The organism is Devosia sp. 1566 (assembly GCF_004005995.1).
Taxonomy (GTDB): Bacteria; Pseudomonadota; Alphaproteobacteria; order Rhizobiales; family Devosiaceae; genus Devosia.
Window position 1 is genome coordinate 3512501 of record NZ_CP034767.1, and the last position, 56442, is coordinate 3568942.

General features: G+C 63.3%; 54 protein-coding genes and 1 tRNA gene (2 of these 55 only partly in view). 24 read left to right on the forward strand and 31 right to left on the reverse strand.

The annotated features are described in order from the left end of the window. Nucleotides 1-1543: the 3' portion of a M23 family metallopeptidase gene (locus tag ELX51_RS16720; protein WP_127754563.1), read on the forward strand. The gene continues 431 nt to the left of window position 1, outside the view; only the last 1543 of its 1974 coding nucleotides appear in the window; its start codon lies beyond the left edge, outside the window; its stop codon occupies nt 1541-1543. 18 nt (nt 1544-1561) lie between these two features. Here the strand turns inward: ELX51_RS16720 and ELX51_RS16725 are convergent, their stop codons facing one another. The 7 genes from ELX51_RS16725 to ELX51_RS16755 form a co-directional block, all read right to left on the reverse strand. Next, complete coding sequence (locus tag ELX51_RS16725) at nt 1562-1903, reverse strand: VOC family protein (protein ID WP_127754564.1); 342 nt, start codon at nt 1901-1903, stop codon at nt 1562-1564. Nucleotides 1904-1994: 91 nt separating this feature from the next. Beyond that, a complete protein-coding gene (gene clpB / locus ELX51_RS16730) occupies nt 1995-4613 on the reverse strand; it encodes an ATP-dependent chaperone ClpB (RefSeq protein WP_127754565.1) in 2619 nt (872 codons plus the stop codon). A gap of 247 nt (nt 4614-4860) precedes the next feature. Further along, nucleotides 4861-5634: a DUF4167 domain-containing protein gene (locus ELX51_RS16735; protein ID WP_127754566.1), complete on the reverse strand. Its 774-nt coding sequence runs from the start codon at nt 5632-5634 to the stop codon at nt 4861-4863. Between the two features lie 315 nt (nt 5635-5949). After that, a complete protein-coding gene (gene prmC, locus ELX51_RS16740; RefSeq protein ID WP_282567589.1) occupies nt 5950-6843 on the reverse strand; it encodes a peptide chain release factor N(5)-glutamine methyltransferase in 894 nt (297 codons plus the stop codon). Then, nucleotides 6840-7916, reverse strand: a complete 1077-nt coding sequence (prfA, locus tag ELX51_RS16745; RefSeq protein WP_127754568.1) for a peptide chain release factor 1 — start codon at nt 7914-7916, stop codon at nt 6840-6842. The genes prmC and prfA overlap by 4 nt, the downstream gene beginning before the upstream one ends. A 33-nt stretch (nt 7917-7949) precedes the next feature. Beyond that, the gene (ptsP, locus tag ELX51_RS16750) at nt 7950-10217 is read right to left on the reverse strand and encodes a phosphoenolpyruvate--protein phosphotransferase (RefSeq protein ID WP_127755348.1); all 2268 of its coding nucleotides are present in this window, start codon (nt 10215-10217) and stop codon (nt 7950-7952) included. A gap of 62 nt (nt 10218-10279) precedes the next feature. Further along, nucleotides 10280-11545 carry an aspartate kinase gene (locus tag ELX51_RS16755; protein ID WP_127755349.1) on the reverse strand — a complete coding sequence of 422 codons (1266 nt, stop codon included), beginning with the start codon at nt 11543-11545 and terminating at the stop codon, nt 10280-10282. A gap of 217 nt (nt 11546-11762) precedes the next feature. Between ELX51_RS16755 and ubiG the strand changes: the two genes are divergently transcribed. The 4 genes from ubiG to ELX51_RS16775 all read left to right on the forward strand — a co-directional run bounded on the left by ubiG (nt 11763) and on the right by ELX51_RS16775 (nt 15398). After that, entirely contained in the window at nt 11763-12500 is a 738-nt protein-coding gene (gene ubiG, locus ELX51_RS16760) for a bifunctional 2-polyprenyl-6-hydroxyphenol methylase/3-demethylubiquinol 3-O-methyltransferase UbiG (RefSeq protein ID WP_127754569.1), read from the forward strand. Nucleotides 12501-12549: 49 nt separating this feature from the next. After that, nucleotides 12550-12996 (forward strand): hypothetical protein, encoded by a 447-nt coding sequence (locus ELX51_RS16765; RefSeq protein ID WP_127754570.1) that lies wholly within the window; start codon nt 12550-12552, stop codon nt 12994-12996. A gap of 150 nt (nt 12997-13146) precedes the next feature. Further along, nucleotides 13147-15000, forward strand: a complete 1854-nt coding sequence (gene ilvD / locus ELX51_RS16770; protein ID WP_127754571.1) for a dihydroxy-acid dehydratase — start codon at nt 13147-13149, stop codon at nt 14998-15000. Between the two features lie 11 nt (nt 15001-15011). Then, nucleotides 15012-15398: a GNAT family N-acetyltransferase gene (locus ELX51_RS16775; RefSeq protein ID WP_127754572.1), complete on the forward strand. Its 387-nt coding sequence runs from the start codon at nt 15012-15014 to the stop codon at nt 15396-15398. 186 nt (nt 15399-15584) lie between these two features. Here the strand turns inward: ELX51_RS16775 and ELX51_RS16780 are convergent, their stop codons facing one another. From ELX51_RS16780 to ELX51_RS16800, 5 genes are all read right to left on the reverse strand, one after another. After that, complete coding sequence (locus ELX51_RS16780; protein WP_127754573.1) at nt 15585-16454, reverse strand: aldo/keto reductase; 870 nt, start codon at nt 16452-16454, stop codon at nt 15585-15587. Nucleotides 16455-16532: 78 nt separating this feature from the next. Further along, nucleotides 16533-16958 (reverse strand): DUF1178 family protein, encoded by a 426-nt coding sequence (locus ELX51_RS16785; RefSeq protein ID WP_127754574.1) that lies wholly within the window; start codon nt 16956-16958, stop codon nt 16533-16535. A gap of 37 nt (nt 16959-16995) precedes the next feature. Then, entirely contained in the window at nt 16996-17847 is an 852-nt protein-coding gene (locus ELX51_RS16790) for a carbon-nitrogen hydrolase family protein (RefSeq protein WP_127754575.1), read from the reverse strand. Between the two features lie 2 nt (nt 17848-17849). Then, nucleotides 17850-18104 (reverse strand): glutaredoxin 3, encoded by a 255-nt coding sequence (gene grxC, locus ELX51_RS16795; protein ID WP_127754576.1) that lies wholly within the window; start codon nt 18102-18104, stop codon nt 17850-17852. Nucleotides 18105-18137: 33 nt separating this feature from the next. Further along, nucleotides 18138-18974, reverse strand: coding sequence for a ComF family protein (locus tag ELX51_RS16800; RefSeq protein WP_248305162.1), 837 nt, complete (start codon nt 18972-18974; stop codon nt 18138-18140). Between the two features lie 8 nt (nt 18975-18982). Here ELX51_RS16800 and ELX51_RS16805 point away from each other — a divergent pair, with 8 nt between their 5' ends. After that, entirely contained in the window at nt 18983-19819 is an 837-nt protein-coding gene (locus ELX51_RS16805; RefSeq protein ID WP_127754577.1) for an SAM-dependent methyltransferase, read from the forward strand. A 62-nt stretch (nt 19820-19881) separates the two neighbouring features. Here the strand turns inward: ELX51_RS16805 and ELX51_RS16810 are convergent, their stop codons facing one another. The 5 genes from ELX51_RS16810 to ELX51_RS16830 form a co-directional block, all read right to left on the reverse strand. After that, nucleotides 19882-20466 (reverse strand): CarD family transcriptional regulator, encoded by a 585-nt coding sequence (locus tag ELX51_RS16810; protein ID WP_127754578.1) that lies wholly within the window; start codon nt 20464-20466, stop codon nt 19882-19884. Nucleotides 20467-20779: 313 nt separating this feature from the next. Continuing rightward, nucleotides 20780-21118 (reverse strand): ferredoxin FdxA, encoded by a 339-nt coding sequence (fdxA, locus tag ELX51_RS16815; protein WP_127755351.1) that lies wholly within the window; start codon nt 21116-21118, stop codon nt 20780-20782. 148 nt (nt 21119-21266) lie between these two features. Then, nucleotides 21267-21677 carry an RNA-binding S4 domain-containing protein gene (locus ELX51_RS16820; protein WP_248305163.1) on the reverse strand — a complete coding sequence of 137 codons (411 nt, stop codon included), beginning with the start codon at nt 21675-21677 and terminating at the stop codon, nt 21267-21269. A gap of 3 nt (nt 21678-21680) precedes the next feature. Further along, entirely contained in the window at nt 21681-24758 is a 3078-nt protein-coding gene (locus ELX51_RS16825) for a helicase-related protein (protein WP_127754579.1), read from the reverse strand. A 1332-nt stretch (nt 24759-26090) separates the two neighbouring features. Beyond that, nucleotides 26091-26888: a DUF3108 domain-containing protein gene (locus ELX51_RS16830; RefSeq protein WP_127754580.1), complete on the reverse strand. Its 798-nt coding sequence runs from the start codon at nt 26886-26888 to the stop codon at nt 26091-26093. Between the two features lie 229 nt (nt 26889-27117). Here ELX51_RS16830 and rpmB point away from each other — a divergent pair, with 229 nt between their 5' ends. Both rpmB and ELX51_RS16840 read left to right on the forward strand, forming a co-directional pair. Continuing rightward, nucleotides 27118-27405, forward strand: a complete 288-nt coding sequence (gene rpmB, locus ELX51_RS16835; protein ID WP_127754581.1) for a 50S ribosomal protein L28 — start codon at nt 27118-27120, stop codon at nt 27403-27405. Between the two features lie 357 nt (nt 27406-27762). Continuing rightward, nucleotides 27763-28398, forward strand: coding sequence for a VUT family protein (locus ELX51_RS16840; protein ID WP_127754582.1), 636 nt, complete (start codon nt 27763-27765; stop codon nt 28396-28398). 214 nt (nt 28399-28612) lie between these two features. Here ELX51_RS16840 and ELX51_RS16845 read toward each other — a convergent pair whose 3' ends face one another. From ELX51_RS16845 to ELX51_RS16860, 4 genes are all read right to left on the reverse strand, one after another. Continuing rightward, nucleotides 28613-29608, reverse strand: a complete 996-nt coding sequence (locus tag ELX51_RS16845; RefSeq protein WP_127754583.1) for an esterase-like activity of phytase family protein — start codon at nt 29606-29608, stop codon at nt 28613-28615. Next, complete coding sequence (gene cobT, locus ELX51_RS16850) at nt 29605-31494, reverse strand: cobaltochelatase subunit CobT (RefSeq protein WP_127754584.1); 1890 nt, start codon at nt 31492-31494, stop codon at nt 29605-29607. Before cobT ends, ELX51_RS16845 begins: the two co-directional genes overlap by 4 nt. 184 nt (nt 31495-31678) lie before the next feature. Beyond that, a complete protein-coding gene (gene cobS / locus ELX51_RS16855) occupies nt 31679-32662 on the reverse strand; it encodes a cobaltochelatase subunit CobS (RefSeq protein WP_127754585.1) in 984 nt (327 codons plus the stop codon). 92 nt (nt 32663-32754) lie between these two features. Next, complete coding sequence (locus tag ELX51_RS16860; protein ID WP_127754586.1) at nt 32755-33384, reverse strand: DnaJ domain-containing protein; 630 nt, start codon at nt 33382-33384, stop codon at nt 32755-32757. A gap of 44 nt (nt 33385-33428) precedes the next feature. Here ELX51_RS16860 and ELX51_RS16865 point away from each other — a divergent pair, with 44 nt between their 5' ends. Next, nucleotides 33429-33707, forward strand: coding sequence for a BolA family protein (locus ELX51_RS16865; RefSeq protein WP_127755353.1), 279 nt, complete (start codon nt 33429-33431; stop codon nt 33705-33707). Nucleotides 33708-33899: 192 nt separating this feature from the next. Here ELX51_RS16865 and aroB read toward each other — a convergent pair whose 3' ends face one another. Beyond that, nucleotides 33900-35012, reverse strand: coding sequence for a 3-dehydroquinate synthase (gene aroB / locus ELX51_RS16870; RefSeq protein WP_127754587.1), 1113 nt, complete (start codon nt 35010-35012; stop codon nt 33900-33902). Nucleotides 35013-35014: 2 nt separating this feature from the next. Then, nucleotides 35015-35599, reverse strand: coding sequence for a shikimate kinase (locus ELX51_RS16875; RefSeq protein ID WP_127754588.1), 585 nt, complete (start codon nt 35597-35599; stop codon nt 35015-35017). A 142-nt stretch (nt 35600-35741) separates the two neighbouring features. Here ELX51_RS16875 and ELX51_RS20510 point away from each other — a divergent pair, with 142 nt between their 5' ends. The 5 genes from ELX51_RS20510 to ELX51_RS16905 all read left to right on the forward strand — a co-directional run bounded on the left by ELX51_RS20510 (nt 35742) and on the right by ELX51_RS16905 (nt 39897). Next, nucleotides 35742-35999, forward strand: a complete 258-nt coding sequence (locus ELX51_RS20510; protein WP_348983123.1) for a hypothetical protein — start codon at nt 35742-35744, stop codon at nt 35997-35999. After that, entirely contained in the window at nt 35996-36907 is a 912-nt protein-coding gene (gene xerD / locus ELX51_RS16890) for a site-specific tyrosine recombinase XerD (protein WP_127754589.1), read from the forward strand. The genes ELX51_RS20510 and xerD overlap by 4 nt, the downstream gene beginning before the upstream one ends. 144 nt (nt 36908-37051) lie before the next feature. Beyond that, nucleotides 37052-38005 (forward strand): acetyl-CoA carboxylase carboxyltransferase subunit alpha, encoded by a 954-nt coding sequence (locus ELX51_RS16895; RefSeq protein ID WP_127754590.1) that lies wholly within the window; start codon nt 37052-37054, stop codon nt 38003-38005. Between the two features lie 148 nt (nt 38006-38153). Further along, nucleotides 38154-39164 carry a murein L,D-transpeptidase family protein gene (locus ELX51_RS20515; RefSeq protein WP_206524653.1) on the forward strand — a complete coding sequence of 337 codons (1011 nt, stop codon included), beginning with the start codon at nt 38154-38156 and terminating at the stop codon, nt 39162-39164. 88 nt (nt 39165-39252) lie between these two features. Continuing rightward, nucleotides 39253-39897, forward strand: a complete 645-nt coding sequence (locus ELX51_RS16905) for a hypothetical protein (protein WP_127754591.1) — start codon at nt 39253-39255, stop codon at nt 39895-39897. Here ELX51_RS16905 and ELX51_RS16910 read toward each other — a convergent pair. Both ELX51_RS16910 and secA read right to left on the reverse strand, forming a co-directional pair. Then, nucleotides 39887-40315, reverse strand: coding sequence for a VOC family protein (locus ELX51_RS16910; RefSeq protein ID WP_127754592.1), 429 nt, complete (start codon nt 40313-40315; stop codon nt 39887-39889). The two genes, ELX51_RS16905 and ELX51_RS16910, sit on opposite strands and share 11 nt — an antisense overlap. Before the next feature lie 344 nt (nt 40316-40659). Next, nucleotides 40660-43401, reverse strand: a complete 2742-nt coding sequence (secA, locus tag ELX51_RS16915) for a preprotein translocase subunit SecA (protein ID WP_127754593.1) — start codon at nt 43399-43401, stop codon at nt 40660-40662. 410 nt (nt 43402-43811) lie between these two features. Here secA and ELX51_RS16920 point away from each other — a divergent pair, with 410 nt between their 5' ends. Then, on the forward strand, nt 43812-44804 hold the full coding sequence (locus ELX51_RS16920) for a peptidylprolyl isomerase (protein WP_127754594.1): 993 nt from the start codon (nt 43812-43814) through the stop codon (nt 44802-44804). A gap of 6 nt (nt 44805-44810) precedes the next feature. On the opposite strand, the gene ELX51_RS16925 is transcribed toward ELX51_RS16920, so the two are convergent. Beyond that, on the reverse strand, nt 44811-45425 hold the full coding sequence (locus ELX51_RS16925; protein WP_127754595.1) for a TetR/AcrR family transcriptional regulator: 615 nt from the start codon (nt 45423-45425) through the stop codon (nt 44811-44813). A gap of 98 nt (nt 45426-45523) precedes the next feature. On the opposite strand from ELX51_RS16925, the gene ELX51_RS16930 reads away from it, so the two are divergent. The 5 genes from ELX51_RS16930 (at nt 45524) to ELX51_RS16950 (ending at nt 48485) form a co-directional block, all read left to right on the forward strand. Further along, complete coding sequence (locus ELX51_RS16930; protein ID WP_127754596.1) at nt 45524-45760, forward strand: hypothetical protein; 237 nt, start codon at nt 45524-45526, stop codon at nt 45758-45760. Nucleotides 45761-45871: 111 nt separating this feature from the next. Further along, nucleotides 45872-47107 (forward strand): bifunctional glutamate N-acetyltransferase/amino-acid acetyltransferase ArgJ, encoded by a 1236-nt coding sequence (gene argJ, locus ELX51_RS16935; RefSeq protein ID WP_127754597.1) that lies wholly within the window; start codon nt 45872-45874, stop codon nt 47105-47107. Continuing rightward, a complete protein-coding gene (locus ELX51_RS16940) occupies nt 47088-47858 on the forward strand; it encodes a GNAT family N-acetyltransferase (protein WP_164854903.1) in 771 nt (256 codons plus the stop codon). The genes argJ and ELX51_RS16940 overlap by 20 nt, the downstream gene beginning before the upstream one ends. Beyond that, a complete protein-coding gene (locus ELX51_RS16945; RefSeq protein ID WP_127754599.1) occupies nt 47855-48262 on the forward strand; it encodes a (deoxy)nucleoside triphosphate pyrophosphohydrolase in 408 nt (135 codons plus the stop codon). Before ELX51_RS16940 ends, ELX51_RS16945 begins: the two co-directional genes overlap by 4 nt. 22 nt (nt 48263-48284) lie before the next feature. Beyond that, complete coding sequence (locus ELX51_RS16950; RefSeq protein WP_127754600.1) at nt 48285-48485, forward strand: Flp family type IVb pilin; 201 nt, start codon at nt 48285-48287, stop codon at nt 48483-48485. A 36-nt stretch (nt 48486-48521) separates the two neighbouring features. On the opposite strand, the gene ELX51_RS16955 is transcribed toward ELX51_RS16950, so the two are convergent. Next, nucleotides 48522-50000 (reverse strand): M48 family metalloprotease, encoded by a 1479-nt coding sequence (locus ELX51_RS16955; protein WP_127754601.1) that lies wholly within the window; start codon nt 49998-50000, stop codon nt 48522-48524. Continuing rightward, nucleotides 49997-50806, reverse strand: coding sequence for a thermonuclease family protein (locus ELX51_RS16960; protein WP_248305164.1), 810 nt, complete (start codon nt 50804-50806; stop codon nt 49997-49999). The genes ELX51_RS16955 and ELX51_RS16960 overlap by 4 nt, the downstream gene beginning before the upstream one ends. 215 nt (nt 50807-51021) lie before the next feature. On the opposite strand from ELX51_RS16960, the gene ELX51_RS16965 reads away from it, so the two are divergent. The 4 genes from ELX51_RS16965 (at nt 51022) to ELX51_RS16980 (ending at nt 55098) form a co-directional block, all read left to right on the forward strand. Next, nucleotides 51022-51098: transfer RNA gene (locus ELX51_RS16965), tRNA-Arg, on the forward strand. Between the two features lie 118 nt (nt 51099-51216). Continuing rightward, nucleotides 51217-51972 (forward strand): SDR family oxidoreductase, encoded by a 756-nt coding sequence (locus tag ELX51_RS16970; RefSeq protein WP_127754602.1) that lies wholly within the window; start codon nt 51217-51219, stop codon nt 51970-51972. A gap of 132 nt (nt 51973-52104) precedes the next feature. Then, nucleotides 52105-53925: a heavy metal translocating P-type ATPase gene (locus ELX51_RS16975; RefSeq protein ID WP_127754603.1), complete on the forward strand. Its 1821-nt coding sequence runs from the start codon at nt 52105-52107 to the stop codon at nt 53923-53925. A 204-nt stretch (nt 53926-54129) separates the two neighbouring features. Further along, nucleotides 54130-55098 (forward strand): sensor histidine kinase, encoded by a 969-nt coding sequence (locus ELX51_RS16980; RefSeq protein ID WP_248305165.1) that lies wholly within the window; start codon nt 54130-54132, stop codon nt 55096-55098. A 114-nt stretch (nt 55099-55212) separates the two neighbouring features. Here ELX51_RS16980 and ELX51_RS16985 read toward each other — a convergent pair whose 3' ends face one another. The 3 genes from ELX51_RS16985 to ELX51_RS16995 form a co-directional block, all read right to left on the reverse strand. Next, nucleotides 55213-55434, reverse strand: coding sequence for a hypothetical protein (locus tag ELX51_RS16985; protein ID WP_127754605.1), 222 nt, complete (start codon nt 55432-55434; stop codon nt 55213-55215). Between the two features lie 121 nt (nt 55435-55555). Beyond that, on the reverse strand, nt 55556-56050 hold the full coding sequence (locus ELX51_RS16990) for a hypothetical protein (RefSeq protein ID WP_127754606.1): 495 nt from the start codon (nt 56048-56050) through the stop codon (nt 55556-55558). Beyond that, nucleotides 56047-56442: the 3' portion of a helix-turn-helix domain-containing protein gene (locus ELX51_RS16995; RefSeq protein WP_127754607.1), read on the reverse strand. It continues 339 nt past the right edge of the window; 396 of the gene's 735 nt are visible here — the last part of the coding sequence; its start codon lies off the right edge, out of view; it ends in the stop codon at nt 56047-56049. Before ELX51_RS16995 ends, ELX51_RS16990 begins: the two co-directional genes overlap by 4 nt.

The window sequence follows — 56442 nt, forward strand, 5'->3', positions numbered from 1 at the left end:
CACCGCACTGTCTTCCGATGTTCCCGATTACGATCCAGTCGCGATCCTCGAGGCCACCCAGCCCATCACTGCCGATACCGACGCTCCCGAAATCAACACCGATGTCTATGGGGCCGAGGTCGAGGGGGAAGTGGCCGTCAGGCTGGCAGCCATGCCCATTACCTTTGTACCGCCCCGCGCCATCAATGATCAGGCAGCAGCCGAGTTCGTGCGCGCCGTGGCCAGTTCCAACTTCTTTGACGAAGGCTCCCCGACCCTTGCCTATGCCAATCTAAGTGCTTCGGTGCGCGATCTCGGCGCCGCCAGTGATCCCGGCACGCTGAGCGGGGTGGCCGAGAACGTCACCCTCGTGCCCAAGACGGTCTTGTTATCGGAAGGTGGGCTCGGTCGCACGGAACGTTTCCTGACCATCCGTGAAAAAGGCCCACTCGGCGACACCCTGGCCAAGAACGGCTTCACCGCGACGCAGATCGCCATGGTTGAAAACACGCTGCAGAACCTCGTGCCCGCTTCGGGCATGCCGGCGGGTATCCGCTTGCGTATTCTTTACGGTCCGCTGACGCGCGAGTCTAAAAGCCTTGTGCCCTATCGCATGAGCATATATCGCCCCGCCGGCGGCAAGGAAGGCGTCAGCCCCCATATTGCCACCGTGGCGCTGACCGATACCGGCCAATATGTCGTGGGCCTCGAACCGGATTTCGTCGAGTTTCCCGAGGAAGACGCCGAAGAAATCAACGTCGCCAACCTTCCCAGCGTTTACCGCTCGATCTGGGAAACCGGCCGCAAGCACGATCTGGACGACCCCACGATTGCCCGCATCATTGGCATGTTCGCCTATGACGTGGACATGAACAAGAAGATCAGTGCAGGAGACGGGATCGAGATCCTCAAGAGCGCGCCGGACGCTGAAGGGCGCACTGAACTGCTTTATGTCGGCCTCACTCTCGGCAGCACGACGCGCCAGCTCTACCGGTTCATGACGGGCGACGGCGTTGTGGATTTTTATGACCCCACTGGAGAAACCGGCAAGCGCTTCTTGTCCCGCCGGCCGCTTGAAGGCGGCGGCACCTTGCGGTCGCGCTTTGGTTATCGCGTTCACCCCATCTTCAAGAGCCGCCGTCTGCACACCGGCGTCGATCTTGCCGCCCGCTCGGGCACCCCGATCTATGCGGCGGGCGACGGCGTTATCGAGTATGCCAAATGGCAATCGGGCTATGGCAACAAGGTCGAGATCAAGCATGTGAATGGCTATGAAACCGCCTATGGCCACATGTCGCGCTTTGCCGATGGCATGAAGCCGGGCGTGAGGGTGCGCCAGGGACAGGTCATCGGCTATGTCGGATCGACCGGCAATTCCACTGGGCCGCATTTGCACTTCGAGATCCTGATCAACGGCAATCTAGTGGACCCTCTCAGCGTCAAGCTCCCCCGGGAAAATACGCTCCCAAGCCAGTTTGAAGCGGAGTTCCAGCAGACCATTGCCCAGATCAACGATCTAATGGCGCGTGAACCGGCACCGGTGACGGTCGCAGCGGCGAACTGATCCCGCCGACGCGGCGCCTCACTCCGGCCGTACGACCCATACGGCCATTTCATTGCCTCCCGGTTCACGGAAGTGAAAGCGCCGTCCGCCAGGAAAGTCGAAAGGATCGCGGGTGATGGTTCCGCCCGCAGCCCGCACTCGGGCTTCGGCCGCATCGAGATCATCGGTGCGAACAATCGCCATTGTTGCGGCCGAGCGCTCGGGAGATTGATCCACTCCACCCTCGATCCCCGCATCTTGCAGCGCGGCATAATCAGAACCAAAAGCCAGGCTGCCCCACCCAAATGCCGCCTGAAAAAAGGCGGTAGTGGCGGCGCGATTGGAAGTCGGAAACTCGATGTAGTCGATGTGGTCGGTCATCGTGCGGCCCCCGTTTAGTTTCCATTATGGTCGCAGCCGGGACAAACGCAAAGGCCGGTCTCTCGACCGGCCTTCACCACTCTTAGGCTGCTCACGCGGCCGCTTCGGTTGCGGGTTCACCGCCCGGCAGCAAGTGAATACCCTCATCATCCGCATCCACCACTACCCGGTCGCCATCATTGATCCGGCCAGCCAGAATTTCGTCGGCTAACGGATCTTGCACGGCACGCTGGATCACCCGCTTCAATGGGCGCGCCCCATAGGCGGGCTCGTAGCCTTCCCAAGCAAGCCAATCACGAGCACGCGGCGTAAGCTCAATATCGATGTCACGGTCCTTGACAAGCTTCTTAAGCCGCGCGAACTGGATATCGACGATGGCGCCCATATGCTCGCGCCCCAGCCGATGGAACAGCAGAATCTCGTCCAGCCTGTTGAGGAACTCGGGCTTGAAGGTATCCTTCACCCGGTCAAGCACGCGGCCGCGAACGAGGTCGACGGGATCGCCATCCTCCAGATCGTTGACCAGGATATCGGCTCCGATATTAGAGGTGAGAATAATTACCGTGTTGCGGAAATCCACGGTACGGCCCTGCCCGTCTGTCAGGCGCCCGTCATCGAGCACCTGCAGCAGCACGTTGAACACATCGCCATGAGCCTTCTCGATCTCGTCGAACAGGATTACCTGATATGGCCGGCGCCGTACGGCTTCGGTTAGCACCCCGCCTTCATCATAGCCGACATAGCCCGGAGGAGCGCCGATCAACCGCGCCACCGAGTGCTTTTCCATGAACTCGCTCATGTCTAGACGAACCATTGCAGTTTCGTCATCGAACAGGAACTGGGCCAGGGATTTGGTCAGCTCGGTTTTGCCCACGCCGGTCGGCCCGAGGAACATGAACGAGCCGATCGGCCGGTTGGCATCCTGCAATCCGGCGCGAGCCCGGCGTACCGCCCGCGATACGGCTGCCACCGCTTCAGCCTGCCCGATCACTCGAGCACCCAGGGCTTCTTCCATATGCAGCAGCTTTTCGCGTTCACCTTCCAGCATCCGGTCCACCGGAATGCCGGTCCAGCGAGAGACGACCTGCGCGATATGGTTGGGGGTCACCACCTCCTGAGCCATCACGGCGTCGGGTTGGCCATCCCCATTGCTGTCCTCGGCAAGCTTGATGCGCTTTTCCAGGTCCGGAATAACGCCATAGGCCAGCTCGCCTGCTCGGGCGAGGTCACCCTGACGCTGGGCAATCTCGAGTTGGCTGCGGGAACTATCGAGCTCCTCCTTGAGCTTTTGGGAGACCTGGAGCCGATCCTTTTCGCTCAGCCACTTGGCCGAAAGCGTTTGGGCCTGTTCCTCCAGCCCACTCAGTTCCTGCTCGAGGCGTTCAAGCCGCAGCTTAGAGGCATCATCCGTTTCCTTGCGCAGCGCTTCCCGCTCGATCTTGAGCTGCATGATGCGCCGATCCAGTTCGTCGAGGGCCTCAGGCTTGGAATCCACCGCCATGCGCAGGCGCGCGGCGGCCTCGTCCATCAGGTCGATGGCTTTATCAGGCAAGAACCGATCGGTTATATAGCGGTTCGACAAGGTTGCCGCGCTCACCAAGGCAGAGTCCGAAATGCGAATGCCGTGGTGCAGCTCGTATTTCTCCTTGAGCCCGCGCAGAATGGAGATCGTGTCCTCCACGGTGGGCTCGTGCACAAATACGGGCTGGAAGCGGCGAGCGAGGGCGGCGTCTTTTTCCACATGCTTGCGGTATTCATCGAGCGTCGTCGCGCCAATGCAGTGCAGTTCACCACGCGCCAAGGCGGGCTTGAGCAGGTTGGAGGCGTCCATCGCGCCATCGGCCTTGCCCGCGCCCACCAGGGTGTGCATTTCGTCGATGAACAGGACGATCTGGCCTTCCGCAGCGGTTACCTCACTGAGCACTCCCTTGAGGCGCTCCTCGAACTCGCCGCGATATTTGGCGCCGGCAATCAGCGCACCCATGTCGAGCGACATCAACGATTTGTTCTTTAGCGACTCCGGCACGTCCCCATTGACGATTCGAATGGCGAGGCCTTCCACGATCGCGGTCTTGCCCACGCCGGGTTCGCCAATCAGCACCGGGTTGTTCTTGGTCCGGCGGCTCAGGACCTGGATCGTGCGACGGATCTCCTCGTCACGGCCGATCACCGGATCGAGCCGGCCTTCGCGCACATCCGCTGTCACATCACGGGCATATTTCTTCAGCGCCTCATAGGCATTCTCCGCTGAGGCGGAGTCAGCGGTGCGGCCCTTGCGGATTTCCTCGATGGCGGCATTCAGGGTCTGCGGCGTGACGCCGGCCGAGGACAGGATCTTGCCCGCCTCATTGTCTTTTTCCACCACCAAGGCGAGCAGCAGGCGCTCGACGGTCACATAGGAGTCGCCAGCCTTTTGGGCAGCGCTTTCTGCGGTATCAAAAACGCGAGCAAGCTCGCGGCTGAGATATAGCTGTCCGGCATCACCGGAAACCTGTGGGATTTTGGCCAGGGCTGCTTCAACGCCTGCCCGTGCCGATTTTGGGTTGCCACCGGCGCGCTCAATGAGACCTGTGGCCATTCCCTCTTCGTCATCCAGCAAGACCTTGAGCAAGTGCAAGGGGGTAAACTGCTGGTGGCCTCTGCCTAGCGCGAGGGTCTGCGCGCTCTGGATAAAGCCACGTGTCCGCTCGGTATATTTCTCGATGTTCATGCAACTCTCCTCTTAAACGTCCGACATTCCTCTGGTGGAGCCTGGCCCAGAAGAAGCGTCGTACGTCAGTGTGCGCCGGCTCCCTGAGGGCAGCGCCATTTCACCAAGGGATATAGGAAGGCCCGCGGCGGGAAAAAGGGGCAGGCGCAAGCTTGGGAGCGGCTTTGGATCAGTGAGCCTTAATGCACTTCATCACGGTCAAATAAAAAGGCCGGGTAAAAACCCGGCCTTTTGATCTTAATGCGCCTTACTCAGCAGGCGTTGGCGTTCCGCCGGTCAGAAACGCGGGGAGTTCCCCGACGCTGCCTTCTTCGGCGCCGCCCGAGGCCTCAGCTCCCGCATCTCCACCGACTGGCCGGCGGCGGCGCGGCCGGCGTTCACGCGGCTTACGCGCCTCGCCTTCGTTTTCTTGAGCCACAACGGGCGCTGCCGGCTCTTCGGTAGGGGTCTCGCTCGCAACCGTCGCGGCTGGCTCAATTGCCGGCTCAGTCCGCTCCACATTCTCAGGCCGGCGCTGGCGCTGCTGACGATCAGGACGATCACCCCGTTCCTGGCGTTCCCCCCGCTCCTGTCGCTCGGGGCGCTCTGCCCGTTCCTGGCGTTCGGGCCGGTCTTGGCGTTCACCGGTTTCGGGTGCGTCTTCGTTCTCGACCTGCTGAGGCTGTGCCGGCTGGGGCGAGGAAAAGCGCGAGTTGATCTCGGGCATATCGTCGTCGTAATCGTCGCTTTCCTGGCCCTGCTGGTCGGGGCGGAAGCTGCTCTGCTGCTGTGCTGCCGCTACGATGCGGAAGTAATGCTCGGCATGCTGGAGATAGTTTTCCGCCATGACCGAGTCGCCAGACGACTGCGCGTCACGAGCTAGCTGCATGTATTTTTCCGCGATATGGGCCGCGTTGCCGCGCACCTTTACGTCCGGTCCCGTGCTCTCGAAGTTACGAGAGAGGGGATTCACATGCTTGCGCCCACCATTGCGGCCGCGCGGACGGTTCTTGTTGTTATTCTGATTGTTGTTGGGTCTCATTGGTCGCTGTTCTAACTCTAAAAGTTAAGCGTCACATTCATGGCGGACCGGCTGCGCCAGGTCAGGCCAAGTCCCCGTTGAAGCCCAAGCTTCGTCTTTGGGGGTTCATCTGGCTTCATGAAAACCGAAAGCCGTCAAGCGGCGGCGCCATTGACCCTGGTTCACCATGCGTCGCTCCAGCAATCCGCTGGAACCGCGCTGCGCCCTGCAGCTACAATGATCAGGTGGCTATCGCCGCGGCGCCCATGATGCGCCACTGACAACACCAATAAGCTAGCCTGTTTGCCCCGTATTTGCCAGCGCTAATTTGCGCCGTCACAGAGCCGTGCTGGGCTTATCACCTAGATGGTGCCCGCTTACCACACGATCAAGCCCGGCCAGATCCTTGTGAACGGCAACGTCAACATAGCCGGCGCTGCGCAATATTTGCGCGACAGCTTCTCCCTGAGTGGAGCCGATTTCCAGCAGCAAATTACCGCCCGGCTTCAGCCAGTCCTGCGCCCCCGCCGCAAGGATCGGGTACGGTGTCAGGCCGTCATGCCCTCCGTCCAATGCCAGAACAGGGTCATGCTCACGTACTTCGCGCGAGAGCTTGGCTAATTCAGCTGTTTCGATATAGGGCGGGTTGGATACAACGAGGTCAAACTTGCCCCTGCCGTTTTGATTGGCTGCCGCCAGTGGCTCGAACCATGAGCCCTGCAGCAGATCAAGCCGCTCAGCCACTCCATGTCGTTCTGCATTGCCGCGGGCGGCCTCGAGCGCCTCGGGGCTAAGGTCAATCGCCGTGCCTCTCGCATCAGGCCGGGTATGCAGTACGGCAATGGGGATGCAGCCGGTTCCGGTGCCAAGGTCCAATATGGTGCCGTTCACGGGCAAAAGCCCAAGCGCCAGATCCACCAGCAACTCAGTGTCGGCCCGTGGCTCAAGGGTCGCGCGGTTGAGACGGAAAACGAGGCCATAGAACTCGCGTTCGCCCATGATCCGGCCAACAGGCTCTCCGGCAAGTCGCCGCTCCATCACCGCCCCAACGCGCGCAACATCCTCCGGCGCCACAGGCTCTCGCTCGCGTGTCGCGAGGTTGAGGGCGGAAAGATTTAGTACCCATCCCACCAGCAGCTTGGCATCGATTTGCGCGTTGTCCATCCCTGCAGCAGCCAGGAGGTCACGCCACTGGCGCCAAAGCGTGCCGACTGTCGGGGAGGCGCTCAGCTGTTGTCCTCGAGCGCCGCCAGTTGTCCGGCCTGGTTCTCGGTGATCAAGGCTTCGATCAACTCGTCCAGGGCTTCGCCGGCCAGGATCTTGTCTAGCTTATAAAGTGTAAGGTTGATCCGGTGATCGGTTACGCGACCCTGCGGAAAGTTATAGGTGCGGATGCGCTCGGAGCGGTCACCCGACCCCACCTGCCCTTTGCGCTCAGCGGAACGGGCGCTGTCGCGCTCTTCGCGCTGCATCTCGTAAAGGCGCGAGCGGAGCACGATCATGGCCTGCGCGCGGTTCTGATGCTGGCTCTTCATCGCGGAAGTAACCACCAAACCGGTGGGCAGATGGGTAATACGAACCGCCGAGTCCGTGGTGTTGACGTGCTGGCCGCCAGCGCCTGAAGCGCGCATCGTGTCAATGCGGATGTCCTCGGCGCGAATGTCGATATCGATGTCCTCGACTTCCGGCAGAACTGCAACCGTAGCGGCCGACGTATGGATGCGTCCTGAGCCTTCCGTGGCCGGCACGCGCTGGACGCGGTGCACGCCGCTTTCGAATTTCATGCGCGCATAAACGCCCTTGCCACTGATATTGGCGATGATTTCCTTGAAGCCGCCCGCTTCCCCCGGGCTTTCTTCCATGATGGTCACCTTCCACCCGTGGCCGGCTGCATAGCGCTCATACATGCGGAACAGATCGCCGGCGAACAGCGCCGCTTCGTCGCCCCCGGTGCCACCGCGAATTTCGAGGATAACGGATTTTTCGTCTGCCTCGTCCTTGGGCAGCAGCAAAACTCGGATGGCTTGAAACAGCTCTTCGATCCGCTCTTCGAGCGGGCCGATCTCGGCCTCGGCCATTTCGGCCATGTCCTTGTCGCCGGACCGGGCAAGCTCGCGCGCTTCCGCCAAGTCCTTGAGGGCTTTCTTATAGGCGGTGATCTCGCCCACGATGGGCGCGAGTTCCGCATGCTCTTTGGAGAACTTGACGAACTCGTCCGGTCCCGCGCCGCCCGAAAGGGCCGCTTCCACATACTGGAACCGCGTTTCGAGCGCGTCGAGCTTGTCCTGGGGAAGAGAAGGCATGGTAATCCGCGGCTAGTGGCGAGAACCTGCCCGTTACACCGGCAGGTTCTGCTTGTCGATCCACTCCTTGATGAGGTCGCGGATCACAATCCCTTCTGCACCGTCACTTAGGGCTGCCGCAACCGACATGCGGATTGGCTTGAGATCAAGATTGAGCACCAGTTCCTTGATCGGCCCGATCGACGCCGGGCCCATGGACAGCCGCGTCATGCCGATCGCCATAAGCGCCAGCGCTTCCACCGGTTTTCCGGCCAGCTCGCCACACATGGTCACCGGAATATTGTGCCGACGGGCCGCGTCCACCACCGTGCGGATCGCCCGCAGCCGCGGCAGCCCGACAGGATCATAGTTCTTGGCGACACGGGGATTCCCCCGGTCGGAAGCAGTCAGAAATTGTACCAGGTCATTGGAGCCAATCGAGACGAAGTCGGCTTCGGGGAGCAATTGGTCCAGTTCGAACAACAGGGAGGGCACCTCAACCATGGCCCCGAGCTCAAGGCGCGACGGCGTTGGCTTTCCCGCGCGACGCAGCCGATCAATCTCGCGATGAACGACGAGCCGCACCTGGCGAAACTCGAAGGTCTCGGTCACCATCGGCACCAAGATCTTGAGCGGCCGCCCATCCGCTGCCAACAGCAGCGCCCGAACCTGGGTGCGCAGCAAGCCGGGCCGGTCCAATCCCAATCGGATCGAGCGATAGCCCATGGCCGGGTTTTCCTCGGCCATGGAGCGCATATAGGGAATGACCTTGTCGCCCCCGATATCGAGGAGCCGGAACACCACCGGCCGCTCGCCGGCAATCGCCATGGCCTGCGAATAAAGCTCCACCTGCTCGTGCAATCGCGGCAGCTTGGACGCGATCATGAATTGCAGCTCGGTCCGGAACAGCCCTACCCCGGCAGCGCCGGTCTCATCGAGCATCGGCAGGTCAGCCACCAGCCCCGAATTGTGCAAAAGGGTGATCTCAACGCCATCCCTCGTAATCGAGGGCTTGTCGCGTAGCGCGGCATAATGGGCGCGTCGGCGAGCCGACACCCGAACCTTGTCGATATAGGCCTGCTCGATATCGGGCGTGGGCCGGAGATACACAGCGCCAGCTGGGCCATCGATGATGATGTCATCGCCCGTTTCACACATGGACACGATCGATTGCGCCTGCCCAACCGCCACCATCCCTAGCGAGCGGGCGACAATTGCCACATGGGCGGTAGCGCCGCCCTCTTCGAGCACAAGGCCCCGCAACTTGGTGCGGTCATATTCCAGCAGCTCGGCGGGACCCATATTGCGCGCAACTAGGATGGCATTGTCGGGCAACTCCTTGCCCCCCATCGCGGGTCCATCCCCGGTCAGCACCCGCAGCAAGCGGTTAGCCAGATCATCGAGGTCATGCAGGCGATCGCGGATATAGGGATCAGTCTGGCGCATCATCCGCGCGCGGGTATCGTTCTGCACCCGCTCCACCGCCGCCTCCGCGGACAAGCCATTGTCGATGGCTTCGGACAAACGATGCACCCACCCACGGTCATTGGCGAACATGCGGTAGGTTTCGAGAATTTCGCGATGATCCGAGCTCGGCTGCATGTCGCCATGATCCAGCATCGCATCGATCGAAACGCGCATCTGCTCAAGCGCATGCTCGAGGCGCCGCTGCTCCTGCTCGGTGTCTTCGGCGATGAAGTTGGTCACCACCACCCGGGGGTCGTGCAACACCACGGTGCCTAGGGCCACCCCTTCGGTCAGACTCACTCCGGTGAACATGCGCGGCCGCCTCAGATCGATATCTGATCCTGGCTTGATCAGATTGTCGAAATCGGAAGTAGCAATCATTTCGGCCAGGATCGTGGCCGTGGTGAGCATCGCCTCGGTCTCGTCTTCGCCGTAGTGGCGGCGCTCAGCATTCTGAACGACCAGTACCCCCAAGGTCTGGCCCGCCCGAAGCACGGGAACGCCCAAGAAGGCGTAATAGGGATCTTCCCCCGTTTCGGGGCGATAAGCAAAGCCGGGATGGCTGGGGGCGTCATCAAGGCTGAGGGGCTCGGCCTGGGCGGCAATCAACCCCACAAGGCCCTCGCCAAGCCGAAGCGTGGTCATGTGAACCGATTCGGGTGCCAGTCCCTTGGTGGCAAACAGCTCAAGCGCGCCGTCGTCGCGCAGAACATAGAACGAGCACACATCGGCCCGCATGTTTTCAGCGATCAGGGAAACAATCTTGTCGAGGCGCTCCTGGCTGCCGAGCGGCTCGGCCATGCAGGCGCGCAATTGCCGCAGCAGCACGCGTGGCCCGCCAATCGAATTGCCCATATCAGCCCGACGGCCCAAGCCGCCCCTCTTGTACAGGAGCGGCCAAGGCCTCCTCCGTGGCCTCAGGCGTCCTTCTTGTCCAATCCGTAATACGTATGGAGCGCCCGAACCGCAAGCTCGGCATATTGCTCGTCGATCAACACCGAGGTCTTGATTTCCGATGTGGTGATGAGCTGGATGTTGATGCCCTTGTCGGCCAGGGCCTTGAACATCGACGAAGCCACGCCCGCATGGGAGCGCATGCCAACTCCGATCACCGAGATCTTGGCGCTGCCCTTGGAGCCAGAAACCTTGGCATAGGCGATCCGCTCGCCGGCATTTTCGAGCGTCTTGAGCGCCTTGTCATATTCGCTGTCGGGAACGGTGAAGGTGATGTCGGTGGTCGCGCCATCGTCAGAAATGTTCTGGACGATCATGTCGACGACAATCCCCGCATCGGCCAGGGCGCCGAAAATGGCCGCAGCCACGCCCGGATGATCCTTGACATCGCGCAGGGTAATCTTGGCTTCGGCCTTGGCGAGCGTCACGCCCGAAACGATCTGCTTTTCCACTATCTCATCCTCATCGCAAACAAGCGTGCCTGGCACCCCCGGCGTGCCATCGGGCGCCAACTGGGGCGCATCGGGGTCATCGAAAGTGGAGCGGACCAGGAGCGGCACCTTGTGCGCCATGGCCATCTCGACCGAGCGGATCATCAACACCTTGGCGCCGAGCGAGGCCATCTCCAGCATCTCTTCAAACGAGATCTTGGACAGGCGCTGCGCTTTGGGCACGATGCGTGGATCGGTTGTGTAAACACCGTCCACATCGGTATAGATATCACAGCGATCGGCCTTCACCGCAGCAGCTACGGCGACCGCACTGGTATCCGAGCCACCCCGCCCAAGTGTCGTAATCCGGCCGCGCGGGGAAATACCCTGGAAGCCGGTGATCACCGGCACGACCCCGTCGGCCAGATAGGACTCGAGGCGCGTTGGGTCGATCCCTACAATACGGGCAGCGCCATGCGCGTCATCAGTCTGGATCGGCACCTGCCAGCCAGCAAATGAGCGCGAGGGAATGCCCATTTCCGCGAGCACAATGGCCATCAACCCTGCGGTCACCTGCTCGCCCGAGGCCACGACGGCATCATATTCACGCGCATCGTGGAGTTTCGAGGCCTCGCTAACCCAGCCCACCAGCTCATTGGTCTTGCCCGACATAGCCGAGACTACAACGCAGACCTGGTTGCCGGCTTCCACCTCACGCTTGACGTGGCGAGCGGCCTGGCGAATGCGCTCCACATTGGCAACTGATGTGCCACCGAACTTTACGACGATGCGGGCCAATGAGATCCCCGAGACTGTGCCGAACCCGGCGGTACGCTTCTGATCGGGGGCCGACATGCCACAAAGGGGCGAAGCAATCAACTACGCACATCCCGTCCTGCCGCCCCCGCCCCGGGAATGGGGGCAAGCTTGGATGGGTCTCCCACGCGCCAAGAAGCGTCCGGTCTTGCCTCCGCCATCTTCCCGAGGCCATATGGGCGCCAAAGCGGAGCCAGCCATGACCGACACCACCATCAACAATGCCGAGGTCGCCAAGTTTACCGCGATGGCCGAGGAATGGTGGAACCCGGCTGGCAAGTTCAAGCCCATCCACAAGTTCAATCCGGTACGATTGGGCTTTATCCGCGAGCACGGGCTCTCCCATTTCGGCCGGGATGGCACCTCTGTTCGCCCCTTCGAGGGGCTGCGCATTCTCGATGTCGGCTGTGGCGGCGGTCTCCTTTGCGAGCCCCTGGCGCGGCTGGGCGCCGCGGTGACAGGTATTGATGCTGCCGAGCGCAACATTGCCATTGCCCGGCTGCATGCCGAGCAATCCGGCCTCGACATCGATTATCGCGCCACCACCAGCGAGGCTCTCGCCGCGCAAGGCGAGAGCTTCGACATGGTGCTCAACATGGAAGTGGTCGAGCATGTCGACAATGTGCCGCTCTATATGAAGAGCTGCGCCGACCTGGTCCGCCCCGGTGGCATGATGCTGACGGCCACCATCAATCGCACCGCGCGCGCTTATGCGCTTGCCGTATTCGGCGCCGAATATGTGCTGGGCTGGCTGCCGCGGGGCACCCATGACTGGAAGAAATTCCTGACGCCCGAGGAGATTCGCATCCTGCTGGTCCGCAATGGCTTGCGCGTCACCGCCGAGACCGGCGTGGTTTATCATCCAATTGGCGATGAATGGCGCCGCTCGCGGGACATGGGCATCAACTACATGATCCTTGCCGAACGCCCGGCCTAGCTTCGCAGGAAGTTCTCGATGATTGTTTGAATTTACCTAGAGGCTTCATATGCGCGCCGCTTCAGCCTTCTCTGCTTTGGCACTGACTTTGCTGCTGGCCGTACCGGCGTTCGCCCAAAGCGAGGAAGCCGTGTTCGAGAGGATCGAAACGATTCAGGGTGATGCGGAAGGCTTTGGCGAGGCATTCGCCACGCTACAGGAAGCATTTCTGGTGGGGGATCCGGCGCAAACCCTTGCTGATTTGGCTAACTACCCGTTCGAGATCGCTGCCAATGGCGAACTCTACGACATCTTTGCGCCCGAGGACCTGGTGGACAACTTCGATAGGCTGATCAGTGAAGATACCCGCAGCGCTCTCGCTAGTCAGGATTACGCCGATCTGATCGTCACCAGCGAGGGCGTCGGGTTCGGCGATGGCGTGCTGTGGATGGCCAACATCTGCACTGACGAGTCCTGCGACGAGACCTACTGGGCGATCACCCGCATCACCAACTAGACCTCCTCCCACCTCAACCGCCTCCCGGCAGCCACATCCAGAGCCGTACCGTACGGTACGGTTCACCTTGATCCCGCCTTGGAATGGGTCTATGAAGCGGAAAACCGCCGGGATTAGACGCGCCGGCGCAGCTTTCCGAGGACCGTGATCATGCCCGCTTACCGCTCACGCACGACTACCCATGGCCGCAACATGGCCGGCGCCCGCGGCCTTTGGCGCGCGACGGGCATGAAGGATGGCGACTTCGGCAAGCCCATCATTGCCGTTGTCAACAGCTTCACCCAGTTCGTGCCCGGTCACGTCCACCTCAAGGACCTCGGCCAATTGGTGGCTCGTGAGATCGAGGCAGCCGGCGGCGTCGCCAAGGAATTCAACACCATCGCGGTGGATGACGGCATCGCCATGGGCCATGACGGCATGCTGTATTCCCTGCCCAGCCGCGACATCATCGCCGACTCCGTCGAATACATGGTCAACGCCCACTGCGCGGACGCCATGGTCTGCATCTCCAATTGCGACAAGATCACGCCCGGCATGCTCAATGCCGCCATGCGCCTCAACATCCCCGTGGTCTTTGTGTCGGGCGGGCCGATGGAAGCGGGCAAGGCCATGCTCAAGGGGAAGCTGCAGGCGCTTGACCTGGTCGACGCCATGGTGATGGCTGCCGACGATCACTATAGCGACGAGGAAGTACAGGCCGTCGAAGAAGCCGCCTGCCCCACCTGCGGCTCCTGCTCGGGCATGTTCACGGCCAATTCCATGAACTGCCTGACCGAAGCGCTGGGTCTGTCCCTCCCAGGTAACGGCTCGACGCTCGCCACCCATGCGGACCGCAAGCGCCTCTTCCAGGAAGCGGGCCATCTCATTGTCGATCTCGCCCGCCGCTATTACGAGCAAGACGACGAAACGGTGCTGCCCCGCTCGATCGCGACCAAGGAAGCCTTCGCCAACGCCATGTCGCTCGACATCGCCATGGGCGGCTCCACCAATACCGTGCTCCACATCCTAGCCGCCGCTCATGAGGGAGGCGTGGATTTCACCATGGACGACATCGACAACTTGTCGCGCAAGGTGCCGGTGCTGTCCAAGGTGGCGCCGGCCAAGAGCGATGTGCACATGGAAGACGTGCACCGCGCCGGTGGGATCTTCGCCATTCTGGGCCAGCTCGACCGCGCCGGCCTCATCAACCGCAGCGAACCCACGGTGCATGCTGCGACCATGGGCGATGCGCTCGACAAATGGGATATCTCGCGCACCAATTCCGATGCCGTGCGCAACTTCTTCCTGGCCGCACCGGGCGGCGTGCGCACCACCCAGGCTTTCTCGCAGGCCAATCGCTGGACTGAACTCGATCTTGATCGCCAGAACGGCGTGATCCGCTCGGCAGAAAACGCCTTCTCCAAGGATGGCGGCCTGGCCGTGCTCAAGGGCAATATCGCCCTTGATGGCTGCATCGTCAAAACCGCTGGCGTGGACGAGTCCATCCTCAAGTTCACCGGGCCGGCCCGGGTGTTTGAGTCCCAGGACATGACCGTCAAGGCGATCCTGTCCAACGAGATCCGCGAGGGCGACGTCATCGTCATCCGCTACGAAGGTCCCCGTGGCGGCCCGGGCATGCAGGAAATGCTCTACCCAACGAGCTATCTCAAGTCCAAGGGGCTCGGCAAAGCCTGCGCCCTCTTGACCGATGGGCGCTTCTCGGGTGGCACGTCGGGGCTCTCCATCGGCCACGCCTCGCCTGAAGCTGCCGAAGGCGGCGCGATCGGGCTGGTTCGCGAAGGCGACATGATCGAGATCGACATCCCAAACCGCACGGTCAATGTGCTGGTGAGCGATGCCGAACTGGCGGCCCGCCGCGTCGAGCAGGATAAGCTCGGCTGGAGGCCGGCCCAGCCGCGCAAGCGTAAAGTGTCCACCGCCCTCAAGGCCTATGCGGCCTTCGTGACTTCCGCCTCAAAGGGTGCCGTCCGGGACGTAGACGCCATCAACAAGCTGATGGACTAAGGCGCCCTGCCTTGCCGCAGTACCGGATCGATCCCTTTCCGAACGAGGCAGAATTTGATCAGCTCTGGCGGCGCGCCTGGTCCGCGCCGCCCACACGGCCTTTCGCGCCGATCCTGCAACGCAGCCTCGGCCATCTCGGCGCTTTCGAGCAAGATCGGCTCATCGGCTTTGTCAACATCGCCTGGGATGGCGGCATTCACGCGTTTATCCTCGATCTTTGTACCGATCCTGATGTTCAACGCCGCGGCATCGGCAGCGAATTGATGCGGCAGGCAATCGCCCTCGCCAAAGATCGTGGGGCCGAATGGCTTCATGCCGATTTCGAGCCCCACCTCAAGGCCTTCTATCGCGCCTGTGGATTTCGACCCAGCGCCGCCGGGATCATGAATTTAGGGTGACAAGGCTGCGCCCCCGGTGCTAACACCCCCCCAGCCATCCAGTCTTCTGCCAAGAGGGCTGTTTGGTCAGGTTCGATGGCGGGGATTCCACCCTCCCCATCGAACCGCTTAATTCCCCCACATCGACAGCAAAAAGCCCCCGCCCCTTGTGGGAGCGAAGGCTTGAATGCGACAGCGGCGCGAGCGCTACTTGCCTTTGCCCACCGCGTCGAGTGTGGCGTAATCCTCGTCGCTGAGCTGGATCGACGCGGCGGCTACATTATCCTCGAGATGCTTGACCTTGCCGGTGCCCGGAATGGGCAGCATTACCGGCGAGCGCTTCAACAGCCAGGCCAAAGCAATCTGGCTGGCGGAGGCGCCATGCTTTTCAATGATCGCGCGGGTCTGCGGATTGCCCTCAACAAGCTTGCCGCCCGCCAGGGGGTACCAGGGGATAAAGCCGATGCCGTTGGCTTCGCAATATTCCAGCACCTCCTCACTCTGCCGGTTGGCAAAGTTGTAGTGGTTCTGGACTGTCGCGACCTTGAAGTACTGCTGGGCTTCCTTGATCTGCGCCACGCTGACTTCGCTCAAGCCGGCATGCCGGATGATGCCTTCCTGTTGCAGCTTGGCGATCTCGCCGAACTGGTCGGCGCTGGGGACCTTGGCGTCAATGCGGTGCAACTGCCACAGATCGATGACCTCGACCTTCAGGCGGCGCAGGCTCAAAATCGCGCCCTGTCGCAAGAACTCGGGCCGGCCGAGTGGCGGCCAGACATCTGGGCCGGTGCGGGTCAAGCCGCTCTTGGTCGCCACGATCGTACCCTTATCATAGGGCGCCAGCACCTCTCCGATCAACTCCTCGCTGATATAGGGCCCGTAGCTTTCGGCCGTATCGATGAAGTTGACGCCGATCTCGGGCAGTCGCCGCAAGGTTGCCTTTGCCTCCTGCGGATCCTCGGGCGGGCCCCAGATCCCCTGGCCGGTGATGCGCATGGCGCCAAAGCCCAAGCGATTGACCTCGAGGTCTCCGCCAATGGCAAAGCTGCCCGATTGGGCTGCGTCGAGTCTAGTCATGTTGTGATCTCCGTTGTCGCTGCGCCGGTATGGCGCGCCCGAATTGCGCGGCTGATCGACAACGCAGCCAGGCGCGACCTAGTTCTGTTCTTCGGGCAACTCAGGCAGCGGCATGAACTCGATACCCTCTTCATGCAGGCTGATGACTTCCTCGCGCGTCGCCTCTCCATAAATCCCGCGCGGCTCGACTTCCTCGAAGTGAATCTTGCGCGCTTCCTCGGCAAAGCGATCGCCCACATAGTCGGCTTCGCTCGTCACCTTCTGCCGGAACTGGCGCAGCATCTCCCTGAAGCGCACCATATCGGGGTGCATGCTCGACACCGCGACTTTGTCGCTGCCCGCACGGGACACCGCGGGCGCCATCAGCGCCTTGGCAACTTGGGTGGATCCACAAACGGCGCAGCCGACAATGCCGCGCTCCTGCTGCTGATCAAAGGCAGCCGCGCTCTTGAACCAGGCCTCAAACTGATGGCCCTGTTCACACTGAAGAGAATACTGGATCAATGCTGGTTCCTGGCCCGCAGAAATGCGGCCCTTTCGTTCAAGGATATAGGTTAGCGGCGGCCGCGGGCAATCCGCTGCCGACAACAAAGTCCCGGGCGTTCTGCAGCGCCGGAACGCGACGGCGCGCGTCCTCGACCTGCTCAAGCGCGATCTCGGCTACTGCGACGCCCGGCTGGTCATGCGCCAGTTCTACGAGGATCTTGCCCCATGGATCGATGATCATCGAGTGCCCGTAAGTGGCGCGTCCATTCTCGTGCTGTCCACCTTGCGCGGCGGAAATAACATAGGAGCCGGTTTCGATGGCGCGAGCCCGCAGCAGCACTTCCCAGTGGGCTTGCCCGGTTGGCACCGTAAAGGCTGCCGGCACGGCGAGCAGATTGGCCCCGGCATTGGCCAGCGTATTGTAGAGCCGGGGAAAGCGCATATCGTAGCAGATCGAAAAGCCGAGCGTAAACTCGCCCAGCGGCGCCGTCACCGCCTGCTCGCCCCCCTTGTAGGTAGCGCTTTCGCGATAGGCATTGAGCCCCGCGATGTCGGCGTCAAAGAGATGGATCTTGTCGTATTGCGCCACCACCTTGCCATCCGGGCTGAACAGCACTGAGCGATTGGCAAAGCGTCCATCCTCAAGCGGAATGGGCAGCGAGCCGATATGAACATGAATGGCGTGCTTGCGCGCCAATTCGCCCACGCGTGCTAGTTGCGGGTGGCCCTCATAGGGCGCAGCCACTGAACGCAGTTGATCCCGGCTTTCGGGAAAGATCAGCGTGACTTCCGGTGTCAGTGCATATTGCGCACCGGCCTGAACCGCCTCGGACAGAAGCGGTTCGAGCGCAGCAAGATTGGCATCCGGGTCAAGCCCGGACTGCATCTGAATGGCGGCAATTTTCATGATCACTGGGCCAGCAGAGGATCGAGGCCGCCTTGACGATCGAGCGCGGCCATATCGTCATAGCCGCCCACATGGGTTTCCCCGATAAAGATCTGCGGCACGGTCCGGCGGCCATGCGCCCGCTCGGTCATCTTGGCGCGCAGGTCGGGATCGAGCACCGTGATCTCGGTGAACTCGGCGCCCTTTTCACGCAGCAGCGACTTGGCAGCGTGGCAATACGGGCAGGTCGGGGTGGTATAAATTTCAATCTTGGCCATGGGCTCTGGCTCCTAGAATAGTTTCTGTCACCCTTATATGGGCTCTTCCTCGCCAACAACAACGCGTGCGAAGGTGATCACATCCACCTGCTCGACCCCGGCGCGCAGCAAGACCCGCGTAACCGCTTTGGTCGTGGCTCCGGTGGTATAAACATCATCCACCAGCACCACACGGCGTCCCGCGAGCCGGACCGGCAGGTCTGGATGAACGGCAAATGCCCCCTGGACGTTGCGTTGCCGCCCAGTGCTGGATAGGCCCACCTGTTGGCGCGTCGGCTTGATGCGGCTGACAAGGCTGAGATCAGCTACAACGCCGGTGAGCCGCGACAAGTGCAGCGCCATCTCTGCGGATTGATTATAGCGCCGCTCGCGCTGGCGCCGCCGATGCAGCGGCACCGGCACCAGCACCGCTGGCTTCCCCGCCCAGAGTTCGTGCCCGGCACTTGCCATCAGCCGCGCGCAGAATTTTGCCAACTCCGGCCGGTCACGATATTTGAGGCGCGATATCAGCGTGCGCGCCACCTCGTTATAGACTACCGCTGCACGGGCTCGCTCAAAGGGTGGGGGGTCGGCGAGCGCTTCGGCTGAAACGGCGTCGGCGCCGAGGGAAAACTCAAACGGAATTCCGAGCCGCGGGCAAAGCGGCGCGCTGATCGGGCGCAGTTGGGCAAAGCATCCTGCACAAAGGCCATCGCTGTGCGCCGTTGGCGCTTCGCATCGCAGGCAAACGGGCGGGTAGAGCTGATCCAGCACGGCAAGGCCGAGCCAACGCATGCCGGCAACGGCACCTCGCGCCAGCCATTGGCTTTTGACACTGGGCTCCTGGCTCTCCATATAGGCTAGTAGTGCCCCTTCCCGCTCCGGCTGCAAGACCCTCCATGCAAGCGCCTCCGCAGATTTTTGACCCAGGGCTGATCCGTCTGCATCTGGATCGCCGGAACAGCACCGAACCGGACTTCGTCACCACTTTGGTTCTGGGTGACCTGGAGGATCGCCTGGCGACACTGCTGCGCCCGTTCAGCCGGGCCCTCATCATCGGTCCAGATCCTGGCAAGCTCCCAGCGTTCGGGCAAAGCGGGCATGGCAGTTTTTCCTTCCAGCGCTTGCCTGCTTTCACATCAGTCGGAGAGTTGCCCGAAATAGAGGGGGACAACTACGACCTGATCGTTTCACTGCTGCATCTGCAATGCGTCAACGACGTGCCCGGCTATCTCGCGCGCCTGCGGGCCAAGCTGGCGCCCGATGGCTTGCTGCTGGCTGCCGCGCTGGGCGGGGAAACCCTGACCGAGTTGCGCGAAGCCTTTTTGTCGGCTGACGCCAGCGTGCAGGGCGGCGCCTCTGCCCGAGTAGCGCCGTTCGTCCAGGTGCGTGATGCCGGAGCATTGTTGCAGCGGGCCGGGCTGGCCTTGCCCGTCGCCGATGTGGAAACCCACATTGTGCGCTACCCCCATGCCTTGGCCCTGATGGCCGAGCTCAAGAGCCTTGGTGCCAGCAACCCCCTTGCCGATCGCTCCCGCCTGCCCGCCACCAGAACCCTTTTGGCTGCAGCGGCCGAAGCTTATGCCAGCCGTGATGCCGACCCGGACGGCCGGATCCGGGCGACGCTTGAAATCATCTGGCTTTCCGGTTGGGCTCCGCACGCGTCCCAGCAACAGCCGCTCAAACCCGGCAGTGCGACGACCAAGCTCCGCGACGTCCTCGCTGGGGGAAAATAGCTGCCTAAACAAAAAAGGGCCGGCGCTGGCGCCGACCCTTTCAACTCCAACGCTGCGGCGGATTACGCGGCAGCTTCCTCGTCGCTCGCGTCGGCCGCGTCGCCTGCATCAGCAGCGTCGGCCTTAGTGCGCTTGGGCGACTTGGCAAGATTCTTTTCGATCAGCTGCACCGCTTCGGTCAGTGTCAGGCGGTTCACCGCACTGATTTCACGGCTCATGCGATCCATGGCCTGTTCAAACAGCTGGCGTTCCGAATAGCTCTGCTCGGGCTGTTCTTCGGAGCGATACAGGTCGCGCACCACTTCGGAAATGGCGATCAGATCACCCGAATTGATCTTGGCTTCATATTCCTGGGCGCGACGCGACCACATGGTGCGCTTGACACGGGCCCGGCCGGTAACGGTATGAAGGGCCTGATTGACCATGTCCTCTTCGGCCAGCTTGCGCATGCCGACGGACTTGATCTTAGCTACGGGAACGCGCAAGGTAAGCTTGTCCTGCTCGAAGCTGATGACGAACAACTCGAGAGTGAGACCAGCAACTTCTTGTTCTTCGATCGACACGATCATGCCGACGCCATGTGCGGGATAAACGACATACTCGCCGGTCTTGAACCCCAGCCGCTGCTGTGACTTCTTGGCTACCATATGGTGGAACTCCTTGTTGACGCCCCAGTGGACAGTTCCCGGCGGGAAGGACCGTCCACATTAACTCTGCTTGCCCGCGGCGCAGGCGCTGCGGCAGTCGAGCTCCACGATCGTTCCGGTCCGCTTTGCCGGAACGCCATGCCTCTAGCGATGTAGCCAGAAGTCGTGCCCTCGGGCACGGTTGAAGATGAGCTCAACTGCAGACAAGCAACACCCTAGCACAAAAATTCGGCAAAATCAAAAAGAACGAATCAGTGCGGCAACTAAGCCGCATTGCTTTGCCGATTACCATGTGGCCGAGGGTTGGGGACCGTCAGTCGCCTTCGCCAGGCGCTTCGGAAAAGTACTTCTCGAACTTGTTAGCTTCCCCGTCATGCTGCTTGGCATCCGCAGGCGGATCGCGGCGTTCCGAGAGGTTCGGCCAGATTGCAGAGAATTTGGTGTTGATCTCAAGCCAGGCGTCCAGACCACTTTCAGTGTCCGGCTTGATGGCTTCTGCGGGACATTCCGGCTCGCACACGCCGCAATCAATGCACTCGTCGGGATGGATGACGAGCATGTTCTCGCCCTCGTAGAAGCAGTCCACCGGACACACTTCGACGCAGTCGGTATATTTGCACTTAATGCAGTTGTCAGTGACGATATAGGTCATGGAGGCGGGCTTTTCGGAGCGGACACAAGGGTCAACGGAGATCGCCGGCAGGCGTTGCGCCGGTGCTAAACGCTTTTTCCCCACATCGCAAGGTTGGAGGAGAGCAGCCAATTGCCGCTTCCTGGGTGAGCGCGCAAAGCTGTTCCTTTTATTCGTCGGGGTCCTCGATCAGCCGATCGGTATCGCGACGTTCTTTCTTGGTGGGTCGCCCCGAGCCGGCCACCCGCTCTCCCACCGCCCGCTCGAAGGGCGATAGTGCCTCCCGCGGCAACGGGGGAGGCGACAGGTCTTGGTAAAGCTCTGCAGCTTCGCTGGCCGGTCCCCGCCGCTCACCCACATCAAGAATCTTCCAGATCACGATGCGGCCATGCAGGGTCATGGTCAAAACGTCACCCACGCCCACCCGGTGATCACTGCTCAAGGTGCGCTCGGAATTGACCCGCACGGCGCCCGCCTCGATAGTTTTCTGCGCGAGGGTGCGCGACTTAAGGGCGCGCGCAAAAAACAGGAACTTATCGAGCCGCTCCTTGCGGACGGCTGGCTCGATCGGCCCCGCCAAGCGCTAGTCCTTCTTGTTGCGCAACGCCGCCAGCGCTGCGAAGGGACTGTCGGGATCAAAGGCAACTTCGCGCTTTTCGCGCACGGGCTTGTCAACGCGTGGCGCATCGCTGCGCGGCTTGTCGAAGCGCCTGCCTTCGGGTTTTGGCTTGAGATGCTGGGCCTTGGACAAGTCCTGCACTTCGCCCGCTGGACGACGCTTGGACAGATCCTGGACTTCCCCTTCGGGGCGGCGTCGGGACGGTTGACGCTGACGATCCTGACGTGGCCGGCTCTCCGCTTCCCCACCTTCGGCACCACCGCGGCGGCCACCTTGCTGGCGGCGATTGTCGGGGCGCTTGCCGCCGGGGAACCAGACTTCATCCCATTCAGGCTCGGCAGGAGCGGCATTTTCGGTGTTTGCAGCTTCAGCGATGGGGGCGGCAATTTCGTCGCCCACCGGTGCCGTGGCCTCGATGATGGTGGTATCAGGAATGTCGAGCGCCAGGGGCTCGGGCACGAGCTCAACGGCAGGTTCGGACGACTCCCCGCTAGGTTCCACTTCGCTGGGATTGTCGGCCAGTGTCTGCTCGAGGGCCGGCGCTTCCGCGCTGGCCTCGGCTGGCGTTGCGCTTTCCGTAGCCGCTGCTTCTGGAGCCGCGACCGGCTTGAGCGTCCGGCGCAGGCGATAACCAAGCGACTGCAGGATCGAGGCAAAGTCCTCGCCCGAACAACCCAGCAGCGAGGTCATTTCGACGGTCACGCGGAAGCCATTGCCTTCCGCCGCGCCGACAGGAACTTCACCCTGGTAATGGCCGGGGGCGATCGCGATCAACGGGCGGATGATGTCGGCAAGCCGCTCGAGGATGTCGATACGAACTGCGCGCTTGCCCGCGACCTTGAAACCCGCAACCTCGTACAGGCGCGTATCGACTTCCGGATCCACCAGGAACGAGGTGCGTCCCGACAGCACGATATGCGGGATGTCCGAAACGCCCGGCTGCCTAACGCCGCCATGCTTGAGCGCATAAAGGATCAGCGCCAGCTCCCGTGGAGCAGGCTTTAGCGAAAGCGGCAGGTAAAGGTGATAAGCACCAAACTTGATGCCCAGCTTGCGCAGCTTGCCGCGCACGTCCTGGTCCAGCCCCTTGACCTCGTCGCTTACGGCGGAGCGGGGCAGGATGCCGAGATTTTCGAACAGCTGGAAGGCAATGCCGCGGGCGGCGCCTTCGAGATCGGCGGGCGCTTCAAGCGCCATTACGCCTTCAAGCACGGTATTGATGTGGTGACGCAGCCAAAGGTTGAGCCGATCCTGCACGCGCTCGAGATCGGGGCCGGTCAGTGTTTCATCGGCCAGCAGCAGGATGCGGGGGCGCAGCAGGCTGTCGCCTTGGAGCAATTCGGCGACTAGATCGCCCTTCCAGCGCAGCCGGCCATCCGTGGCCAGCACGATTTCCTCGTTTGGCGCGCCCGCAAGCCGATCGGCACGATTACGAATTTCGGGCGCCACGGCGTGATCCGCCGCGGCGCGCAGGCCCTTGGCGTCAACATCCCCGTCATTGCGCGCCAGGGTAAAGCGGAAGCCTTCCAGGGTGCCGATCAGGTGGCCTTCAAGGCGCACTTCGCCTCGGTCATTGATCTCGGGAGATACCATGCGTTTGTCTTTCAGATGGCGGAGCAGCACGCTAGTGCGGCGGTCGACGAACCGCTGGGTCAAACGCTCATGGAGAGCGTCGCTCAGCCGATCTTCGATATCACGGGTCTTTTCGCGCCAATGAGCCGGGTCTGCAAGCCAGTTTTTGCGGTTCGCGACAAAGGTCCAGGTTCGGATCTGCTTGATGCGGTTGGAAAGCGTGTCAATATCGCCGCTCGCATTGTCGCAAAACCGGACCTGTTCGGCCAGCCAATCGGCGTTGACGGCACCGCGGCGCATCAGGTCCGAATAGATCCGCGTGACGATTTCCCCATGCGCCGCCGGAGAAATCCCTTGGTAATCCGGGATTTGGCAGCACTCCCACAGCAGCCGGGCCCCATCGAGCCCTCGCGCCAGCTGCCCCGCCTCGTTGCGCGCGACGAACTCAAGCGCATGCTGGTCGGTGGCTACCGGTACCCGGGTGAGGCTGCGGTGCTCGGGGGCCATTTCGAGGCTATCCCGGAGCGCGGCGATCGATGAGAAATCCAGCCGATTGTTGCGCCATTGCAGCACTTTGATCGGGTCGAAGTCGTGCGTTTCGAGCGCAACGATCATTTCCTCCTCAAATGGCTCGGTGCCGCCGGTGACGCCGAAGGTGCCATTGCGGGCGTGGCGACCGGCCCGGCCGGCGATCTGGCCGAGCTCGGCGGCGGTCAGCGGACGGCTTTGGTGGCCGTCGAATTTGGTGTCGTCGGCAAAGGCGACGTGGTGGATGTCGAGGTTGAGGCCCATGCCGATGGCATCGGTGGCGACCAGAAAATCCACATCGCCATTCTGGTACATGTCGACCTGGGCGTTGCGGGTGCGCGGGGACAGCGCCCCCATCACCACCGCGGCACCACCCCGCTCGCGCCGGATCAATTCGGCAATGGCGTAAACCTGGCGGGCCGAGAAGGCGACGATGGCCGAGCGCGTCGGCTGGCGCGAGATTTTCTTGGAGCCGGCATAGGTCAGCTGGGAAAAGCGCGGCCGATCGATGATCTCGGCATTGGGCAAGAGCTTGCGGATCACCGGGGCCATGGTGGCGGCGCCCAGCAGCAGCGTTTCGTGCGTGCCCCGGGCATTGAGGATGCGATCGGTGAACACATGGCCGCGGTCGAAGTCGATGGCGGTCTGGATTTCGTCGATGGCAACACAATCCACCCGGATATCGGTGGGCATGGCCTCGACGGTGCAAACCCAGAAGCGCGGCTTGGCGGGAACGATGCGCTCCTCGCCGGTGACCAGCGCCACGGCCTGCACGCCGACGCGCTCGACGACACGCGTATACACCTCCCGCGCGAGCAAGCGCAGGGGCAGGCCAATCATCCCGGTGGGATGGGCCAGCATGCGTTCGATGGCGAAATAGGTCTTGCCCGTATTGGTGGGGCCGAGAATCGCTTTGAGCGAGGAGGAGGATGAAAAGCTCATTGCCCTGCTATGTAGGGTCTCGCATCGGCGGTTGCGAGGGGTGGGCGCGTGTCCCAATCGGGGACAGGATCGGGCGCGGTTCTAGCCTAGTTTTCGGCTTTCGAACAGTGCGGGAACGAACGGGGCCCGAATCGGCGCGAATGGGGGAATGCGGGTTTGTTCCACACCAGAGCTGGTGGGGATAACTTATCGGGACCCACAAGTGAGATCGGCGGCGGCGCCCAAGTTGCCACAAAGCGTACACAAAGATGAACCGATTATGAACGTGTCCTGAACTGGGGCGGAAGTGAACTGCTCGTTAAGCTCGACCGGGCGGAAAAACTTATCCCCGTAACTATTGAACAGGCGCATTCTGGGCCGTGTGAAAGCCGGCGTTAAGCCTTGGCGCCATTGACTGTCCCAAATCGGGACGGCGTGAGGCAAGGTGCTTGGGGAGATGGAATGTTGGAGAACAATCGGCGGGTGGAAAATCGGCGCTGTCCCGATCTGGGACGTTTCGGCGGGGTTTGGACTGGCGGCGCAAGGTGTGAACCATAGCGTGAACGAACAGGGGGAGAATCGCAGAAATGGCGCGAATCCCGGTTTGTTCACCCCAAGCTATAGACGCTCGGGGATGGCGGGGCACAAGAGTGCGTTGGTACCGGCGAAAAGGATGCTGAATGGCCCAAAAGCGGTTCACCAGTGCTGCTGAGGGGTTAACGGGCTGCAGGAATCGGGGAGTGTTGCGCGATCCTTGCTGCGGTTTTTTGCGGATCGGTAGTGATGTTTACCTTTGCGCCCAGTTAGGACAGGCCGGCGGGGAGCAGCTGTTAAGGAAAAAATCGTTGACCGTGCCAGGGCGGGACTGGGCGGCAGGGTGAGATGGGCAAGGCTTGGTGAGGGTTCCACCACCTCCCCCGGGTCTAGAATCTCGTGGATGGACCCCGGCTCAAGGCCGGGGTTTACAATCTGGGGGTGTGGGAGAGCTGGTGGCTTGCCAGGGGCAGCTATACCAGCGGGAGGGGACTAGGGTCTGGGCCGTGCAGGGTGTGAGCGGTGGGGCTGCAGGGCTGGGAGGCGCGGCTTACGCGACTAACCGGTGCACTTGCCCCCCAGTCCGCCTAACTCGACGGTGTCGCTCCTGCTCTTGAGCCGGGATCCAGCTTGAGGTGGTGGTTTGTGCACGGTTGCTGTGGCCGCATTCCACGATCTAGCGGCGCAGTGGGGCATTTCGGGATGGGCCCCGGCTCAAGGCCGGGGTGACAGTGGGGGGCGGAAGGGTTGGTGCACCCATGCCACCGCCAGATGCTGGCTGGCCCGCGTGAGTGGCAGCGGTGGTCCCGTTGCGTTGGCTTAGAAGCGCATGCCGGTGAGGACCATGGAGAGGTCGCCCATATTGGTGCCGAGCAGCACGCGATAAGGGATGAAATAGCCGGTGGCGCCCAAGGGGGCGTACCAGATGACGATGCGGCCGTTCTCGGCGAGATAATTGGTGATCTCGGAGGTGGTGAAATGGCCCGAGATAGGAATATAGCGCACGCTGCAGAGCACGACCGGCCCTTGATAGCCGGTACGCGGGGAGGTTGCTTCGTCGGTGCCAGCCGGGGTCATCGCAATATCGAAGCGCTCGACGCCGGTGAAAATGCCGGTACGTCGCTGGCACAGGCTTTTGTCGAGTGTGCCGCCCTTGATCACAAAGGCGGAGAGGAAATCGCCCACGCCGCCGAGATGGCTGCGCTCGATCGGGATACGATCATAGTTGTCCACGATGGCCGGGTTGACCTTGAACGCGGCGACAGCGCCCCGCGCAAAGGAGACATCGACATTAAACAACTCGCCATTGGCCCGGGTCTCGAGCGCGAACTTGTCCGAGCTCAATTGCGGGCTTGTCGAGCGGCCGGCTGAACTGGCGGTGGCGGTCCCGCTGGCGACCAGCGAGCCCAGGCCCGCGACATTGGCCTTGAGATCAAGGCTGTAGCGGGCACCATCATCGAGCAGGTCGACATCCATCGCGGCGATATTGATGCCTCCCAGGGTCAGCACATAGCTGGCGCGGGCATCCACGGACTGCGACTGCGCCAGGGCGGGCATAGAGAGGACAGCAGACAGGCCAGCAACAACAAGGCCACGAGTGAAGCGAGACAGAAACACGCTGATTAACTCTCCAAGCAGGCATTGCGCCAGCAGCGCAGCGAATCAACACAGGAGTGCAAACTGCCGTGCCCGGGGATGAGGTGCAAGGCGCTCGCGCCGGGTTGAGCCGCGCTTGCCTTGACGCCGGGGGCCCTTTTCTCTAAAGAACCCGCAGATTTCCCGACAATCGAGGCCCGTTGCGGACTGTTCCGCCACGCAGGACCTTTACACAAACAGGATATATCAAATGGCACGTCGCTGTGAACTGACTGGCAAGGGCGTAATGACCGGAAACAATGTTTCCCACGCCCTTAACCGTACCCGCCGCCGCTTTCTCCCCAATCTGCTCAATGTGACGCTGCTGTCCGAAGCACTGGGTCGCCCGGTCAAGCTGCGCATCTGCGCTGCAGCCCTGCGCACCGTCGAGCACCGCGGTGGGCTGGATGCATTCCTGCTCAAGCAGGCCGATGCCGATCTGTCGCCGCTGGCGCTGGGCATCAAGAAGGAAATCCGCGCGAGCCTCGCGGCCGCCTGAGCTTTCGAGCCGAACTGAATTTTTGAACCGCGTCGGGTAAACCCGGCGCGGTTTTTTGTTTTCTTTGACTTTTGTTCTGCCGGGTCCCTTGCAGCCGTGAGGCTGGGCCGGCGTGGCCAAGTGCGCGATGCGCACCTCCCCCTTGACGGGGAGGATGGGTGGGGGTGCGAGAGGCACCGTAACGGGGCCAGCCGCCCCCCTCCCTTGATCCCTCCCCGCGAGGGGGAGGGTGTCGACTGCGATAACCGGTGCAAATCAAGCTCGACTGTTTTTCGGGGTGGCACCGCGGGCTCGGAGGAGGTAGACAGCGCCCTGCCCCGGTCTGTTGCCGGTCAGCGGTTTTTTGAGGTGCATTCCATGCGTGCTCGTTTCTTGGCGGCTGTGGCCGCCATGGTGGCGGTTGTCGCCGCGTCCAATATCCTTGTGCAATATCCCGTCGGGTTCGAGATCGGCTCGGTCAATCTGGGCGATATCCTGACCTGGGGTGCATTCACCTATCCAGTGGCGTTCCTGGTCACCGACCTCACCAACCGCGCCTTTGGCCCGGCCAGGGCGCGGGTTGCGGTGGTCGCCGGCTTTGCAGTGGCGGTGATCCTCTCGATCTATCTTGCCACGCCACGCATCGCCATTGCTTCGGGCACGGCGTTCCTGCTGGCACAGTTTCTCGACATTTCCATTTTCGATCGCCTGCGCAATGGCGCCTGGTGGCAGGCGCCCATTTTCTCCTCGTTGGTGAGTTCGGCACTCGACACGATGATCTTTTTCACCCTGGCGATGAGCCCGGCCTTTGCCGTGCTCGACACGATGTTTGGCCGCGAAGACGGCTCGCTGGGCTTCGGGGCACCGCTGCTCGGCGTCGGGACCGAAGTGCCGCTCTGGGTGTCGCTGGGCCTCGGGGACTTTTTGGTCAAGCTCATCCTCGCGCTGCTGCTGCTCGCGCCCTACAAGACGCTGCGCGGTTGGCTGGCCGGGCGGAGCACGGCGCTGGCTTAAGATACGCACCCGCCGACGGGCAGGGCACCAAGACATCCTCCCCACAGCTGTCAGCCCGGCCTTGAGCCGGGATCCATCCTGAGGTGGCGGGGCGAACACGACCAGCTGGCGGCGGGGGAGAAATCTCGAGATGGGCCCCGGCTCAAGGCCGGGGTGACACCGGGGGTGGGGTGGCGTTGGTGCCCATTTGGGCGAACGCCGGGCGAAGGCCCGCCTATTCGGGCACGCCGAATTCCAGCAGCAGGGTGCGCTGCCAGTCGTTGAAATTGTTGTCTGAGCCGATGAGGATGCGGGTTTCCCCGTCTGGGGCAGTGTGGACAGCAAGGGCTTCCATGTTGTCGATGGTGCCTCCGCTCGCTTCGAGGATCACTTCACCCTGCATGACGCTGCCCGGGCGCACCAGTTCGGCCGGGATGCGGCGCAGGCCCATGGTGAAGGCGATAAAGGCAATCCCGCGCTCGAGCACCAGAAGGTCGCCATTAGGCAGAAAGGCACAATCGGTGGGCACGCGGCCGGGGCTGGGCACCAGCGAAAGCGAACCCTTGTCGGTTTGCCCCAAAAGCTCGGCGCGGTGATTGCCCGCCTCATCCATGATGGCTTCGGTGATGAGGAGCGTCGAGCCGGCCACGGGTGACGATGTGGGCGCGATGCACACCGATTCCAGCGTTTCATTGGACCGGTTATCGCTGAGCCACGGGGGAATGGTGACTTCCCGCGCCGGCCCATCAGGAATGCCATCGGTGAGGGCGAAATCGGCGACGCGGGTCAGGTGTTCAAAACTGACGCGCACCGCCACCGGCACGCCGTCGCGATGCACGGTTTCGACCGATTCCGCATCCCGGGCATACTGGCGGGGGAGCGGCGCGCCGCTGGAATTTTGCATCGGCGCAACCTGCACACCGAGCAGGCCGAGCAGGCGATTGTGGTCGTCATAGGCGAGCTGGCCCGACACGAACTGGCCGCGATCGGACACAAACACAACACGGTGATCGGGGCTGGTGAAGGTCACGCCAGACAGGCCGCCGAAATCGTCGTGCTGGCTAACAAGGGCAATGCCGCCCCGCCAGATCAGCTTGCCAGCAGGCTGGTCGAGTGCGGAATTGCCGAACTGGGCGATCTGCACCGCCCCCACTGTGGTGGATTCCGCGGCCTGGCCCGGTGAGCAGGCCAGCAGCAGCGGGCCAAGCAGCAGTGCCAGGCCTGCCCTCAACCCCGGCCCCGGCGGCGGGTTTGGGTGGGCAGTTCCTCGTCAAACAGCGCCGCGAGCTCATCGGTCAGCGCACCGGCGAGTTCCTCGGCATCGAGCAAGGTGACGGCCCGGCGATAATAGCGGGTCACGTCATGGCCGATGCCCACGGCAACGAGTTGGATGGGCGAGCGCGTTTCGATATCCTCGATCACCTGGCGCAGATGGGCTTCGAGGTAATTGCCGGCATTGACCGACTGGGTGCTGTCATCCACCGGCGCGCCATCGGAAATGACCATGAGGATGCGCCGCGCTTCCGGGCGGGCCATCAGGCGCTTGCGCGCCCATTCGAGCGCCTCGCCATCGATGTTTTCCTTGAGCAGGCCCTCGCGCATCATCAGCCCGAGATTGCGCCGGGCATGGCGCCAGGGCTCGTCGGCGGCCTTGTAGATGATGTGCCGGATGTCATTAACGCGGCCCGGATTGGCGGGACGACCGGCTTCCAGCCAGGCTTCGCGCGACTTGCCGCCCTTCCAGGCGCGGGTGGTGAACCCCAGGATCTCGACCTTGACGCCGCAGCGCTCGAGCGTGCGCGCGAGAATGTCGCCGCAGATAGCGGCGATGGTGATCGGCCGGCCGCGCATGGAGCCGGAATTATCGATGAGGAGGGTGACCACCGTGTCGCGGAAATCGGTGTCGTTCTCGACCTTGAAGCTCAGCGCCTGCATGGGATCGGTGACGACGCGGGTGAGGCGGGCGGTATCGAGCACGCCTTCCTCAAGGTCGAACTGCCAGGAGCGATTCTGCTTGGCCATGAGGCGGCGCTGCAGCTTGTTGGCGAGGCGCGCGACGGCACCGGCGAGGTTTTCGAGCTGCTTGTCGAGAAGGGCACGCAGTTGGTCGAGCTCGTCGGGCGGGCAGAGTTCGGCCGCCTTGACGATCTCGTCATATTTGGTGGTGAAGACCTTGTAGTTGAACTGATTGGTCAGCTGGGTGCCGGCGTCCTTGCCGGGGGGCGGCATGGGGGCGTCCTCGCCGGCCTGGGCGGCAGCGTCCTCGTCGACATCGGCCATATCCGATTCAAGGCCCTCAACATCGCCGGTTTCTTCCGATTCTCCGGCAGCCTCTTCCTGCTGGCTGTCGGTCTGCTCGTTTTCGCCTTCGCCCTGTTCGGGCGATTCATCGGAACCCTGGGCCTGGTCGGGCTGGCCCTCGTCCTCGCCGCTCTCGTCCGCGTCGCTGGGGTCTTCCACTTCGCTTTCGGGCACGAGATTGAGGTCGCGCAGCAGCGCCTTGGCGGCCTTGCCGAACTCGTTCTGGTCCTCAAAGCGGGTGAGGAGCGTCGCGAGCGAAGTGCCGGCCTTGCTTTCGATTTCGCTGCGCCACAGATCGACCAGCGCATGGCCCGAGGGTGGCACGGGCACGCCGGCGAGCTTTTCGCGCAGCAAGAGGCCCAGGGCCTCGGCAATGGGGGCATCGTCGCGGGCGGTGACTTCGGCGAAATTGGCGCGGAACAGGCGGTCCTCGAGCATTTCCCCGATATTGCCGACCATGCCGGGCATGCGCACGCAGCCCAGCGCCTCGACGCGCGCCTGCTCGAGCGCATCAAAGGCGGCGCGGGCCTGCGGGTCCATGGGGGAGCGCTTGCGGTGCGCTTCGGGATCGTGGCTCGCGAGCCGCATCGCCATGGCATCGCCCTGCCCGCGGGCAATGGCAATGTCGCGCCGGGTCGGCAGACGGGGCAGATTGGCGAGGCGCGCCTTGTCGGCCGTCAGCAGCGGGCGGTCGGCGGTGAAGGTGACCTCAAGATCGCTCTTGCCCCCGATGGCGCGCACAGTGGCGCCCATGGCCGTCTTGAAGGCCAGGGTTTGATCGGGCTTGTTGGCTTTGCTGCGGGGCGATTGTGCCATGCTGGTTGCTCGTGGGTTACGGCTGGCGCGGTCGTGTTTGCCACCAAGGTCTGGATTCGGCGCCCTTCCCTAGCCGGCGGGAGGGTGGGGGTGGTTCGGCGATCACCGATGGACCCCCACCCCCCCTCCCCTCAAGGGGGAGGGGAGCAATCACGGACCCGACGGCAGCCGTCCGGCAGAAAAATCAGGCCGTTACGGCCAGGTTCGCGGAGCTTTCGGGCAGGTCTTCGCCAAAGACGCGCTGGTAGAACTCGGCGACCACGGGGCGTTCGAGTTCGTCGCATTTGTTGAGGAAGGTGAGGCGGAAGGCAAAGCCGACATCGCCGCCGAAGATCTGGGTGTTTTCGGCCCAGGTGATGACGGTGCGCGGGCTCATCACGGTGCTGAGGTCGCCATTGATGAAGGCCTGGCGGGTGAGGTCGGCCAAGCGCACCATGTTGGACACGAGCTTCTTGCCGCGATCATTTTCGGCATAGGTTTTGTTCTTGGCCAGAACAATGCCGACTTCCTTGTCATGGGGCAGGTAGTTGAGCGTCGTCACAAGGCTCCAGCGGTCCATCTGGCCCTGATTGATCTGCTGGGTGCCGTGGTACAGACCCGAAGTGTCGCCCAGACCAATGGTGTTGGTGGTCGCAAACAAGCGGAATGCCGGATGGGGCACGATCACGCGGTTCTGATCGAGCAGGGTGAGGCGGCCCGCGACTTCCAGCACGCGCTGGATCACGAACATCACATCGGGGCGACCGGCGTCATATTCGTCGAACACGAGAGCGACATTGTTCTGCACCGCCCAGGGGAGGATGCCGTCGCGGAATTCGGTGATCTGCTTGCCGTCCTTGAGCACGATCGCGTCCTTGCCGACGAGATCGATACGCGAAACGTGGCTATCGAGATTGACGCGCACCAGCGGCCAGTTGAGGCGGGCCGCGACCTGCTCGATATGGGTGGATTTGCCCGTGCCGTGATAGCCCTGCACCATGACGCGGCGATTAAAGGCAAAGCCGGCCAGGATCGCGAGCGTGGTGTTGCGGTCAAACAGGTAATCGGGATCGACCGGCGGCACATGCTCGGTGCGCTGAGCGTAACCGGGCACGGTCAGGTCGGTGTCGATGCCGAAAAGATCCCGGGCCTGGTATTGGGTGTCCGGCAGGTTGGTGAATTCACTCATGGCGGGCTCTTGGGCAGATGGAACGGCAAAGGAAGGATGCGGCGGCTCTATAGCAGCATTGTGCCCGAGGCGGTAGCCCGAGCCACGGCGAACTACTTGGCGACGAACCCCGATTTCTTGAGATGGGAATAGGCCGCGATAATGGTGCGCAGCCGCTCTTCGGAGGACTTGTCGCCGCCATTGGCATCGGGGTGGTGGATCTTGACCAGGGTCTTGTAGGCCCGCTTGATTTCTTCGGATTTGGGCGGACCGATGATCCCGAGGGTTTCAAGGGCGCGCTTGTCCAGCTCATTGGTCGGCTTGACCCGCTCGGCCGCCGGGGTTTGGGCCTGGCGGTGGCGATAACGGGCAAAGACGCCAAAGGGGTCGCCATATTTGTCGCCGGGGCGGATGCCGGCCGCGCTGGCAGCGCGCGATCCGCGCACACCGGGCTGGCCGGTGGCAAAGCTCGAGCGGCTTTCCGCCTTGGGCGGGGTATGGAGCGCTTCTTCCAGCGCGTCCTTTTCCATGCCGGCAAAAAAGTTGAAGGCCGTGTTGTAGTGACGGACATGCTGCAGGCAGAAATGGTGGTACTGCCCTTCAGCACCATGGCCCTTGGGGGCCTTGTGGGTGCCGGGTTCCTCGCAGCCTTCCCAATCGCAGAGCTGGGCCACGGGTTCGGGCTTGGCTTCGCGACGCGGCCGGATGCGGATGGGGTCGAAGAGCTTGGATTGCGATTTCATTGCGCCTAGTTACTTTGCTTCAAACCAATGGAAACCTCAGCCCGATGTCCTTTAAAGACACCATAACAGCCAAGCTTACCGACCGCTTTTCACCCGAATTCCTCGAAGTGATCGACGAATCCAACAAGCATCGCGGTCATGCCGGTTGGCTGGAGGGGGGTGAAACCCATTTTCGTGTCAGAATCGCGACCCGGCAGTTTGACGGGAAGCCTCGCGTGGCGCAACACCGCGCCGTTATGGAAGCGCTGGATGCCGAGCTCAAGAGCCGGGTCCATGCGCTGGCCATCGAAGTGCTGCCCAGTGATGGAAATCACAAGGGCTAGCATTGTAGCGGGAGGACCCTCCATATGGAAAGGGTTCTTGCGTTTTGAAAGAGCGCTTTGGGGCAAAAGCGCAGCTTTTAGCTTGGAAGTCCCCTCCCCGGCCCTCCCCACAAGGGGGAGGGTGAGGGCCAGTGCGCTTGGCACCGGAACGCCCAGCTGGCGGCCGCAGCCGGCCACAGCAAACGGGACGCCTCAGCCCCGCATATCGTCCAAAAACTGCGCCACGGCAGCTGGATCAACATTTCGTTCAATGAAGGCCTGGCCGATGCCGCGGGTCAGGATAAAGGTCAAAGCGCCGCGTGAGACCTTTTTGTCCTGCGCAATCGCGGCCATCAGGGTTTGGGTGGAGCCGACACCCCCGGCAATGTCACCTAATGTGGTGGGCAGGCCCGCTGCTTGCAAATGGGCCTGTACCCGGCCGGTGTCCTGCGACGGCGCGAGGCCCAAACGGGCAGAAAAGGCGTGCGCCAACACCATGCCGATGGCGACCCCTTCGCCATGCAGCAGCCGATCGCCAAAGCCGGTGTCCTTTTCCAGCGCATGGCCGAACGTGTGCCCGAGATTGAGCAGCGCGCGCACGCCCTGCTCGCGCTCGTCCTCGATGACGACGCGGGCCTTGTGGCGGCAGCAGCGGGCAATGGCTTCACCCCGGGCCGCTCCGCCGCCAAAGATCTCGGCGCGGTTGGCTTCGAGCCAGAAGAAAAAGTCTTCGTCGTCAATCAGCCCGTATTTGACGACTTCCGCATAGCCGGCGGCAAATTGCCGGGGCGCGAGGGTATCGAGGGTGGAGAGATCGGCGAGCACCAGGCGAGGCTGATGAAAGGCGCCGACCAGGTTCTTGCCGTGGGGCGAATTGATCCCGGTCTTCCCCCCAACCGAGCTATCGACCTGGGCGAGGAGCGAAGTGGGCATCTGGATCAAGTCCATGCCGCGCCGGGCGATGGAGGCGGCAAAGCCCGCGAGATCCCCGATCACCCCGCCGCCAAGGGCGATCACCGCATCGCCCCGCTCGAGCCGGGCGGCAAGAATGGCTTCGGTGACATATTGGAGCTGGGCCCAGGATTTGCTGCCCTCGCCCGCCGGCACGATGATGGGGGTGTGAAGGAGGCCCGCGGCATCAAGGCTGCGCTGCAGGCGCGGCAGCTGCGTCTGGGCGACCGTGGCGTCGGTGACGATACCGAAGCGGCGACCGGGAAAACGCTCGGCCAGAATGGCGCCGGCATCCTCGAGCAGGCGATCGCCGATCAGGATGTCATAGGCGCGCTCGCCCAGGGCGACATGGACGGTATGGGCGATGGCGGGCATGGCTATGGCTTTTCCTGCAGATAGGCGAGCACGGCTTCCACGAGGTCGCTGGCGACGGTTTCCTGGGGCACATCGCGCGACACCACGGTCACATCGGCCTCGGCATAGATGGGGTAGCGCTCCTCGACGAGCCGCTCCAATGTTTCACGTGGATTGGCCGTTTGCAGCAGCGGCCGGTTGGAGCGGCGCGAGACGCGCTGGAACAACAGGTCGGTGTCGGCCTTGATCCACACTGAAACCGCTTCGCTTTTGAGCACGGCGCGCGTTTCGGGGTGCACAAAGGCGCCGCCGCCGGTGGCGAGCACCAGGTCGGGAAGCTTGAGCACCCGGGAAATCACCCGGGTTTCCCCGGCGCGAAATTCGGTTTCCCCCCGCTGGGCAAAAATCTCGGGGATGCTCATTTGCGCGGCTTTTTCGATTTCCTCGTCGCTGTCGAGGAACTGGCGGCCCATGCGATTGGCGAGGCGCCGGCCGACGGTGGTCTTGCCGGCGCCCATCATGCCCACGAGGGCCAGGGGCCTGCCATCCAGCAGCTCGACAAGGAGTTGGGCTTGGGCCTGCCGGTTGGCCGCAGTGGATCGGGACAAAAGGGGCTCCCCATGTGGTGGTCGCTATCAAGCGGGCGAGACGGCCGCTGTCAAGAAGCCAGCAACGCTCCCAACCAGATCGAAAGCATTTGCCGGTATTTTCATGTATTGTGCCCGCGCCCAGAACAGATTCCGGACAACCATGCCCACCCTGATCCGCCTCCTTGTTACCCTGCTCATCCTGGTTGGCCTTGCTTATGCAGGCATGTTCGCGCTGGTCCTCAGCGTCAAGCCGACACCCAAGGAAACCACGATCCGCATTCCCACCAATGAGCTGCTGGGGGAAAGCGCGCCCGGCCTGCCGGGGCAAACCCGCGCACCAGCTCCCGCCCCAGCCGCCGAGCCCGCCCCTGCTGCACCGGCGGATGCTGCACCGGCCGAGGCCCCGGCGAGCCCATGAGCGGCACCCATCTGATCGGCGCGTTTCTCGAAATGATGAGCGCCGAGCGGGGCGCCGCACCAAACACGATCGATGCCTATCGGCGCGACCTGTCCGACTATGCCGGCTTTCTGGCAGGCAAGGGCAAGACGCTGCTGACGGGGGAGCGCGAAGAAGTCGCCGCTTATCTCGATCATCTCAAGCAAAGTGGGCTGTCGGCGTCCTCGAGCGCACGGCGCCTATCGGCCATTCGCCAGTTCCACCGCTTTTTATGTGCCGACAATCTGCGGGCCGACGACCCCACCCGCATTATCGCCAGCCCCAAAAGCCGGCGCGCCCTGCCCAAAGTGCTGTCGATCGCCGAGATTGACAAGCTTCTGACCTTGGCTGAAGCGGAAGCCAACACCGAGGCGTCCGCGCCCAAGCAGGCCGCGGCCCTGCGCCTTTATGTGCTGCTGGAGCTGCTTTACGCCACCGGCATGCGCGTGAGCGAGCTGGTGAGTTTGAAGCGCGCGGCGGTGATGCGCGACGCCAGCTTTTTGACCGTGCGCGGCAAGGGCAACAAGGAGCGCGTCGTGCCGCTCAACGATCGCGCACGCGATGCGATCAAGGCTTATCTCAAGACCATTGAGCCGGGCGTGTTCCTGTTTCCCGCGAGCGGCGCCGAGGGATACTTGTCGCGCCAGGTGTTTGCGCGCGATCTCAAGGGGCTGGCAGCGCGGGCCGGGATCAGCGCCAGCCGGGTAGCGCCCCATGTGCTGCGGCACGCCTTTGCTAGCCATCTGCTGGCGGGTGGCGCCGATCTGCGCGTGGTGCAGATGCTGCTGGGCCATGCCGATATTTCAACCACCCAGATCTATACCCATGTGCTGGACGAAAAACTGCGCCATCTGGTGGAAACCCACCACCCAATGGCAGACGGATCGTAAACCTTTCACGGCGTTCCGAGCGGCCCCCTGCTGCGAAGGCGCTTGACTCAGACAGACGCCCTCGCCACTTTCCGGCCACTTTGGGGCGCAACAGCAGCGGCCCATTGGCATGGGTCAAAGATTGACCCCTAACGGGCAGGTTGGATGCAGACTTATCTCGATTTTGAAAAGCCGGTCGCCGACCTCGAGGCAAAGATTGCCGAACTCAAGAATTTGGCAGCGGGCGATCAGGCCGTTTCCATCGACGAGGAAGTGTCGCGCCTGTCGGCTCGCGCCGAAGAAGCGCTGCTCGACATCTACAAGCGCCTGACGCCCTGGCAAAAAACGCAGATCGCGCGCCACCCGCAGCGTCCGCATTTTTCCGATTATACCCGCAGCCTCATCACCGAATGGACCCCGCTGGCGGGCGACCGCAAGTTCGCCGAGGATCCGGCGATCCAGGCCGGGTTCGGGCGCTTCAACGGCCAGCCCGTTGCGGTCATGGGCCAGGAAAAGGGCAACTCTACCGATAGCCGCATCAAGCACAATTTTGGCATGGCGCGCCCCGAAGGCTATCGCAAGGCCGTGCGCATCATGGAAATGGCTGACCGGTTCAACATTCCGCTGATCTCGTTCGTGGATACGGCCGGCGCTTATCCCGGCATCGGCGCCGAGGAACGCGGGCAAGCCGAGGCCATTGCCCGCTCCACCGAAAAATCGCTCGAATTGGGCGTGCCCAACCTCGCCATCATCATCGGTGAAGGCGGCTCGGGCGGCGCCATCGCCATCGCCACGGCCAACCGGGTGCTGATGCTCGAGCATTCGATTTATTCGGTGATCTCGCCCGAAGGGGGCGCTTCGATCCTGTGGCGCGATGCCGCTAAGGCGCAGGACGCGGCCACCAATATGAAGATCACCGCGACGGATCTGTTGGGCTTTGGCGTGATCGACGCCATCGTTCCTGAACCGGCGGGCGGCGCGCACCGCAACCCGGCGGCAGTGATGGATGCGACCCGCACCGCCATCAGCACTTTCCTCAATGATTTCAGCGGTCGCAGCCGTTTGGAAGTGCGCGAACACCGGCGCGAAAAGTTCCTCGCCATCGGCACCGCCCTGTAAGGGGGCGATCACGCGGACTTGACCGCAGGGGGCCCCTGTTCGGGCCCTTTGCGGGCGTGGTAAGAACGGGTTAACCATGATTTCTTACCGCGCGGTAACTAAGCAGGCCTAAGGCTAGCCCCGTGTTCCGCTGTATGGGCTGCCTGCTGTGACCGCCAATTTTCTGCGCAAATTCTGCTCCGTCGTGGTGCTGCTCTGGGTGGGTCTCGCGCTCGCCGGCTGCGGCTTCATCAAGGGCGACAACCGCCACAACCAGCCCCTCGCTGCTGCCACCGTCACCGCGCTGCGCGCGATAGGCTCCTCGCCCGGCGAAGCCATGGTGGTGCGCATCTTCAAGCAGGAACGTACGCTCGAGGTGTGGAAGCGCACCAATACCGGCCAGTTCGCCTTGTTCAAAAGCTACGAGATCTGCACCTATTCGGGCGATCTGGGGCCCAAGTTCAAGGAAGGCGACCGCCAAAGCCCCGAAGGCTTCTATACGGTCACGCCCGGCCAGATGAACCCGAAATCGGCCTATTACCTCGCGTTCAATACCGGCTTTCCCAACAAGTTCGACCGCGCGCTTGGGCGTAGCGGCTCCAATCTGATGGTGCATGGCGATTGCAAGTCGGTGGGCTGCTACGCCATGACCGATGGCAACATGGCCGAGATCTATGCCCTGGCGCGCGAAAGCTTCAAGGGCGGCAATCCCGCCTTCCAGGTGCAGATCTTCCCGTTCAAGATGACGGCGGCCAACCTAGCCAAGCAGGCCACCAACCAGCACCTGCCATTCTGGAAGAACATCAAGGAAGGCTATGACTTCTTTGAGTTCAACAAGACGCCCCCTTCCTGGGATGTGTGCGAACAGCGCTATGTGTTCAATGCCATGACCAGCGGCCCGCTCGATCCGCTCGGCCCCTGCCCGGTGCTCACCACCCACCCCACTCTCGTGGCCGAACAGCAGGCGGCTGACGCCAAGATCAATGATGCGCTGGCGCTCATCGACAAGCAGGCCGCCGAAAAAGCCGCCATTGCGGCGCGCGGCGAGGCCATTGGCGGCGCCGTGACCGGCTTTTTCGGCGGGGTCGGCAGTGTCCTGGGCGGCGGGGCGGCACCGGCCCAGCCGGCGATTTCGGGCGCTGCGGCACCAGCTCCGCTGACCAAGCCCGCCGGCGTCTAGGCCCCGGCGGGAGCGTGACGCTCCCGTCATGTTTTGGGCACGCTCTTGGCGCATGCCCCGAAGCGATGGGCCACGAAGGATAAGTTACTTGCACGACGATGTTGCCACCCCCGAGCCCGCCGAGCGGCCCCTGCCGCCGGCCCCTGCGCGCCAACGCTTTGGCGGGGAGCGCCTGCTGAGCTTTGTGGCAGGCCTTGTGGCCGTGGGCGCCATCGCCGCCTCCGCCTGGGTTTACACCGATACCCAGCGCGACATCAGGCGCATGTCGAGCGACATCGCCCAGATCCGGGTGAGCCTTGAGCTGTTCAACCAGCAACTGGCCAGTGCGCCGGCGGCTGCAGCAGCCTCGGGGGAAGACCCCTTGGTGGAACTGTCCAACCGGCTGGCGATCCTGGAAGAAGACTGGCGCAACCAAAGCGCAATCACGGCCCCGGCTGGCGCCCTGCCGCCGCTGCCCGACGCCGCGCCCGCAGCGGGGGCCGCTGCCGGCGGCGATTGCATGCCCGCGGGCACGCGCTTTTTGGTCACGGGCGGGGACAACTACCCCATTTGCGGCAATGGCGCCGAGGTCAATGTTGCCGCCGTGGAAGCGGGCTATGTGGCGCTGGCGGACGGCACCACCATTCCCAATGGCGGCAATGCCCTGTTGCGCGGCACCACCTGCACCGTCGCGGTGGTGTCCTCGGGCGCCGGTGGCATGACCGGCTACGCCGAACTGCGCGTCAACTGCTGAACTCAGGCTCGGCACGGGTAAAGTCGACGCCGCGAAAGCAGGCTTCGATATTGTTGCCATCGGGATCGAGCACGAAGGCGCCGTAATAGTCCCCAGCGCCCTGGCGCGGCCCGGGCGGGCCATTGTCGCGCCCGCCGGCGGCAAGGGCTGCGCGATAAAACGCATCCACCATGGCGGGGCTGCGCGCGCGGAAGGCAAAATGCATCTGGTTGAGCCCGGGGCGCGAGCCCTCGGCCCAGTATGACGGCCGGCTGGTGCCGATCCAGAGATAGGGGATGGGCTCCTGCGCGCTTTTGCCGAGCAGGAACGCATTGGGGCCGTTGTCGATCGTGCCCAGCTCAAGCGCCCGGGCGATCGCATCATAAAAGCGCCTGCTGCGAGCAAGGTCGGCAACAACAAAGCCGGAATGGTCGAGCATGGCAAACACTCCTGAGGCTGATAGGCGCGCAAACGCCTTGGTGTGGCTGGGGTTCCGAAGACTGTGTCGTGGACTAGCCGGGCCTTGCGCTGGCGCAGCGGCCGGAACCCCCACCCTTGATCCCTCCCCTCAAGGGGGAGGGTGTCGACTGGGGAGCCGGTGCGAGAGGTGAAGCGACCCTATTGCCGGATTTCCCGACGACCCCCTCCGCTGCCCTCCCCTCAAGGGGGAGGGAGGGCAGGAGCCGATAGGGTTGGGATAGGATGTACCCTCGGCCACACGCACTAGGCTTTGAGCTCCTTGCGCAAATGAAAAAGGCCCGGACTTGCGTCCGGGCCTTTGGCTTAGAAAGCGCCGTGGCAGTGTTTGAATTTCTTGCCCGAACCGCAGGGGCAAGGGGCATTGCGGGAGACGCCGACCATGAGGGCCGGGTCGAGGGGCTTGAGCGAGGGATCCTCGCCGGTGGCCCCCAGCGAGTCGTCGAAAGTGTCGTCGCCATCGGCGTCGTTTTCGCCGGTCAGCGGATCGATATGGGTTTCGCGCAAGCCACTCAGATCAGGCGCCGAGACGGGCGGGCGGATCTGCAGCTCGACATGGGAAAGCTGGGTGGTCACCAGTTCGCGCAGATTGGTCAGGAGCGCCTGGAACAGCTCATAGGCTTCCTGCTTGTATTCGTTCAGCGGATCGCGCTGGGCCATGCCGCGCCAGCCCACGACCTTGGAGAGGTGATCGAGGGTGACGAGGTGCTCGCGCCACAGCCCGTCGATGGACTGCAGCAGAATGGACTTTTCGACCTGCCGCATCACGGTCGGGTTGGGCGTGCCGGCCGCTTCCATCGCTTCGAGCGTGCGCTGCTCCTTGGCGTCAAAGAAGTCGTCGGCGGCCTTGATCAGGCGCTCGGTGACCGTTTCGGCGTCGATGCCTTCTTCCTCGGCCCACTGGGCGATCGGTGCATCGATGTTGAGATAGGTCTTGGCCGCGGCGGTCAGCTGCTCGACATTCCACTGCTCGGGATAGGAGCGCGGGGGAATTGCCTTGGCGACAATGGCTTCCACCACATCGTGGCGCATGTCGCGCACGGTATCACTGACATCCTCGGCATCCATCATCTCGAGACGCTGCTCGAAGATCACCTTGCGCTGATCATTCATCACGTCGTCATATTTGAGGATGTTCTTGCGGATGTCGAAGTTGCGCGCTTCGACCTTGCCCTGGGCACGCTCGATGGCCTTGGTGACCCAGGGATGGGTGATGCTTTCGCCCTGTTCGAGCCCGAGCTTGCCCAGCATGGAATCCATGGAATCCACCGGGAAGATGCGCATCAGATCGTCCTGCAGCGACAGGAAGAAGGCGGAATGGCCGGGGTCGCCCTGACGGCCCGAACGGCCGCGCAGCTGGTTGTCGATGCGGCGCGACTCGTGGCGCTCGGTGCCGATCACCATGAGCCCGCCCGCGGCAATGGCCTTGGCCTTGTCTTCGGCGATCTTGGCCTTGATCTCGGCGATCTTGGCTTCGCGCTCGGCCCCTTCGAGACCCTCGGCTTCCTTTTCGATGCGCATTTCCAGGTTGCCGCCGAGCTGGATATCGGTGCCGCGACCCGCCATATTGGTGGCAATGGTGATTGCCCCGGGCATGCCGGCATCGGCCACGATCTGGGCTTCCTGCTCGTGGTGGCGCGCGTTCAGCACGTTCATGGCGCCGACATTTTTCTGGCGCAGCAGTTCGGCCAGCATTTCCGATTTTTCGATCGAGGTCGTGCCCACGAGGACGGGCTGGCCGCGCTCCTGGCACTGCTTGATCATATCGGCAATGGCATCGAACTTTTCGGCCGCAGTACGATAGATCGCGTCTTCGTCGTCCTGGCGCTGCACCGGCAGATTGGTGGGCACGGTCACCACATCGAGCTTGTAGATATCAGCAAATTCTTCCGCTTCGGTGGCGGCCGTACCGGTCATGCCGGCGAGCTTTTCGTACAGGCGGAAATAGTTCTGGAAGGTGATCGAGGCCAGAGTCTGGTTTTCCGGCTGGATCTTAACGTGTTCCTTGGCTTCGAGCGCCTGGTGCAGGCCTTCGGAATAACGGCGGCCAGGCATCATGCGGCCCGAGAACTCGTCAATAATGACGACTTCATCATTGCGAACGATGTAGTCCTTGTCCTTGCGGAAGAGCTTGTGCGCGCGCAGGGCCGAGTTGGCGTGGTGCACCAGGGCGACGTTTTCCACGTCATAAAGAGATTCAGATTTCAGCAGTCCGACTTCAGCCAACCGGGCTTCGAGCTTTTCGATGCCGGCATCGGTGAAGGTGGCGGAGCGCTGCTTTTCGTCGAGCTCGAAATCGTCCTCCCCGATCAGCTCCATCATCTCGTCGATCTGGACGTAGAGATTGGAGCGGTCTTCGGAGGGACCCGAGATGATGAGCGGGGTGCGCGCCTCATCGATCAGGATGGAGTCCACTTCGTCGACGATCCCATAGGCATGGCCGCGCTGCACCATCTGGGCGCGCGTATATTTCATGTTGTCGCGCAGGTAATCGAAGCCAAACTCGTTGTTGGTGCCGTAGGTGATGTCGGCGGCATAAGCGGCCTTGCGCTCGGCATCGGTCAGGCCATGCACGATAATGCCGTAGGAGAGACCAAGGAAATTGTAGATCTGGCCCATCCAGGCGGCGTCGCGGCGGGCAAGGTAGTCGTTGACCGTGACCACATGCACGCCCCGGCCGGTCAGCGCATTGAGGTAGACGGGAAGCGTTGCCACCAGCGTCTTGCCTTCACCGGTGCGCATTTCGGCGATGGAGCGGTCATTGAGCACCATGCCGCCGATCAGCTGCACATCGAAGTGGCGCATGCCGAGCACGCGCTTACTGGCTTCGCGCACGGTGGCAAAGGCGGGCACGATCAGGTCATCGAGATCGGCGCCATTCTGGAGCTGGGTCTTGAACTGCTCGGTGCGGGCGCGAAGCGCCTCATCGGAAAGTCCCGCCAGTTCGGATTCCAGTGCATTGATGGCAGCGACATTGGGATGAAACCGCTTCACATGCCGATCGGACGCGGTACCGAAAAGCCGCCGGGCAAGTGCAGCAAGAGCCATCTAGATCGTCCTTTGTTTGATCATCGTGGCGCGAAGGGCCGTTTGCGGTCCGCGCAGGGGCAAGAAGATCATCTTTTGCCTCTATAGCACGATGTGGAGCCAGCTGGCCCCGAGGGTTTCGCGCATGCGTCATCAGCCATTCTGGCCACCGAAAGCATGCCGTAAAATGCGGCTGAGATGTAAGAGCGCCCCCTTGCCTTGTCAACTTCGGCGAAATCGGCCACATCTGCGCGCGGCTCAGTAAAAACGGGTCCGTCATGGAGCCTTAACCATCCCCGACGCTTCCCCCTTGGGCGGCACATTTTGGCCGCTAAGCCATGACAGGCAGGCGCGCGCCTGATCGGGGCGCCCCCATTGCCGACCACCAGCGGCCATGCCCATGGCATGCGCCCGTCAAGGAGAACCACGCTATGCTGTTTTCATCCAAGCGCCTCGGGCGCACCGTAAGTGCCTTGGCGCTGGTTCTGGCCGCGGGGCTGCCCGCCCTGGCCCAGGACGCGGCTCCCGCGGCTCCAACGACCGAAACTGCCCCCGCTGCCGAGCCGGCTACCCCGGCCCCTGACGCGGTTGTCGCAACAGTGGGTGGCGAGCCCATCACCGAGGCTGACCTCAGCTTTGCGGCCGAGGACCTGACCCAGGAACTGAGCCAGATGCCTCCCGAACAGCGCAAGGCCTTCCTGCTGCGCGTGCTGATTGACATGAAAGTGATGGCCGCCGCCGCCAAGGAAGCGGGCATGGACGCCACGCCCCTGTTCCAGCAGCGGCTGGATTACCTGGAAGAGCGCGCCCTGCGCCGCGCTTATTTTGCCGATGTGATCGCGGCGGCCGTGACCGAAGAAGCTGTGCGGGCCGAATACGACAAATATGTCGCCGAGTTCGAGCCGGCCGACGAAATCCATGCCAGCCATATCCTGGTGCAGACCGAAGACGAGGCCAAGGCGGTCAAGGCCGAGCTCGATGGCGGCGCCGATTTTGCTGAAGTGGCCAAGGAAAAGTCGATCGACCCCGGTGCAGCCAATGGCGGCGATCTCGGCTTTTTCAGCGCCGGCATGATGGTGCCGCAGTTCGAAGAGGCGGCCTTTGCCCTGACCGAGCCCGGCCAGATCAGCGATCCCGTGCAGTCCCAGTTCGGCTGGCACGTCATCCGGCTCGAGGAAAAGCGCAAGTCGAGCCCCGCGCCCATCGAGCAGGTCGCCGGCCAATTGCAGCAGCAGCTGCTGATGAACGCGTTTGATGCCGAAGTCGCCAAGCTGATGGAAGGCGTCGAGATCGAGATTCCCGATCCCGCGCTGGCCGCAGCTGTCGAAGCCCAAACCGAGCCGGCGGAAGCTGCAGAAGCTGCCGAAGCGGGCGAAGAGGAAGCTGCTCCGGAAGCCGCACCAGAAGCGGCCCCCGCGCAGTAAAACCGATCAGGCGCCGGGGGCGAGCAGCCCCCGGACCATCTGCCGGGCCAGTTTGGCCAATTGCTCAGGGTCGCATTCGACCCGCCCCGTCAGCAGCCGGTGCCAGACAAAGCCGGCCAGCGCATCGGCCGCAAGGCCCACATCGGTATCGGCCGCCAGCTCGCCCCGCGCCACGCCCCGCTCGAAAATTGCCCCAGTCTGGATCCGCCGCTGCGCCGCATAAGCGCGCAGCGACTGCGCGGCCTGTTCGTCGCGCTGGGCTTCCGCGATCACGAAGCGAAACACATTGCCCGCGCCGGTTTCCCCCCAATGGGTGAAGATACCGGTGAGGAATGCCAGCACATCTCCTTCGGTGCTGCCGGTATCGGTATGCACCGCCGCCGGCTTGTGGCGGTGATAAACATCAAGCAGCAGCGCAGTTTTGCCCGGCCACCATTTGTAGATGGTGGGCTTGCCGGCCCGGGCGCGCTTGGCCACCGCTTCGATGGAAAAGCCGGCGATCCCCTCTTCAGCCATGATGGCTTCGGCCGCCTCAAGGATTGCTTGTTCGGTTTCCGGATTGCGCCGGGCACCGATGGAGCGGCGTCGATCATCGGCCTCGTCTGCTGGGGAAATGCTCATGGCGCTAATATGAGCCAGCCCAACCATAAAGAAAAGACTTGATCGAAACGGGCCGTTTCATTATAGAACGAAACGTACCGTTCTGTTGGAGCAGACAAATGCCTTCTTCCCTCGCTTCGCGCCTGCGCATGGCGCTGGTCATGACGCTGGCGGTTTATCCCATCGTTACGCTTTATCTTTATCTGCTGACGCCCCTCACCGTTGGCTGGGACATCTGGCAGCGCAGCCTCGTACTCGTGCCATTCATGGCCAGCACGATCGTGCTTGTGGTCGTGCCTTTGATCGGCCGGCATTTCGGCGGTTTTATTGCCGGCAGGAAGCGGGGCGCCAGCTAAGGCGGGAAAACCGGCCGGGACGGCGGGCTACCGCGGCCCCGTCGTCTTGCGGATGGGCCATGTTTGAGGCACACCCGGAGCCAGCTTTCCTTGTTCAAAGGCGTTTTAGGCATGGCCCATCCGGTTTCCCCGCTTGCCCCTCAATCCTATCCGGAACTGCCGGCCGTCGCCGGAGTGCGCTTTGCCACCGCCGAAGCCGGCATCAAGTACAAGAACCGCACCGATGTGCTGCTGGTGAGCCTTGCCGAGGAGACGACCGTTGCCGGCGTCGTCACGCGTTCGCTGTGCTCGTCGGCGGCGGTGGATTGGTGCAAGGCCAATCTGCCGGCGGGTGTGGCGCGCGGGCTTGTGGTCAATTCAGGCAATGCCAATGCCTTCACCGGCGCCAAGGGGCGCGACAGCGTGGCAGCGACTGCCGATTTTGCCGCCAAGGCATTGGGCTGCGCCCCAAGCGAGGTCTTCCTGGCGTCCACGGGCGTTATCGGCGAGCCGCTCGATCCCAGCAAGTTTGCTGGGGTGCTCGAGGATGCAGCCACCCGGCTGGGCGACACGCCCTGGATGGAGCCGGCCAAGGCCATCATGACCACCGACACCTTCCCCAAGCTTGCGGGCGCAACGCTCGACCTTGACGGCAGCGCGATCACCATCAACGGCATTGCCAAGGGCTCGGGCATGATCGCGCCTGACATGGCGACGATGCTGAGCTTTGTGTTCACCGACGCGCCGATCGCCGCCGATGTGCTGCAGGCGCTGCTGAGCCAGCATGTGCGCACCACCTTCAATGCCGTAACGGTCGACAGCGATACCTCCACTTCCGACACGCTGCTGGTATTCGCAACGGGCCAGGTACCCGGCGTCGAGCCGATCACCAGCCTCGAGGACCCGCGCGCCGAGATCTTCGGCACCGCCCTCCATGACGTGCTGTTCGACCTGGCCATCCAGGTGGTCCGCGACGGCGAAGGGGCGACCAAGCAGGTGAGCGTGCATGTGCAAGGCGCCACCAGCGACGAGAGCGCATTTCGGATCGCCAAATCCATTGCCGATAGCCCCCTCGTCAAGACGGCGATTGCCGGCGAGGACGCCAATTGGGGTCGCGTCGTGATGGCGGTGGGCAAGGCCGGCGAGCCGGCTGACCGCGACAAGCTGTCGATCCGCTTTGGCGACCTGGTGGTCGCCCAGGCCGGGGAACGCGCGGCCGTCTACGACGAAGCCGCGACCTCCGCTTACATGAAGGGGACCGAGCTGGAAGTGACCGTCGATATCGGGCTCGGCCAGGGACGCGCGACGGTTTACACCTGCGACCTGACCCATGGCTATATCGACATCAATGGCAGCTATCGGAGCTGAAATGGTGCTGCCCGGCGTCCTCGAACTGGAAGAGGCCGGGCTGCAGGCCTGGCCGGGTGTGGAAACCGAATATGACGGCGGCTGGATCCGGCGCGCCGCAAATGGCTTCACCAAGCGCGCCAATTCGGTGCAATGCCTTGACCCCGCCGATGGGACAAACACCGTGGCGCGGGTTGCGGCGAGCCGCGCCTGGCTTGAACAACGGGGCCTGCCCCCCGTGTTCCGGCTGACGCCGCTGGCGAGCCCTGAGCTTATTGCCGCGCTCGATGCCGGTGGGTGGCGCAGCATCGAGCTGTCCCATGTTTATGCGGCAAGGCTCGGCGCGGTGGCGCCTGACACGCGGGCGCGAGCGACCGACCCGCTCGACCCGGCCTTTCTCGCAGCCCAGGCCCGGCTGCAACCCTATGATGGGCCAACAACCGACAAGTTCATCGCCCTGCTCAAGGCGATGCGCGTGCCCGCCCGGGGCGTCGTGGTTTATGCCGGCAATGGCGATCCGGCGGCTTCGGCCTTGTTCGCGCGGGCCGGCGATATTGTTGTTGCGGGCAATGTCGTCACCGACCCCCGGCAGCGGCGGCAGGGCTTTGGCCAGGCGGCGATGCAAACCGGGCTTTATTGGGCCCAACATGCCGGCGCCACGATCGCGGCGCTCAATGTTGCGGGCGACAACCTGGCCGCCAAGGCACTCTACCAGCGCCTCGGCTTTGCGCGCCAATATGATTATACCTACCGGATTGTTCCCAACCCATGAGCGCATATCCCACACTGCTTGTTGTTGCCTGTGCGCTGGTGGACGCGGACCGGCGGGTGCTGATCGCCCAGCGGCCCGAGGGCAAGTCGCTGGCGGGGCTGTGGGAGTTTCCGGGCGGCAAGGTCGAGCCGGGTGAATCACCCGAAGCCGCGCTGATCCGCGAGCTGGAAGAGGAGCTTGGCGTATCCACCAAGACCGCCTGTCTCGCGCCGCTGAGCTTTGCCAGCCACCCTTACGAAACTTTTCACCTGTTGATGCCACTTTATGTGTGCCGGAAATGGCAGGGCCAGCCGCAGGCCAAGGAACATGCCGCTCTTAAATGGGTGCGCCCGCAGGCCCTGCGCGATTATCCCATGCCCCCGGCCGACGAGCCATTGATCGCCGCCCTGTGCGATCTGCTCTAGGGAGCAAGGAGGCGCAGCGCCGATGCCGACCCGGATAGTTCATCGGTTTTTCGCCGAGGAGCGCGGCGCCACCGCCATCGAATATGGCCTCATTGCCGCCCTGATCGCAGTGGCCCTGATCACGAGCCTCGTGGCGCTGGGCGACAATGTCACTGTCTTGTTCGGCGACGGGGTCGGCGGGGCGTCCCGCGCGATCGAGGACGCCATGGAAAGGGCGCGCTGACGCTAACGGCGCGGCATCAGCCCCGACGGGGCCGCGCTAGTGCAGCGCGACCACCTTGTATTTTTCCCCGACCCGGATCGGATCGCCGGGGAACAGATCATTGATGATGTAAAACAGCTCGGTACCGCGATTGAGCCCGGCCATCTGGCGCGCCAGCGATTCACTGGTGTCGCCCGGTTTGGCCGTGACGATCCGCACCGCGACGCGCCGGATATCGGCAAGGTCGGCGGTCGTCGTGCGCCGGAAGCTCTTGAGCGTAGCTTCAGCGCCAGCCGCAAAGCGGGCACTGTCGGACTTGGCCGCAAAGATGAAGCGGTAAACCTGGCCATCAAGCCGCATCACCGACACGCGGAAGAACCACTGATCGGTTTGCGCCAGGCCCGAGGCCATTTCGATGCCGTTGAAGCTCTGCGTGCTCACGGTTTCGCCCTTGAGCCCGGCGATCCAGCCGGACTTGAGATAATCGGCCAAGGGCATGCTGGCATTGACCTCGGCACTGTCGAAGCGCACCGCCTCGCCATCGCCGGCCACACCCACCACCGCGCTTTGTGAGTTCTGTAGCGTATAGCCCTGGGGCACGGTGAAGGTGAACTTGCTGGCCGGATGCACGAAGCGACGGCCGATGATCGAGCCTTGCGCCGGGCTGTCGCCAAAGGTCAGGCCCGTGATACTGGCCAGATATTCCTCGCGCCCGACCTCGCCAATGCCGGCCTGGCCGAACATGGTGGTGGCCGTATCCATCGCCTTCTGGATGCGGGCGGGGGTCGATGGGTGGGAGGACAGGAATCCCTCGCCGGCATTTTCGCCGGCCGAGAAGCTGGCGAACCGGCTCATCACCCCGAGGAACCGCGCGGCGGCGGACGGATCATAGCCGGCCTTGCCGGCAAACTTGATGCCTTCGCGATCCGCTTCCAGCTCCTGGCTTTGCCCGAAGGCGGCCATGGATTCGCGCGAACGGTTGGACAATTGATCGGTCGAGCTGTCGCCGCCAAAGACGCCGGTGATCACCCGGTCGACAATGGCCGTGGTGCGGGTGCGATCGGTCCGGGCGCGCGCATGGCGCAGCGTCACGTGGGCGATTTCGTGTGCGAGGACCGCAGCGAGTTCGCTGGTGTCGGACGCCAGCGCGAGAATGCCTCTCGTGACATAGATATAGCCACCGGGCAGGGCAAAGGCATTAACCTCGGCACTATCGAGAATGGTGACCTGGAACTGGGCATTGGGCTGGTTGGCCGCGGCCAGCAACCGGCCGACAATGCGCGCCACCATGATTTCGGCGGGGCGATCGGAATACACCCCACCATAGGCGGCGATGATGCGCGGATGCTCGCGCCGGCCGATCACCACATCCTCTGGATCGGTGCCTTCGGGCACGACCAGGGGAGCGGGATTATCGCCCGTCTGGGTCACCGCAATATGGGTGCCGCTCATTGTGGTGCAGGCCGAAACCACCAGCAACGCGCTCGCGAGCAATGCGAGCCGGACCGGCCGAGCCTTACGCAGATACCCCGTCATTGTGTGGCTAAAACCTCGATCTGCTCGGGATGGGTTACTTCGATGCGTGGACCATCCCGATCATCCACCCATCCTCTGATCCGGACCAGGGCGCCTTCCAGCGCCATTGGATCAAAGCCATCTTCGGCAAACAGCCGCAATGCGGATGCCTCGATAACGGCGGTGAAGTCTTGCTTCCAAAACCGGCCGAAATTGAGATAGACCCGCCCGCCGCTGCGATCGGCCAGCAACACCCGCCCTTCCACCAGTTCATAGTGGCCGGCGCGCGCGAGCAATTCTTCAGGCCGATCTGCCGCCCGCACGCTGTAATAGGGATCGGACCAGATGCCAAGCCCGGCCGCCCGCGCCCGCCCTTCCGCGGCGAGCAATAAATCAAGGCACGCCCGGTTGTCGGGAAAGGAATATACCCGCGCCAGACCTTGGGCGATCATCGCCTGCTGGGCCCATTGTTCTCCCTCTCGCCCCTCGACAAAGAGGTGGGCCAGGGCGCGCTCATAGCGATCCACTTCTTCCCCGCCATAGCCCAGCCGCACGGTTTGACCGAGCGAAAGGGCCTCAAGCGCCGCCTTGGCTTGCGGCGCCAGCGGCCAGGTGGGAAAACCCTCGCGCCCCAAGGGCAGCTTGGGCGCCTGGGTGCCGATCAGGCGCACGACGAGCCCCGAATCAAGCACCACCGTGTCGCCATCGGTGACCTGGACAACCATGCCGCCGGGCACCATGCGCAGAGCTTCGCACGCCATCGCCGCGGCCGAAACGCTGGACAGCGCTGCAAGCGTGGCGAGCCGAACAAAGCTGGTCTTGAACACGGGGCCGACCTCGGTAAGATTCGGTTCACCATAACGGCAAAGCCTGCAACAAAACCTTACCGAGCCAGTTCACGGCCCCACGAAGCGCACCAGTGAGGCTTTAGCGCAACACCGCACGCTGCGGGTTTTCCCCTAGCGGCTCCTGAAGCGAAAAAGCACGGTCATTTCGCGCGTTTGCACCCGCCGGCCAGGTTCTGTATAACCCCAGACCGTGTGGTCTCGTAGCTCAGCAGGATAGAGCACAGGATTCCTAATCCTGGGGTCGTGGGTTCGAATCCCGCCGGGATCACCATTTCGCCGCCCGCGCCGCTGTGCAATTTACCCGCGGCATTTCACTGGCTTGATTTCGGTCAAGGCCAGCGCGGCGACAGCGCCCTAGTTTCGTTCTGACTCAACGCAGTGAGGAACGTATGGACCAGGATTTCAAAGGCAAGGCCGCATTGGTGACCGGGGCGGCGTCGGGGATCGGGGCTGCCATTGCCCATGAACTTGCGGCCCGTGGCGCTTCGGTGATGGTTGCCGATCTCAACCAGGAGGGTGCCGACGATGTCGTCGTTGCCATCCGCGCTGCGGGTGGAACCGCCCAGGCTTACGCGCTGGATGTGGGCTCGGCCCTCGAAGTGGAGGCGCTGGTCGACAATGTCAAACGCAGCTTTGGCGCGCTGCATTACGCCGTCAACAATGCCGGGATCAGCGGCCCGGCGGCCCGCACCGGGGAATACCCGCTGAACGGCTGGGCGAGGGTCATCGACGTCAATCTCAACAGCGTGTTCTACGGCCTGCGCTACCAATTGCCGGCGATCCAGGCCTCGGGTGGCGGGGCGATCGTCAACATGGCATCCATTCTGGGCACGGTCGGCTTTGCCAATTCACCGGCCTATGTGGCGGCCAAGCATGGCGTGGTAGGGCTGACCAAGGCGGCCGCAGCCGAATATGCCGAGCACAATATCCGCATCAATGCGGTTGGCCCTGGGTTCATCGACACCCCGCTGATTTCGGACACGCTTGACGCGCAAACCCTGGCCGGCTTGCGCAATCTGCATCCGATCGGCCGGTTGGGCACCCCGCAGGAAGTTGCGGCGCTCACCGTGTTCCTGTTGTCCCCCGCTGCCAGCTTCATCACTGGCAGCTACCACCTGGTGGACGGCGGCTACACCGCCGTTTGACCGAGAGCGCCGGGCCGTCATTTGCGCGCCAGCCGGCCAGCTGGCGCGGATGGTCGCAACTTGACAGGCATCAAGTCGGGGCGGCGCCGGCGGGATACAACAGCCACCAAGATCCACGGGGGCCAAGCCAAGATGAAGCAGCGGACCACCTACCTGCTGCTGGCGCTGGCCCTGGTCGGGCTCCTCGCCGGCCTTTTGGTCATGTGGCAAGGGCCGGCAAACTGGGCCCACGCCATCTGGACCGCGGCAACCCTGCCGGTGCTGGGTGCCCTGCTGGTCCAGATCTGGACCTCGCTGCGGCGCGGGGATGTGGGGCTCGACGTGGTGGCGGCGCTGTCCATGTCGGCCGCCCTTGGTTTCGGGGAACCGCTGGCCGGCAATGTGGTCGCCCTGATGTATGCCGGCGGGCAACTGCTGGAAAGCTACGCCCAGGGCCGTGCGCAACAGGAGATGACCGCCCTGCTGGGCCGGGTTGCCCGCACCGCCATGCGGTTCGAGGGCGAGCACCTCGTGGAAGTGCCGATCGATGAGGTCGCTCCGGGCGACCACCTGCTGATCCGGCAGGGCGAGGTGGTGCCGGTGGACGGCAGCCCGCTTGATGGCGATGCGGTGCTCGATGTCTCGGCGCTGACGGGAGAAGCCAATCCCGCCCGCGTGGCCGCCGGCGGCGAGGTGATGAGCGGCTCGACCTCGCTGGGCCCGGCCTTCACCCTGCTTGCCACTAACCTCGCGCGAAACAGCACCTATGCCGGCATTGTCCGGATGGTGGAAGCGGCCCAGCGCAGCAAGCCGCCCATGGTGCGCATGGCCGATCGATACGCGATCTGGTTTCTGGTGCTGACGCTCGCAATGGCCGGCCTCGCCTGGGGCCTGAGCCACGAACCGGTGCGCGCCCTGGCCGTGCTGGTGGCGGCAACCCCCTGCCCGCTGATTCTGGCCGTGCCGGTGGCCCTGATTTCGGGCATGTCGCGCGCCGCCAGGATCGGCGTGATGATCAAGAATGGCGGCGTGTTCGAAACCATGGCACGGATCAAGGTGGTGATCCTCGACAAGACGGGTACGCTCACCTATGGGCGCGCCGCGGTAACGCAGATCACCACCATGGCGGGCCACACCGAAACCGATGTGCTCGGACCCGCTGCCAGCCTCGAACAAGCTTCCAACCATGTTGTGGCCGAAGCGCTGATTGATGCCGCCGCCGAGCGCAAGCTGCAACTTTCCGCCCCCAGCCACGTCACGGAAACGCCGGGCACCGGCCTTGTCGGCACGGTGGAAGGGCAGCGCGTCGTGGTTGGCGCACCCGATTGGGTGCTGGCGCAAATACCTCCGCCGACCGTGCCGCCAGCCCAGCTTGCCACCCCCGAAGAGGCCATGGCCGTGGCCGTCGCCATCAACGACGAGCTTGCGGGGTTCATCGTCCTTGCCGATCGGCTGCGCGAGGACGCCGGCCAGGTCCTGCGGGCACTCCGTGCCGCCGGAGTGGACCGGATCGTACTGGCTTCAGGCGACCGGACTGCGGTTGCCCAGGCAGTGGGCGACCGCCTCGGCGTTGACGCTGTGCGGGGGGATCTGAAGCCGGGCGACAAGGTGGCAGCCGTCCGCTCCGAACATGGGGCGGGCTATACGATGATGGTGGGGGACGGGGTCAATGATGCCCCAGCGCTCGCCGCCGCCGATGTGGGCGTTGCCATGGGCGCGCGGGGTGCGGCCGCGTCCTCGGAAGCGGCGGGGGTCGTGGTGCTGGTGGACCAGCTCGCCCCCCTGGCCGAAGCCATCGGCATTGCCCAGCGCTCGCGGGTCATTGCCCTGCAAAGCGTTACGGTCGGGCTTAGCCTTTCGGTGCTGGCGATGACTGCCGCTGCCTTCGGCTTTTTGCCTCCTGTCCAGGGCGCGCTGGTACAGGAAGCGATCGATGTTGCCGTGATCCTCAACGCCATGCGGGCGCTGCGCTGATCCGACGCATGCGCCGGACGCCACCATACCCATCAGCGTTGACGGTGATCAAGAAGGGCTAGTGAGCCGATCCTATAGTGGCAGCCAGCCCAGGAGATTCCCGATATGCCGACGCCAGGTGGCTATCCCCTTGAACCGCGGCCTCGACCCACGAAACGCCCTGGGTCCGCGAACCGTGAAACGGCACTTCCCGACCGCCCGTTCTTGCAGGAAACCAGCAAGCTCAGGCGCGCTCTCGATGCGGCCGGGGTGGCGCTTTGGTCATGGTCGCCCGAAACCGACGCTTTCATCATGGACGAACTTGGCTTCGACCTGTGGGGCTTGCCGCGCCGCAGCAGGGTGACGCTGGAGGACCTTTCCTCGCGCGTCTACCCGGCCGACCTTGAAATGGTACGGGCCAATCTGCGGGCCACGCGCGCCATCAAGGGCACCTATGAGATCGATTTCCGCATCCTCGTGAACAAGCAGGTGCGCTGGGTGTCGGTGCGGGGCCTCGGGGAAGACGAGCGGCTGCATGACGGGCAGATGGTGGGGGTGTTCCTGGATGTGACCCGGCGCCGGCAGGCCGAGGAAAACAACGCATTGCTGGCGGGCGAAATGAGCCATCGGGTCAAGAACCTGCTGGCCATTGCCGAGGGGCTGGTCGACCTGTCGTCGCGCTCGAGCACCAGCGTTGCCGAGATGACCGCCGAGATCAAGGGGCGGCTGCAGGCCTTGCGCCGTGCCCATGATTTTGTCCGCTCCCTCCCCGGTCATGCGGCGGGCGGCGCTGCGCTCGAGGACCTGATCAGCGTGATCCTGGCACCCTATGATGCTTCGGGGGATTTCAACCGGATTTATGTCGATGTGCCCCCGATGGAGATCGGCGAGCAATCGGCCACGACCCTGGCCTTGGTGATCCATGAACTGGCGACCAATTCGGTCAAATATGGCGCCCTGTCCGTGGGATCGGGCCTGCTGGTTATTTCAGGGAGCCTTACCCCCGACGAGCTATGCCTGATCTGGACGGAACGTGGGGGACCCCGGGTCAAGCCGCCGACCGACCAAGGCTATGGGGGCAAGCTGCTCAACCGCAGCGTCACGGGCCAGCTGGGCGGCTCGATCCAGACCGACTGGTCCGACGAGGGGATCGTCGTCACCCTTTGGGCCAATACCCACCAACTAGCGGTCTGACGCCAGCTGTCCCTTCGGACCTCGGCCGGGCAGGCGACTGCAGGAGTGGGGTTTGGCTGCTTGCCCGATTGGGGCAGCGATGGGGCCTGTCAGCCCCATCTGCTTGCCGGGCGCTCAAAGCCCGGGGCGGAGCGCGCGCGCAGTGACGGCCACATTGCCTTCGGGGCGGGAGGTATGGCCGGGGACGATCACGCCCATTTCGTCGAGCTCGCGCAGCACGAACTCGGGGAGCGAGCTGCAGGAGCAGGCGGCCTCGTGCCGCAGGTGCCAGCCCAGCAATGCCGAGCGCGGAAACAGCGGGCGCGGGTTGTCACGGTGCCATCTTGTGTTGAGCATGGTGCCCTCCAAACCAGGGCCAGGCATTCAACCTGGAGAGTTGTGTCGGTGGTGGTCCCTGATGGCGACGGGCCGACCGGGAACGAACAAAGCGTTTCCCCATCCAAGTCGCATCAGCGGGTCAGGGCGCGGGATCGCTTGCCCCAGCGCTATTGCGGCTATTGGCTTCCAGCTCACCGTCGCGCCGGGAGGCTCCTTCGGGGTGCAAGGGCAGATCAGCCGCGTCCGAGCCTGAGCCCGGATCGAGCGGGGCCGCATTGGCTTTGCCCGCGCCTGTCAAGGGTGCCGCAGAGCGCAAGGCGCTTTGCCGAAACCGAACCCTCGCCGGCACCGCCCGGAAGGAGCGCGTGCGCCGGAAGGGGAGCGTTGTCGCCTGGTGCCGGCAGCTGCCGGGCGCGGGATTGTTCATCAAACCCGCCGATTTCAACCGCAGTCCATCGAGGAACGCTCTGACCTTGCCCGCGAACTGGGCAATGATCGGCGTGGGAGCCGTATCGGGCACACCGCCCCATGATCGTGCGGCCTCGTGCAGCGCCACGCTGGTCTGGGCGGTGTCACCACGCAGTTCGAACTCGAAATCATCGATGATGGGCTGGGTACCAATGCTGTCTTTCACTTGTTTCTCCTTTCCGATCGGGCGCCTTGCGCGTCACCTTGGAGACTAAGAGCTCCGAACTCGGAGGCCTTGACGGGGGTCAAATCTGCTTCATGCCCGCAGATGGCCTCGAGCGTGGCCCGGTCCAAAATCTCGATGGAATGAATGTCGGGGACGCGGATCAGGCCCTGGTCGCGGAACCGGCGCAGGATGCGCGACACGGTTTCAAAACTGACCCCGAGATAGTCGGCAATATCGTTGCGGGCCATGGGCAACTCGATGCGCGAGCCTGCGCCCTGGCGGGCGGCGAGATCGCACAGAAAGGCCGCCAACCGCTCATCGACAATGGTTTTGCCCAGCACCAGCAGATGCTCCTGGAAGCGTGTCAGGCTTTGCACCACCAGCGGAAAAAG

Excerpts from the sequence above, each read along its gene's own strand:
- ELX51_RS16945 (WP_127754599.1), top strand. The coding sequence starts at position 47,855 with ATGAGCGCATATCCCACACTGCTTGTTGTTGCCTGTGCGCTGGTGGAC.
- ELX51_RS16840 (WP_127754582.1), top strand. The coding sequence starts at position 27,763 with ATGCGTGCTCGTTTCTTGGCGGCTGTGGCCGCCATGGTGGCGGTTGTC.
- ELX51_RS16910 (WP_127754592.1), bottom strand. The coding sequence starts at position 40,315 with ATGCTCGACCATTCCGGCTTTGTTGTTGCCGACCTTGCTCGCAGCAGG.
- xerD (WP_127754589.1), top strand. The coding sequence starts at position 35,996 with ATGAGCGGCACCCATCTGATCGGCGCGTTTCTCGAAATGATGAGCGCC.
- cobS (WP_127754585.1), bottom strand. The coding sequence starts at position 32,662 with ATGAGTGAATTCACCAACCTGCCGGACACCCAATACCAGGCCCGGGAT.
- ELX51_RS16825 (WP_127754579.1), bottom strand. The coding sequence starts at position 24,758 with ATGAGCTTTTCATCCTCCTCCTCGCTCAAAGCGATTCTCGGCCCCACC.
- grxC (WP_127754576.1), bottom strand. The coding sequence starts at position 18,104 with ATGGCCAAGATTGAAATTTATACCACCCCGACCTGCCCGTATTGCCAC.
- ELX51_RS20510 (WP_348983123.1), top strand. The coding sequence starts at position 35,742 with ATGCCCACCCTGATCCGCCTCCTTGTTACCCTGCTCATCCTGGTTGGC.
- ELX51_RS16925 (WP_127754595.1), bottom strand. The coding sequence starts at position 45,425 with ATGAGCATTTCCCCAGCAGACGAGGCCGATGATCGACGCCGCTCCATC.
- ilvD (WP_127754571.1), top strand. The coding sequence starts at position 13,147 with ATGCCCGCTTACCGCTCACGCACGACTACCCATGGCCGCAACATGGCC.
- ELX51_RS16950 (WP_127754600.1), top strand. The coding sequence starts at position 48,285 with ATGCCGACCCGGATAGTTCATCGGTTTTTCGCCGAGGAGCGCGGCGCC.
- ELX51_RS16860 (WP_127754586.1), bottom strand. The coding sequence starts at position 33,384 with ATGAAATCGCAATCCAAGCTCTTCGACCCCATCCGCATCCGGCCGCGT.
- cobT (WP_127754584.1), bottom strand. The coding sequence starts at position 31,494 with ATGGCACAATCGCCCCGCAGCAAAGCCAACAAGCCCGATCAAACCCTG.
- ELX51_RS16790 (WP_127754575.1), bottom strand. The coding sequence starts at position 17,847 with ATGAAAATTGCCGCCATTCAGATGCAGTCCGGGCTTGACCCGGATGCC.
- ELX51_RS16970 (WP_127754602.1), top strand. The coding sequence starts at position 51,217 with ATGGACCAGGATTTCAAAGGCAAGGCCGCATTGGTGACCGGGGCGGCG.
- ELX51_RS16780 (WP_127754573.1), bottom strand. The coding sequence starts at position 16,454 with ATGACTAGACTCGACGCAGCCCAATCGGGCAGCTTTGCCATTGGCGGA.
- ELX51_RS16955 (WP_127754601.1), bottom strand. The coding sequence starts at position 50,000 with ATGACGGGGTATCTGCGTAAGGCTCGGCCGGTCCGGCTCGCATTGCTC.
- ELX51_RS16805 (WP_127754577.1), top strand. The coding sequence starts at position 18,983 with ATGCAAGCGCCTCCGCAGATTTTTGACCCAGGGCTGATCCGTCTGCAT.
- ELX51_RS16765 (WP_127754570.1), top strand. The coding sequence starts at position 12,550 with ATGCGCGCCGCTTCAGCCTTCTCTGCTTTGGCACTGACTTTGCTGCTG.
- prfA (WP_127754568.1), bottom strand. The coding sequence starts at position 7,916 with ATGCCTTCTCTTCCCCAGGACAAGCTCGACGCGCTCGAAACGCGGTTC.
- clpB (WP_127754565.1), bottom strand. The coding sequence starts at position 4,613 with ATGAACATCGAGAAATATACCGAGCGGACACGTGGCTTTATCCAGAGC.
- ELX51_RS16895 (WP_127754590.1), top strand. The coding sequence starts at position 37,052 with ATGCAGACTTATCTCGATTTTGAAAAGCCGGTCGCCGACCTCGAGGCA.
- argJ (WP_127754597.1), top strand. The coding sequence starts at position 45,872 with ATGGCCCATCCGGTTTCCCCGCTTGCCCCTCAATCCTATCCGGAACTG.
- fdxA (WP_127755351.1), bottom strand. The coding sequence starts at position 21,118 with ATGACCTATATCGTCACTGACAACTGCATTAAGTGCAAATATACCGAC.
- ELX51_RS16930 (WP_127754596.1), top strand. The coding sequence starts at position 45,524 with ATGCCTTCTTCCCTCGCTTCGCGCCTGCGCATGGCGCTGGTCATGACG.
- ELX51_RS16985 (WP_127754605.1), bottom strand. The coding sequence starts at position 55,434 with ATGCTCAACACAAGATGGCACCGTGACAACCCGCGCCCGCTGTTTCCG.
- aroB (WP_127754587.1), bottom strand. The coding sequence starts at position 35,012 with ATGCCCGCCATCGCCCATACCGTCCATGTCGCCCTGGGCGAGCGCGCC.
- ubiG (WP_127754569.1), top strand. The coding sequence starts at position 11,763 with ATGACCGACACCACCATCAACAATGCCGAGGTCGCCAAGTTTACCGCG.
- secA (WP_127754593.1), bottom strand. The coding sequence starts at position 43,401 with ATGGCTCTTGCTGCACTTGCCCGGCGGCTTTTCGGTACCGCGTCCGAT.
- ELX51_RS16865 (WP_127755353.1), top strand. The coding sequence starts at position 33,429 with ATGTCCTTTAAAGACACCATAACAGCCAAGCTTACCGACCGCTTTTCA.
- rpmB (WP_127754581.1), top strand. The coding sequence starts at position 27,118 with ATGGCACGTCGCTGTGAACTGACTGGCAAGGGCGTAATGACCGGAAAC.
- ELX51_RS16975 (WP_127754603.1), top strand. The coding sequence starts at position 52,105 with ATGAAGCAGCGGACCACCTACCTGCTGCTGGCGCTGGCCCTGGTCGGG.
- ptsP (WP_127755348.1), bottom strand. The coding sequence starts at position 10,217 with ATGGGCAATTCGATTGGCGGGCCACGCGTGCTGCTGCGGCAATTGCGC.
- ELX51_RS16810 (WP_127754578.1), bottom strand. The coding sequence starts at position 20,466 with ATGGTAGCCAAGAAGTCACAGCAGCGGCTGGGGTTCAAGACCGGCGAG.
- ELX51_RS16735 (WP_127754566.1), bottom strand. The coding sequence starts at position 5,634 with ATGAGACCCAACAACAATCAGAATAACAACAAGAACCGTCCGCGCGGC.
- ELX51_RS16920 (WP_127754594.1), top strand. The coding sequence starts at position 43,812 with ATGCTGTTTTCATCCAAGCGCCTCGGGCGCACCGTAAGTGCCTTGGCG.
- ELX51_RS16940 (WP_164854903.1), top strand. The coding sequence starts at position 47,088 with ATGGCAGCTATCGGAGCTGAAATGGTGCTGCCCGGCGTCCTCGAACTG.
- ELX51_RS16725 (WP_127754564.1), bottom strand. The coding sequence starts at position 1,903 with ATGACCGACCACATCGACTACATCGAGTTTCCGACTTCCAATCGCGCC.